The 57,671-nt window shown below is 45.2% G+C and carries 53 protein-coding genes and 1 tRNA gene (2 of these 54 running past the window's edge); 38 read left to right on the forward strand and 16 right to left on the reverse strand.

Annotated elements, in window-relative coordinates:
• Positions 1-199, reverse strand: the start of a protein-coding gene (gene sppA, locus QTO06_RS00555) for a signal peptide peptidase SppA (RefSeq protein WP_331406499.1). Its footprint begins 1,652 nt before the window's first position; only the first 199 of its 1,851 coding nucleotides appear in the window; its start codon is at positions 197-199; its stop codon lies beyond the left edge, outside the window.
• A 225-nt stretch (positions 200-424) separates the two neighbouring features.
• Here sppA and QTO06_RS00560 point away from each other — a divergent pair, with 225 nt between their 5' ends.
• From QTO06_RS00560 to QTO06_RS00570, 3 genes are all read left to right on the forward strand, one after another.
• Complete coding sequence (locus QTO06_RS00560; protein ID WP_199460124.1) at positions 425-2,437, forward strand: NADPH-dependent 2,4-dienoyl-CoA reductase; 2,013 nt, start codon at positions 425-427, stop codon at positions 2,435-2,437.
• 172 nt (positions 2,438-2,609) lie between these two features.
• Positions 2,610-3,158, forward strand: a complete 549-nt coding sequence (locus QTO06_RS00565) for an NAD(P)H nitroreductase (RefSeq protein ID WP_038896083.1) — start codon at positions 2,610-2,612, stop codon at positions 3,156-3,158.
• A 102-nt stretch (positions 3,159-3,260) separates the two neighbouring features.
• Positions 3,261-5,228 carry a DNA topoisomerase III gene (locus QTO06_RS00570; RefSeq protein WP_331406501.1) on the forward strand — a complete coding sequence of 656 codons (1,968 nt, stop codon included), beginning with the start codon at positions 3,261-3,263 and terminating at the stop codon, positions 5,226-5,228.
• 62 nt (positions 5,229-5,290) lie between these two features.
• On the opposite strand, the gene QTO06_RS00575 is transcribed toward QTO06_RS00570, so the two are convergent.
• Both QTO06_RS00575 and QTO06_RS00580 read right to left on the reverse strand, forming a co-directional pair.
• Complete coding sequence (locus QTO06_RS00575; RefSeq protein WP_331406502.1) at positions 5,291-5,497, reverse strand: hypothetical protein; 207 nt, start codon at positions 5,495-5,497, stop codon at positions 5,291-5,293.
• A gap of 150 nt (positions 5,498-5,647) precedes the next feature.
• Positions 5,648-6,337 carry an SDR family oxidoreductase gene (locus QTO06_RS00580; protein ID WP_331406503.1) on the reverse strand — a complete coding sequence of 230 codons (690 nt, stop codon included), beginning with the start codon at positions 6,335-6,337 and terminating at the stop codon, positions 5,648-5,650.
• Between the two features lie 282 nt (positions 6,338-6,619).
• On the opposite strand from QTO06_RS00580, the gene QTO06_RS00585 reads away from it, so the two are divergent.
• From QTO06_RS00585 to QTO06_RS00595, 3 genes are all read left to right on the forward strand, one after another.
• Positions 6,620-7,540: a histone deacetylase family protein gene (locus QTO06_RS00585; protein WP_331406504.1), complete on the forward strand. Its 921-nt coding sequence runs from the start codon at positions 6,620-6,622 to the stop codon at positions 7,538-7,540.
• Positions 7,541-8,072: 532 nt separating this feature from the next.
• Positions 8,073-9,248, forward strand: coding sequence for a YjgN family protein (locus QTO06_RS00590; RefSeq protein WP_331406505.1), 1,176 nt, complete (start codon positions 8,073-8,075; stop codon positions 9,246-9,248).
• Positions 9,248-10,243 (forward strand): M48 family metallopeptidase, encoded by a 996-nt coding sequence (locus QTO06_RS00595; protein WP_331406506.1) that lies wholly within the window; start codon positions 9,248-9,250, stop codon positions 10,241-10,243. Before QTO06_RS00590 ends, QTO06_RS00595 begins: the two co-directional genes overlap by 1 nt.
• A gap of 436 nt (positions 10,244-10,679) precedes the next feature.
• Here QTO06_RS00595 and QTO06_RS00600 read toward each other — a convergent pair.
• From QTO06_RS00600 to QTO06_RS00610, 3 genes are all read right to left on the reverse strand, one after another.
• Positions 10,680-10,770 (reverse strand) — tRNA-Ser (locus QTO06_RS00600).
• A gap of 139 nt (positions 10,771-10,909) precedes the next feature.
• Entirely contained in the window at positions 10,910-12,718 is a 1,809-nt protein-coding gene (locus tag QTO06_RS00605; protein WP_005439714.1) for a DUF3413 domain-containing protein, read from the reverse strand.
• Positions 12,719-12,740: 22 nt separating this feature from the next.
• On the reverse strand, positions 12,741-12,968 hold the full coding sequence (locus QTO06_RS00610) for a YejL family protein (RefSeq protein WP_009707299.1): 228 nt from the start codon (positions 12,966-12,968) through the stop codon (positions 12,741-12,743).
• A gap of 85 nt (positions 12,969-13,053) precedes the next feature.
• Here QTO06_RS00610 and yejK point away from each other — a divergent pair, with 85 nt between their 5' ends.
• From yejK to QTO06_RS00625, 3 genes are all read left to right on the forward strand, one after another.
• Entirely contained in the window at positions 13,054-14,052 is a 999-nt protein-coding gene (gene yejK / locus QTO06_RS00615) for a nucleoid-associated protein YejK (RefSeq protein ID WP_005432897.1), read from the forward strand.
• Positions 14,053-14,163: 111 nt separating this feature from the next.
• On the forward strand, positions 14,164-15,522 hold the full coding sequence (locus QTO06_RS00620) for an Hpt domain-containing protein (RefSeq protein ID WP_331406507.1): 1,359 nt from the start codon (positions 14,164-14,166) through the stop codon (positions 15,520-15,522).
• Positions 15,523-15,634: 112 nt separating this feature from the next.
• Entirely contained in the window at positions 15,635-16,798 is a 1,164-nt protein-coding gene (locus QTO06_RS00625) for a hypothetical protein (RefSeq protein WP_045418408.1), read from the forward strand.
• 101 nt (positions 16,799-16,899) lie between these two features.
• On the opposite strand, the gene nhaC is transcribed toward QTO06_RS00625, so the two are convergent.
• Positions 16,900-18,336: a Na+/H+ antiporter NhaC gene (nhaC, locus tag QTO06_RS00630; protein WP_005439709.1), complete on the reverse strand. Its 1,437-nt coding sequence runs from the start codon at positions 18,334-18,336 to the stop codon at positions 16,900-16,902.
• A 437-nt stretch (positions 18,337-18,773) separates the two neighbouring features.
• Between nhaC and asd the strand changes: the two genes are divergently transcribed.
• Together asd and QTO06_RS00640 are read left to right on the forward strand one after the other, a co-directional pair.
• Positions 18,774-19,889, forward strand: a complete 1,116-nt coding sequence (gene asd / locus QTO06_RS00635) for an aspartate-semialdehyde dehydrogenase (RefSeq protein WP_331406508.1) — start codon at positions 18,774-18,776, stop codon at positions 19,887-19,889.
• 126 nt (positions 19,890-20,015) lie between these two features.
• A complete protein-coding gene (locus QTO06_RS00640) occupies positions 20,016-20,543 on the forward strand; it encodes a type II secretion system protein (protein WP_331406509.1) in 528 nt (175 codons plus the stop codon).
• A gap of 281 nt (positions 20,544-20,824) precedes the next feature.
• Here QTO06_RS00640 and QTO06_RS00645 read toward each other — a convergent pair whose 3' ends face one another.
• Entirely contained in the window at positions 20,825-21,406 is a 582-nt protein-coding gene (locus QTO06_RS00645) for a Maf family protein (RefSeq protein ID WP_331406510.1), read from the reverse strand.
• A 149-nt stretch (positions 21,407-21,555) separates the two neighbouring features.
• On the opposite strand from QTO06_RS00645, the gene yceD reads away from it, so the two are divergent.
• From yceD to QTO06_RS00720, 15 genes are all read left to right on the forward strand, one after another.
• Complete coding sequence (gene yceD, locus QTO06_RS00650) at positions 21,556-22,080, forward strand: 23S rRNA accumulation protein YceD (RefSeq protein ID WP_010449311.1); 525 nt, start codon at positions 21,556-21,558, stop codon at positions 22,078-22,080.
• Between the two features lie 59 nt (positions 22,081-22,139).
• Positions 22,140-22,310, forward strand: coding sequence for a 50S ribosomal protein L32 (rpmF, locus tag QTO06_RS00655; protein ID WP_005396978.1), 171 nt, complete (start codon positions 22,140-22,142; stop codon positions 22,308-22,310).
• Positions 22,311-22,320: 10 nt separating this feature from the next.
• Positions 22,321-23,346 (forward strand): phosphate acyltransferase PlsX, encoded by a 1,026-nt coding sequence (gene plsX, locus QTO06_RS00660; RefSeq protein WP_331406512.1) that lies wholly within the window; start codon positions 22,321-22,323, stop codon positions 23,344-23,346.
• A 5-nt stretch (positions 23,347-23,351) separates the two neighbouring features.
• On the forward strand, positions 23,352-24,302 hold the full coding sequence (locus QTO06_RS00665) for a beta-ketoacyl-ACP synthase III (RefSeq protein WP_331406514.1): 951 nt from the start codon (positions 23,352-23,354) through the stop codon (positions 24,300-24,302).
• A 75-nt stretch (positions 24,303-24,377) separates the two neighbouring features.
• Positions 24,378-25,301, forward strand: a complete 924-nt coding sequence (gene fabD / locus QTO06_RS00670; protein ID WP_331406515.1) for an ACP S-malonyltransferase — start codon at positions 24,378-24,380, stop codon at positions 25,299-25,301.
• A gap of 34 nt (positions 25,302-25,335) precedes the next feature.
• Entirely contained in the window at positions 25,336-26,070 is a 735-nt protein-coding gene (fabG, locus tag QTO06_RS00675) for a 3-oxoacyl-ACP reductase FabG (RefSeq protein ID WP_005444803.1), read from the forward strand.
• Positions 26,071-26,315: 245 nt separating this feature from the next.
• Positions 26,316-26,549, forward strand: a complete 234-nt coding sequence (acpP, locus tag QTO06_RS00680) for an acyl carrier protein (protein ID WP_004406112.1) — start codon at positions 26,316-26,318, stop codon at positions 26,547-26,549.
• Positions 26,550-26,642: 93 nt separating this feature from the next.
• Entirely contained in the window at positions 26,643-27,890 is a 1,248-nt protein-coding gene (gene fabF / locus QTO06_RS00685) for a beta-ketoacyl-ACP synthase II (RefSeq protein WP_009707027.1), read from the forward strand.
• Positions 27,891-27,997: 107 nt separating this feature from the next.
• Positions 27,998-28,813, forward strand: a complete 816-nt coding sequence (gene pabC, locus QTO06_RS00690; RefSeq protein ID WP_331406516.1) for an aminodeoxychorismate lyase — start codon at positions 27,998-28,000, stop codon at positions 28,811-28,813.
• Positions 28,810-29,826 (forward strand): endolytic transglycosylase MltG, encoded by a 1,017-nt coding sequence (gene mltG, locus QTO06_RS00695; protein WP_010645673.1) that lies wholly within the window; start codon positions 28,810-28,812, stop codon positions 29,824-29,826. The genes pabC and mltG overlap by 4 nt, the downstream gene beginning before the upstream one ends.
• Positions 29,823-30,455, forward strand: a complete 633-nt coding sequence (gene tmk / locus QTO06_RS00700; protein WP_331406517.1) for a dTMP kinase — start codon at positions 29,823-29,825, stop codon at positions 30,453-30,455. Before mltG ends, tmk begins: the two co-directional genes overlap by 4 nt.
• Before the next feature lie 24 nt (positions 30,456-30,479).
• Positions 30,480-31,442, forward strand: a complete 963-nt coding sequence (locus QTO06_RS00705; RefSeq protein ID WP_331406518.1) for a DNA polymerase III subunit delta' — start codon at positions 30,480-30,482, stop codon at positions 31,440-31,442.
• Entirely contained in the window at positions 31,433-32,200 is a 768-nt protein-coding gene (locus QTO06_RS00710) for a TatD family hydrolase (protein WP_331406519.1), read from the forward strand. The genes QTO06_RS00705 and QTO06_RS00710 overlap by 10 nt, the downstream gene beginning before the upstream one ends.
• 444 nt (positions 32,201-32,644) lie before the next feature.
• Complete coding sequence (ptsG, locus tag QTO06_RS00715) at positions 32,645-34,075, forward strand: PTS glucose transporter subunit IIBC (RefSeq protein ID WP_005439576.1); 1,431 nt, start codon at positions 32,645-32,647, stop codon at positions 34,073-34,075.
• Positions 34,076-34,328: 253 nt separating this feature from the next.
• On the forward strand, positions 34,329-34,730 hold the full coding sequence (locus QTO06_RS00720) for a hypothetical protein (RefSeq protein WP_039842224.1): 402 nt from the start codon (positions 34,329-34,331) through the stop codon (positions 34,728-34,730).
• 68 nt (positions 34,731-34,798) lie between these two features.
• Here the strand turns inward: QTO06_RS00720 and QTO06_RS00725 are convergent, their stop codons facing one another.
• The 3 genes from QTO06_RS00725 to QTO06_RS00735 all read right to left on the reverse strand — a co-directional run bounded on the left by QTO06_RS00725 (position 34,799) and on the right by QTO06_RS00735 (position 37,429).
• A complete protein-coding gene (locus tag QTO06_RS00725) occupies positions 34,799-34,897 on the reverse strand; it encodes a MetS family NSS transporter small subunit (RefSeq protein WP_005536518.1) in 99 nt (32 codons plus the stop codon).
• On the reverse strand, positions 34,897-36,357 hold the full coding sequence (locus QTO06_RS00730; RefSeq protein ID WP_331406521.1) for a sodium-dependent transporter: 1,461 nt from the start codon (positions 36,355-36,357) through the stop codon (positions 34,897-34,899). Before QTO06_RS00730 ends, QTO06_RS00725 begins: the two co-directional genes overlap by 1 nt.
• Before the next feature lie 481 nt (positions 36,358-36,838).
• On the reverse strand, positions 36,839-37,429 hold the full coding sequence (locus QTO06_RS00735) for an outer membrane beta-barrel protein (RefSeq protein WP_331406523.1): 591 nt from the start codon (positions 37,427-37,429) through the stop codon (positions 36,839-36,841).
• 127 nt (positions 37,430-37,556) lie between these two features.
• Here QTO06_RS00735 and cydH point away from each other — a divergent pair, with 127 nt between their 5' ends.
• Positions 37,557-37,649 carry a cytochrome bd-I oxidase subunit CydH gene (cydH, locus tag QTO06_RS00740; RefSeq protein WP_005444835.1) on the forward strand — a complete coding sequence of 31 codons (93 nt, stop codon included), beginning with the start codon at positions 37,557-37,559 and terminating at the stop codon, positions 37,647-37,649.
• Positions 37,650-37,667: 18 nt separating this feature from the next.
• Positions 37,668-38,813: a patatin-like phospholipase family protein gene (locus QTO06_RS00745; RefSeq protein WP_331406524.1), complete on the forward strand. Its 1,146-nt coding sequence runs from the start codon at positions 37,668-37,670 to the stop codon at positions 38,811-38,813.
• A 67-nt stretch (positions 38,814-38,880) separates the two neighbouring features.
• On the opposite strand, the gene pyk is transcribed toward QTO06_RS00745, so the two are convergent.
• The gene (gene pyk / locus QTO06_RS00750; RefSeq protein ID WP_020196406.1) at positions 38,881-40,323 is read right to left on the reverse strand and encodes a pyruvate kinase; all 1,443 of its coding nucleotides are present in this window, start codon (positions 40,321-40,323) and stop codon (positions 38,881-38,883) included.
• 319 nt (positions 40,324-40,642) lie between these two features.
• Here pyk and mlc point away from each other — a divergent pair, with 319 nt between their 5' ends.
• Entirely contained in the window at positions 40,643-41,860 is a 1,218-nt protein-coding gene (mlc, locus tag QTO06_RS00755) for a sugar metabolism global transcriptional regulator Mlc (RefSeq protein ID WP_009707015.1), read from the forward strand.
• Positions 41,861-42,090: 230 nt separating this feature from the next.
• Entirely contained in the window at positions 42,091-43,032 is a 942-nt protein-coding gene (locus QTO06_RS00760; protein ID WP_331406525.1) for a chemotaxis protein CheV, read from the forward strand.
• A gap of 99 nt (positions 43,033-43,131) precedes the next feature.
• Here QTO06_RS00760 and QTO06_RS00765 read toward each other — a convergent pair whose 3' ends face one another.
• The 4 genes from QTO06_RS00765 to QTO06_RS00780 all read right to left on the reverse strand — a co-directional run bounded on the left by QTO06_RS00765 (position 43,132) and on the right by QTO06_RS00780 (position 49,212).
• The gene (locus QTO06_RS00765) at positions 43,132-46,206 is read right to left on the reverse strand and encodes an error-prone DNA polymerase (RefSeq protein ID WP_331406527.1); all 3,075 of its coding nucleotides are present in this window, start codon (positions 46,204-46,206) and stop codon (positions 43,132-43,134) included.
• A 27-nt stretch (positions 46,207-46,233) separates the two neighbouring features.
• Positions 46,234-47,637 (reverse strand): Y-family DNA polymerase, encoded by a 1,404-nt coding sequence (locus QTO06_RS00770; protein ID WP_331406529.1) that lies wholly within the window; start codon positions 47,635-47,637, stop codon positions 46,234-46,236.
• A gap of 4 nt (positions 47,638-47,641) precedes the next feature.
• Entirely contained in the window at positions 47,642-48,334 is a 693-nt protein-coding gene (gene imuA / locus QTO06_RS00775; RefSeq protein ID WP_272759716.1) for a translesion DNA synthesis-associated protein ImuA, read from the reverse strand.
• Positions 48,335-48,465: 131 nt separating this feature from the next.
• Positions 48,466-49,212, reverse strand: coding sequence for a YciK family oxidoreductase (locus tag QTO06_RS00780; RefSeq protein ID WP_005444850.1), 747 nt, complete (start codon positions 49,210-49,212; stop codon positions 48,466-48,468).
• A 278-nt stretch (positions 49,213-49,490) separates the two neighbouring features.
• Between QTO06_RS00780 and sohB the strand changes: the two genes are divergently transcribed.
• The 8 genes from sohB to QTO06_RS00820 form a co-directional block, all read left to right on the forward strand.
• Positions 49,491-50,552 carry a protease SohB gene (gene sohB / locus QTO06_RS00785; protein WP_331406531.1) on the forward strand — a complete coding sequence of 354 codons (1,062 nt, stop codon included), beginning with the start codon at positions 49,491-49,493 and terminating at the stop codon, positions 50,550-50,552.
• Between the two features lie 210 nt (positions 50,553-50,762).
• On the forward strand, positions 50,763-51,443 hold the full coding sequence (cmk, locus tag QTO06_RS00790) for a (d)CMP kinase (protein ID WP_005533590.1): 681 nt from the start codon (positions 50,763-50,765) through the stop codon (positions 51,441-51,443).
• 110 nt (positions 51,444-51,553) lie between these two features.
• On the forward strand, positions 51,554-53,224 hold the full coding sequence (rpsA, locus tag QTO06_RS00795; protein ID WP_005533588.1) for a 30S ribosomal protein S1: 1,671 nt from the start codon (positions 51,554-51,556) through the stop codon (positions 53,222-53,224).
• A 213-nt stretch (positions 53,225-53,437) separates the two neighbouring features.
• Complete coding sequence (ihfB, locus tag QTO06_RS00800; protein WP_005431133.1) at positions 53,438-53,722, forward strand: integration host factor subunit beta; 285 nt, start codon at positions 53,438-53,440, stop codon at positions 53,720-53,722.
• A gap of 140 nt (positions 53,723-53,862) precedes the next feature.
• Positions 53,863-54,156, forward strand: coding sequence for a lipopolysaccharide assembly protein LapA domain-containing protein (locus QTO06_RS00805; protein WP_005431104.1), 294 nt, complete (start codon positions 53,863-53,865; stop codon positions 54,154-54,156).
• Between the two features lie 18 nt (positions 54,157-54,174).
• Positions 54,175-55,350: a lipopolysaccharide assembly protein LapB gene (lapB, locus tag QTO06_RS00810; protein WP_005431114.1), complete on the forward strand. Its 1,176-nt coding sequence runs from the start codon at positions 54,175-54,177 to the stop codon at positions 55,348-55,350.
• Between the two features lie 82 nt (positions 55,351-55,432).
• Positions 55,433-56,134: an orotidine-5'-phosphate decarboxylase gene (gene pyrF / locus QTO06_RS00815; protein WP_331406532.1), complete on the forward strand. Its 702-nt coding sequence runs from the start codon at positions 55,433-55,435 to the stop codon at positions 56,132-56,134.
• Positions 56,135-56,557: 423 nt separating this feature from the next.
• Positions 56,558-57,671 carry the 5' portion of an extracellular solute-binding protein gene (locus QTO06_RS00820; protein WP_331406533.1) on the forward strand. It continues 734 nt past the right edge of the window, so only the first 1,114 of its 1,848 coding nucleotides appear in the window; the start codon lies at positions 56,558-56,560; its stop codon lies beyond the right edge, outside the window.

Consider the following 57,671-nt stretch of genomic DNA (forward strand, 5'->3'; position numbering starts at 1 on the left):
CGATCGGTCCCGATAAGTTCATAACCAACGCCGATTCTTTATCAATGACAGGTTGACCTTCTCCAGTGTAGGTAAAGGCAAAGTAGAAGACAGCAATCATCACTAAAAAGATCAGGTTCACTAGCGCAAGTCTGACAAAGGTGATGGCTTTCCATATCCCCTTGAATATCAGACCAATAAATTTGAAGAGTTTTTTCATCTTGTCTCCATAACGAGATAGTCTTTCCCTAATCTTACAAAGTATGGGTTCTTATCTCTAAGATCTCAAAAGATAACAATTTTTTTAGCTTATCACGCTCATTCACAATTGGCATAGTTTAACGTGAGATTGACGCGTGTTGCAAAATTGTAAACACTTGTTTGATTTTTTGGTTTTTGCGGCGTACTGTGGTCAGACCACAACAATAAAAATGGATGTTTAGTGATGTCTGCCATGTACCCAAATTTGTTAAAGCCATTGGACTTAGGTTTTACACAGCTACGAAACCGCGTCCTGATGGGATCAATGCACACTGGTCTAGAAGAGCACAAAGAAGGACTACAAAAGCTTGCGGCGTTTTATGAAGAACGTGCCAAAGGCGGTGTAGGTCTAATCGTGACGGGCGGTTTCTCTCCAAACCTACGTGGCCGATTACATCCTTTGAGTGCAGAATTCAGTAAGCCAAAACATGCCAAAGCACATAAGGTTGTGACTGAAGCGGTGCACAAACACGGCGGCAAAATAGCCCTACAAATTCTCCATGCCGGACGCTACGCGATGCACCCATTCGCCCAAAGTGCTTCGGGTATGAAAGCGCCTATCGCCAAATTTGCACCAAGCGAAATGAGTGAGCGCCAAATCAAAAAGACCATCGATGCTTTCGCTAATAGTGCAGAGCTGGCTCAGCTAGCGGGCTATGATGGTGTCGAGCTGATGGGCTCTGAAGGTTATTTGATTAACCAATTCTTATGTAAACGTACCAACATGCGTTACGACGACTGGGGTGGCAGTTATAAAAAGCGCATGCGCTTTCCGGTTGAAATCGTTAAAGCGGTGCGTAAAGCGGTCGGTGAGAAATTTATTATTATCTTCCGTCTTTCCATGCTTGATCTGGTCGAGCAGGGCAGTACGTTTGAAGATGTGATTGAGCTGGCAAAAGCGCTGGAAGAGTCCGGTGTCACCATCATCAACACTGGTATCGGCTGGCACGAAGCGCGCATTCCGACCATTGCTACTCAAGTTCCTCGTGGTGCATTTACTTGGGTGACAGAAAAAGTTAAACCTCACGTCTCAGTGCCAATCATTACTTGTAACCGTATCAATACCCCAGATGAAGCCGAGCGAATTCTTTCTTCAGGTCATGCCGATATGGTTTCGATGGCGCGTCCATTCCTAGCTGACCCTTACTTTGTTGCCAAAGCAGAGCAGGAAAAATCTCAACTAATCAACACGTGTATTGGCTGTAACCAAGCTTGTTTGGACAATGTGTTCAAAGGCAAAAGAGCGAGTTGTTTAGTTAACCCGCTAGCGTGTTACGAGACGGAAATTGTTGTTGAAGAAGCATTCAAGAAGAAGAACATTGCGGTAGTAGGTGCCGGTCCTGCTGGTTTGGCTTGTGCGACGACGTTGGCAGAACGTGGGCACAAAGTGGATCTGTTTGAGAAAAACGACCGCATTGGCGGCCAGTTCCGTTTAGCGATGCAGATCCCGGGCAAAGAAGAGTTCCGCGAAACCATCCGTTACTTTGCGAACCGCATTGAAGAAACGGGTGTGAATCTTCACCTAGAGACAGAAGCCAATTACGACTTGCTGACTGAATACGATGAAGTCGTCATGGCATCGGGTGTTGAACCTCGCAAGGTAAAAATTGATGGTATCGATAACCCAGAAAAAGTGATCGACTACCAAACACTGATTCGAGATAAAACGCCTGTTGGTGAGAAAGTTGCGATTGTTGGGGCTGGTGGTATCGGTGTTGACGTAGCGACCATGATCACCGAGCCGGTAGGTCAAACATTAGACGACTGGCTGCATGAGTGGGGCATTGATAAAGAGATGTCTCAACCGGGCGGTTTGTATCCTTACCCTGACGCAGTGAGCGATAAAGAAGTATGGGTGCTGCAACGTCGTAAAGGGCGTGTTGGTAAAGGGCCGGGCAAAACCACGGGTTGGATTCATAAACGTACGCTAGAGAAACGTGGTGTTCACCTTTACGGTGGGGTGTCGTACGACAAGATTGATGATGCTGGCTTACACATTCATGTAAATGGCAAAGAAGAGCTGCTAGAAGCGGATAAAGTGGTGATTTGTGCAGGGCAAGAATCGGTTCGTCCGTTTGAAGACAAGTGGCATGAGTTGGGCGAGAAACTACACATTATTGGTGGCGCAGATCATGCGGGTGAGCTCGATGCGGTTCGTGCCATTCGCCAAGGCGTCAAACTTGCTGTGAAACTCTAAAACGTAACCTTAACTCATAGTTGTTTCATTCGTTCTTAACTTTTTATCGCTGCGCCAAGTGCGCAGTTTTTTTTGTTCTAAATCCCTAGAAAACAGGTTGTTATTCGAAAGTTTGGATTATGCTAAAGTGAGCTGCGTAAAAATAATAATTCAATCAAATAAGGACTTGCTCATGGAAGCTCTCGATCTTTTGCTCAACCGTCGTTCTATTGCCAAGTTGTCTGAGCCTGCGCCAGAAGGTAAAGCGTTGGAGAATATTATTCGTGCAGGTCTGCGCGCGCCTGATCACGCGGGTTTAACCCCTTGGCGTTTTGTGATTGCTCAAGGCGATGGCTTAAAGAAACTGTCGGACATTCTTGTTAGAGCCGCTGAAGCGGAAAACAGTGAAGAAGCGGTGGTTGAAAAAGTAAAAAATGCCCCGTTTCGTGCGCCAATGGTCATCACGGTGATTGCGAAGGTGACAGAACATGAGAAAGTCCCTGCATTCGAGCAATACCTGTCAGCAGGCTGCGCGGCACAAGCGATGCAAATGGCAGCGGTAGCACAAGGTTTCCAAGGTTTCTGGCGCTCGGGTAAGTGGATGTTCCATCCTGAAGTACATCAAGCTTTTGGCCTTGAAGGCGAAGATCAAATTGTAGGATTCTTATATCTTGGCACACCAGGCTGCACTCCAATGAAAGTGCCAGAGCGTGACCTGTCTCAGTTTGTTGAGTTTCAGTGAGCTAGAAAGTGACGCTATAACTGTTCATCTGTACAGTTTTCCTTGATTTGTTAGGGCTACATTAGATAATGTGGCCCTAATTATTATGATTTCCAAAACCTTATGTCTCGTCTGTTTATTGCTGAAAAACCAAGTCTAGGTCGCGCGATTGCGGCTGCACTACCAAACCCTCAAAAGAAAGATCAAGGCTTTATCCGTTGTGGTAATGGTGACGTCGTGACTTGGTGTATCGGTCACTTGTTAGAGCAAGTTGAACCTGATGCCTACGATGAACGCTATAAAAAATGGAATATAGCTGACTTGCCGATTATTCCCCAACAATGGCAGTTAAGACCGAGAAAAAGTGCCAGTAAACAGCTCACGGTAATACGTAAACTCCTTAAAGATGCGACAGAAGTTATCCATGCAGGCGACCCGGATCGAGAGGGTCAACTGTTGGTGGATGAGGTGTTGGACTACTGTAAGCTCTCCAAAACCAAGAAAGAAGCGACACAACGACTTCTCATTTCAGACTTGAACTTACCCGCGGTTAAGCGTGCATTAAGCTCGATGCGCAGCAATCGCGATTTTATTCCTCTTTCTGTTTCAGCTTTGGCGCGTTCTCGCGCTGATTGGCTTTACGGAATGAACATGTCTCGCGCCTATACTTTGCTGGGCCAAAAAGCAGGTTACCAAGGCGTATTATCGGTCGGGCGAGTTCAAACTCCTGTACTTGGTTTGGTGGTACGTCGCGACGAAGAAATCGAAAACTTTGTGCCTAAAGACTATTTCACTCTGCATGCATTGATCCCTTATCAAGATCAAAATGGTCCGTTTGATATTCGCGCTCGTTGGAAGCCAAGTGAGGCATGCAAGCCTTGGCAAGATGAAGAAGGTCGAGTTCTTAACCGAAAGCTTGTCGAGAACGTGGCGAATCGCATTGCGAACCAACCTGCGAAAGTCACGGAATCCGAGCAAAAGCAAACGAAGCAGTCTGCGCCACTTCCTTATTCATTATCAGCCTTGCAGATTGATGCTGCCAAACGCTATGGCATGAGTGCCCAACAGGTTTTGGATACTTGTCAGGCGTTGTATGAGAAGCACAAACTGATCACGTACCCACGTTCTGATTGTCGTTACTTACCGATGGAGCATTATTCGCAAGCGGGTTCTGTCACTTCCGCTATTGCTAACAATGCCAAAGAGCTACAAAGCGCGGTGCAAGGTGCGGATTTATCGCTTAAGTCTAAAGCGTGGAACGACAAAAAAGTCGATGCTCACCACGCAATCATTCCAACACCAAAACAAGCGAATGTGAATGCATTATCAGGTAATGAGATGAAGGTGTATCAGCTCATTGCCCGTCAATATTTAATGCAATTCTATCCAGCTGCAGTTTATGCGGAAGCGAAGCTCGTCTTTGATATTGCTGGTGGTACGTTTATCGCTAAAGGTCGCCAGCTTGTTTCTCCGGGTTGGAAAGCGTTGATGGGGAAAACGGACAAAGAAGACGATGGTATCGATGCTGTGCCGCCACTCGCTGAGGGCACCGTGCTGACTTGCCGTGAGGGTGAAATCAAAGATCGTAAAACAGAGCCACCAAAGCATTTTACTGAGGCAACATTGCTTCAAGCCATGACGGGCATCGCTCGTTATGTGGCAGATAAAGAACTAAAGAAGATATTACGTGAAACCGATGGTCTGGGCACAGAAGCGACGAGAGCTGGCATTCTTGATACCTTGTTCAAACGCCAATTGCTGACTCGTCAGGGGAAATCGATTTTGAGCTCACCAGCAGGACGTGGCTTGATCCACGCTTTGCCAATGGACTCGACGTACCCGGATATGACTGCGCATTGGGAACACCAATTACAAGGAATGGCAGAAAGAAACCAAGCATATCAACCTTTTATGCAAGCGTTAGAACAACGTATAGATGGGCTGATGGGCGAAGTGAAATCAGGTCCGATTCCGGAATCTCTGCGTCATCTTCCTAAAGTAGAGCGACCAGCATTCAAGCGTAAGAAGCGCAGTTACAACAAATCTGGTGCATCAAAAACGACTACCACCAAACGTAAATCCTCTAAATAACTCATGTTTACTTACGATCAAGCGGCACCATCCAGTGCCGCTTTCTTATATTAAGGTCATGGCTAATCGAACAAGTTCTCGTTCTTGTCGATTGCGCCTCTGACGTCATCTTGAGTTAATACTCGTTTACCTAAATCCTGTTTTACTTGTCGTCCTAAGTCGATGAGCGTATCGCGATTCGCTTGAGTTTGACGTTTACCTGCACTTCTTAAGCAGTAATTGAGCTCATGATCTTCACTGAAATTCACCAGATCTTTATCTGCTGCCATGGTTACTCTCCTTAGTGGGGTTAATACCTCACTAAGTCTGGATAGGAAACGGTGAAATTCAAGTTAAGTAATGAGATTGGAGAAGTGGAGAATGGGCGACGAAACTAGGAACCTTTCGTCGCCTAACGTTAACTTATTGATAGTTGACTATTACCAAGGAAGTTCGGTGCCATCATAGTTAATAAACTGCCCCGAATTTTCTTGCGTGCTTTGCTCAATCACTTTTGCTAAACCATTAGCTGACGTTTGGGTGTCGATAAGCGCATTGGGCCCACCCATTTCAGTACGTACCCAGCCCGGATGAAGTGCCAAAACAGTGAATCCCTCATCGGTTAGGTCATTACTCAAACTTTTTACAACAGAGTTGAGTGCTGCTTTGGAAGAGCGATATATGTAACCACCACCAGAGGTGTTTTCCGTCATGCTGCCGACTTTAGAGGAGATACACGCAATTTTTTTCGCTTTGCCTTGTTGTAGCAGCGGATAAAAGCTTTCCACTAACTTCAATGGAGCGATGGTATTTATCTCGAAGACTTGTCGCCACTCTTCGATGTCGGTGTTACCAAAACCATAGCCTTTAGGTCCGTAGTAACCAGCATTGTTGATCAGCAGATCGATTGCTGGGAGTTCGCTTGCGAGCTGGGCGACTCGTTGGTAATCCGTCACGTCCAATTCATGTAGCACCAAGGTATTATAACGCGATGCTAATGCGTGTAGTTCTTTACTGTCTGCTAGGTTACGGCTTGTCGCGTGAACTTGAGCGCCTCGTTGCAAATAGAGCTCGGTTAAACTCAAGCCGATACCACGATTCGCACCAGTAATAAAGACTGTCTGACTCATGAGTACACCTATCTGTCTGATTCAATAAGGTTAAGTGGAAACAGAACCATTGTGTTAGCTAAGGGCGATAAAATCAACTAACCACCATGCACCTAACATCATCGACATGAACAGAGACATCGCGCAGAAAGAACCAAAGAAAGCGCCGAGTATCGTATATAAGGTTTTGTTCATAACAGGTAGAAATTTAATTGATATTGAAAATCATTGTCAATTAAATTTCTTTTTAATCAACTCTGGGAGTTGGTACTATTTCACAACGTTTTATGAAAAGAATGTCTCATGCTGCCACTGATTTACCACCCTATTTACTCGCAACTCGATCTACCAGATGGTCACCGTTATCCGATCATGAAATATCGTTATCTTTATCAAGCTGTGATGGAGAAGCTCGCGAGTGAAGATTGGGGAGGGCAAATTGAATGCTTCCAACCAAGCCCTCTAAGTATGGATGATATTAAACGCGTGCATGATGGGGAGTATGTCGACTTGTTGGTGACGGGAGCTATGCCTGCGGCCAAAATGCGTCGAATTGGGTTTCCTTGGAGTGAGGCGTTGATAACACGGACACTGACATCCACCGCCGGAACGGTACTGACCGCAGAAAAGGCATTAGAACATGGCGTCGCGATTCACCTAAGCGGTGGCTATCATCATGCGCACAAAAACTTTGGCAGTGGTTTTTGTCTGTTCAACGACCTGGCGATTGCTGCTAAGCACATGCTTGATCATGAACACGTCGATAAAGTGATGATCATCGATAGTGATGTCCACCATGGCGATGGCACGGCAACGATTTGTGAAAGTGAACCCGACATTGTCACCTTGTCTTTCCATTGCGATAAAAACTTCCCGGCGAGAAAGCCAGACTCTGATCTTGACGTCCCTTTGAGTCGTGATACCAATGATGAAACGTATTTGATGACGTTTAAAGAGGTCGTCGAGATGGCGATTAACTTGCATCGTCCAGACATGGTGATATATGACGCTGGTGTGGATATTCATGTCGACGACGAACTGGGGTACTTCAACGTGTCGACGGAAGGCATATTTGAGCGAGACCGTTTCTTAATGCAGTTGATGAAAGACAAAGGTATTCCTGTCGCGGCTGTCGTTGGTGGTGGTTACCGAAGTGAACACGCGGATTTGGTGCCAATTCATATGCAGTTATTAAATGCCGCTGAATTCGTTTTTAAAGACTGAATCTAGAATGTTGAAAATCGAGGTAATGGACTCAGTTCTCGAATGAACATTTAGAGCTGGGAATCCTTTCCCAATTTTATTTTCCTAGCCTTTGACGTTGTCTAAAACAACAAATGGATGGATTTAGCTAATGCAGAAAGAAGATGCTCCTGCCTTATGCCGAGGCGAATACTAGGGGGCTTCGCGGTGTTTAGATAGTTATAAACACCTTACAATTCGCCTGATAAAAAATGTAATCAGCAACTAACCTTTTGATTGGTAAGGTGAGAGCTCAAATTTTTAGTTTTTTAGTGATAATGAGCTATTGTCGGTTAAATTCACTGAGTGGGTGGTTTCTATCACTTTAGGTGCTTTCATTTGCGCGGAAATGACCATTAAATTATTTTCTCGGTGAATTTGAATTCATAATTAATATGTATTTTATAAATAATTGATGTTTAGTTTGCTTAGGGCAGTCAAGTTTATCAATTTATGAATGAGATAGGATAACGCCTTTAAATTCATAAAATTAAATAAACTATTCGGACTGTATATGAACCATCAACGCATTTCCAATACCATCTCTTTTAAAGGGCGAGGGGGAGAGTTTTTTGGCATCTGGATTGTCAATGTTCTACTTTCTATCGTTACGCTCGGAATTTACTCTGCTTGGGCCAAAGTAAGAACAAAACGCTACTTCTACGGTAACACGTACATCGACGGTGATAACTTTGAGTATCATGCCGTGCCAATGCAAATCTTAAAGGGGCGTTTAGTCGCGCTGGCGATTGTATTGGTATGGGGTATCGCAAACTCATTCATTCCCCAACTGGCGCTTGTGCTCTTCCTTCTGTTTTATGTCGCTCTGCCATGGTTGTTATGGAGCAACGCACGATTTGATTCTGCAATGACGAGTTACCGCAATGTTCACTTCTCTTTTAATTCGTCACTAAAAGATGCATACATCACCATACTTGGCCGAGGCTTTGGTGCTGCGCTGGCGGTCATGGTTTTCATTGGTATCTGTGTGGCGGTTGCAAGCGTTTCGCAAGTAGCGTCGGTTATTTTAGGGCTTTGCTCAGTCGTCGTTATGGCTGCACTTTATGGTTGGGTTGTGGTTGGCGTTCAACGCTACTTTGTTAATGGCTACCGTTATGGTGATTGGCAGTTTAGTGGCGAACTTGAAACCAGTTTCTTTGTAAAAACCTACCTGAAAGCCGTAGCAATCGGTCTTAGCACAGCTGTCGCGATTGCGATTGTGGCGGTCATTGTGATGGTTGGGAGCTCAGGGCTAATGGAAGCGGCGACGGGCGACTTAGCTTCACTGAATGAATCTAGCCCTGTCATTACAATGGTTGTCATGTACCTTGGTATGATTGGCTTAACCATCGGCTTGACGGCATATACAGCAACAAGAACTCGTAACTACTTGTTCTCCCAAATGAAGCTAGAAAAAGAAGGGCAAGAAGAAAACAACTTTACGTTTAAGTCTACCTATACAGTTGATGGCTACATGTGGCTGATTATCTCAAACTTCCTATTACAAGTTGTGACCTTGAGTATTGCGAGACCATGGGTAATGGTTCGTACTTCTCGCTATGTTGCTGACAAGACGGTCGTCGTTGGAGACATGAGCCAACTGAAAGCAGCAGACCAAGATTCAAAAGTGAAATCAGCGATCTCTGATGAAGTTGCACAAGCCTTCGATCTCGGTGTTGGAATCGGTTAATGCAGTTTGAAGGAACCGCGTTTCCACCAAAAAGCTCTGAGCGACATCAAGCCAAATTGAATGTCGCTCAAGCTAACTCGCTAAGTTTGGTTGTTGCTGACAATATTTTTAGCTGTGATCAGCAACATGCGGACATTACTGCTCCAGTCGGCAATTTACCCGTCAGATTTAAGCTGCCTAATGGTTGGGTTTTTGTTACTGAACGGACTGAAGAAGTGTCTCGGTGGCTGGAGGCAAATAAAAGGTCGAGCTTGGTTGATAAAATTGAATCGAACTGGCTTGCTTGGCTCGTGTCTGCGATGGCATGTATTGCCGTTGTGCTCGGGGGATATTATTACGCGTTACCTTGGGTGAGCGACAAAGTCGCATACGCGATTCCTGACAGTGTTTCAGTTGTACTCGGCGAAAAGGTACTTCAAAGCTTGGATTCCCGTTGGGAACCGAGCGAGCTGAGTAAAGCCGAACAAGAAGCCATTCGAAGCAGGGTAGAGCAGCACTTAACACAGTTAGAGGCGTTGCCTTACCAAGTAGAGATTGTTTTCCGATCTTCTGAGCTAGGGGCGAATGCGTTTGCCTTACCTGGTGGAAAGATTGTGCTGCTCGATGAATTAGTGGCGTTGTCTAAAAATCAGCAACAGCTGGACAGTATTATTCTTCACGAGCTTGGTCATATTCATCATCGCCACATGTTAAAGAGGTTGGTGTATTCGAGTGTCCTTTCTGTTGGTGTCGCCCTGTTAACTGGTGAAAGCTCTGGCATCGTGGACAATCTTGCCGGGGCAAGTGTGTTTGTGTTGTCCAGTGGTTACTCCAGAGAAGCCGAAATACAAGCCGATGCATTCGCAAGAGAGGCGATGCTCAAGGTTTATGGCGACACAAAGCCGATGGCTGAAATGTTTGAGTTGTTCCGTAACCAAGGTTATGAAGAGTTGCCAGAGTGGTTGAGTACTCATCCAGACCTCGATAAAAGGATTGAGGCAGTGAAAGGAAACTAACTCTTTCATACCAATACTTAACGATGAGAGCTCACTAAATATTAGTGGGCTTTTTTCTTGCGTATTGGAAAGTGCCTAGAGGATTTGACGGACTTTTTCTGAACTTGGCTGAGTGTGGGGACGCCTAGTTCGGGGTTGTGCTCAACTAGGGATTTAGAAATCCCATAATTTTCTGAGCGCTAAAACGACGAAAGTCCATTTATTTCTCAACGAGTTTTCTAAATGTGGGGGAGTGCTGGGCTTGCATTCAAGGAGGGATTTGTCTAAATCCTTCTTACGCCTTCAGATACGAAAAAGCCCACTAATTGCTTAGCGGGCTTTTTCTAAATGTGGCTGAGAGCCGGGGGTGCGTTCAACTAGGGATTTACAAATCCCGTAATTTCCCAAGCGCTAAAACGACGAAAGCCCGTTGATTTCTCAACGAGCTTTCTAAATGTGGCGGAGAGATAGGGATTTGAACCCTAGATACGCTATTAACGTATGCCGGTTTTCAAGACCGGTGCTTTCAACCACTCAGCCATCTCTCCGTTGTTGACGCGAATAATATAAGGCTTTGAAAATCTTGTAAACCCCAAAATGAACCGTTTGGATGTTTACTGCACGATTTTGTGTTGTTTGTGGAGAAAAGAAACGAAAAAGCTCTCCGAGTGGAGAGCTTTTGTTCAATTAATTGCTTTTCGAATAGAAGCGTTGAAGTTCTGTCAGCCCTTGCATTAGCACTGGGAGCTTCGGTGTCGATTCTCTCAAACGCTTATAATTGTCGTCATAGAGCTTATAGTTACCGAATTTGTCTATAACGGTTGTTTGTGAGCTAGTGATAAGTGCGATTTCACGCGTGTCACCAGCTAGAATCCAGCGGCGACGGCTCTCATCAAATAAGTTTCGGCCACTGCTGTAATCGTAAGGGTTTGAAGATACACCCAACATGTCTTGTAAAAGCGTTACAGACAAATCTAAGTGGCTTGTACTGTGCGTAAACTCGGCTGGTAGCATACCCGGCCAGTGAATCACCATTGGTACTTGCAGTTGGTAACGGCTGTAGTTGCTGTTTGCCCCCCAGCTGTTGGTATTGGTTTCGTTAAACTCACTGCCGTGATTCGAGGTAATAACCACGATGGTGTTCGCCAGTAACTCATTTGCTTCCAAATCAGCAATAATTTCTGCAACCGTTTTATCTGCGGATTTCACTGATTGCTCGTAAGCTTTCTTAAATCGTTCGCTGGCTGGGATTTCTTCGTTAGCAGCCATCGGCTCAGATTCAAAGTTGTCGACAGTGGTAACTTCGATGTAGCTAAACCAAGGCTTTTTCGCTTGTTCAGTTAGCCATGTATTCCAAGCTGCAATTGACTGCTTGTCGGTATGGGCTTGTGTACCATCTAGTTCATTAGCCAGATTCAAGCCTCGGAAGATAACTTCTGAATAGAGGTCATCTTCAAAACCATTACCGCTGAATAGACCAAAGCTGTAATCCTGATCTTTTAGTACGTCTAGTAATACTGGCGCACTGCCTTGCGCTTTAATGCTGCTCGCGTAACTGCTTGGTAAGCCATAGAACAAGCCAAATGCACCGTAAGTGTCATTGCTTGAGCTGTAATGGTTCGTAAAGTTTTGATTGTCTTGCGCAAACTTGTACAAGTTCGGCATTTCGTTCTGGTTAAGTGCATCCGCACGAAGGTTATTCACGCTGATCATCAGCACGTTTAACTTGTTACCACGACGATTGAATTCAAGCTTCTCTAGCGGGTAGCTGACTAAATCGATGTTGCCTTGGTTCTCTGCTAAGCGTTTTAGGTACTCTTCACGGTCAAGAAGGCCATGTTTTTCCATAAAGCTCTTCGCCGTCATCGGGTATGACAATGGGAAGTTAGAGCGTTGGCTAGTAATCGGATTGTAGAAGTAAGCATCAGCCCAAATGTAAACCAAATGGCTGGTCATAAAGCTTAAGAAGAACACGGCAGCTAAAGGACGGCCAACGTGTTTATGGGAAAGTTTGCGTTGTTTGCGCCAAACCCACTCAGAAAGAGCAAGCTGCACCAGGAAAATAAGCGGCATCACCACAAAAAGGTGTTGGAGATCGGAACTGATCGCGCTTTTATCTTCGCTAAACAACAGCTCCCAAACCACAGGGTTTAGGTGCAAATTAATGGATTGATACGCTTGAGTATCAATCAATAAAACGGTTTGACCAACCGTTGCGAATATCACTGCCACCAAGCGGAAAAGTTTCCTTGATGGCAGGACAAACGTCAGCGGGAATAGAACTAATAAGTACAGGGCGAAAACAAGGAAGCCAAAATGACCAACCCAAGATGCAGCCAAATAAAATTGCCCCATAAGGGTTTCTGGCCAAGGCGATTGAACGATATAGCGTGTACCTATCAACATCGATGCAACGATGTTGAAGAATGCAAACCAGTGACCCCAACCTACTAGTCGAGATACGCGTTCGCCGTATGAGTTTCCGCTGTCTACCATGTACTTGTTCTATTATCCGTTATTAATGTGTTTTTGGCGCTTCAAGAGAAGACATCAGTGCCTGAGCAAATTTTTCAGCAATAACTTTGCGTTGTGAAGCAGCAACTTGTTGATTTAAGACATTGGTTGCGATATTTCCGGCAATCATTAGCGTCAACTCAGGAGAAGCAGCGTGTTTATCAAGTACAGCACCCACTTCAGCAAGAATTTTCTCTACTTGTTCGTCAGTATATTTAGATGTAATCGGCATAAAGACTCTAATAATGATAGTAAAAGCGGCTTATGATAACCTACAATGCCCAACAACTTAAACCTTGTAGCAAGATAAAATCACTATGAGCCTTCATCTTTCAAACGTTATTCTGCATCAATTGTGCAAAAACGATCAGGACGAACTGGTTGTTAAACTTCGCCCGGCGTCGTTAGAAAACGATACCTCTACTGAAAACCTTGTCGCGGAACTGCATCGCGTATTCCACTCGAAAGCAGGCAAAGGTTTCGGCTCTTTCCAATCAGACAGCGAATTTCAATTTTGGCTTCAAGAAATGCGCAAAGGGGAGAGAGATTTCTATGATTTCTCACAAATTAGTGCAAATCGCTTGAAAGAAGAGCTGATTAAGTACCCATTTGCTGATGAGGGTATCTTAGTCTTTGCTGAGTACCAAAGCTTAGCAACTGACTATTTGTTTATTGGTATCTTGCCAATGAACCAAAGTCTAAAAGTGACTGAAGGCTTGGATATTGATGCGACGGATTACCTAGATATCACTAAGATGGACATTGCTGCGCGCATTGATCTTTCAAGTTACGACACAGACCGTGAGTCAAATCGTTACCTTTCTTACATCAAAGGTCGCGTTGGTCGTAAAGTAGCAGACTTTTTCCTCGATTTCCTACAAGCGGATGTTGGTCTAGATACTAAGCAGCAAAACCAAGTGCTAATGCAAGCGGTAGAAGACTTTTGTGCGGATTCTAAGCTTGAGAAGCAAGAAGCGAACGAGTACAAAAAGCAGGTTTACAACTACTGTAACGAGCAAATCAAATCAGGCGATGAAGTACAAATTTCTGAACTGTCTGGTGAGTTGCCACCAAGCCAAGATGGCACAAGCTTTATGGACTTTACCAAAGAGCAAGGCTACGAGTTGGAAGAATCTTTCCCTGGTGACCGTTCTACCGTACGCAAGCTAACTAAGTACGTTGGCGCTGGTGGCGGTTTGAATATCAGCTTTGATAGCTTGTTACTTGGCGAGCGTATTTTCTACGATCCAGAGACAGACACGCTAACGATCAAAGGCACGCCACCAAACCTAAAAGATCAGTTAAGCCGTAACTAATTGATAATAAGAGAGCATTATGCTCTCTTTTTTTATGTGAAGTGCGCACAGTCAGCGCGTGTTTCATGGTATATGCTTGGTTATTAATAAGAAATAGTCGAGGGAAAAGCATTGCTGCAATTCAAAGAGGGAATGAGAAGAGCTGTCTGGCTTTTGTTTGCTGTGTGGTGTGTATTTGCTGTAGGTATTTGGCTGCAAGCGCAACAAACTATCCGAACTATTTCGACCATTGATGAACTCAGCAGCAAAGTGGACGAGGTGCGCAATATCTTCCACTTCGAATTGCCTTATCGTGCACAACACGTTGATCAAGTCTCTCTTAAGCTTCAACTTGTTTACGCTGTTCGCTTACAACTTGAAAGTGAACATTCTGCCGGATGGGGTTCCCCGGATTTAACTCAGCTACTTTATTCCACAGACCGTTTTCTTGAAGGCGCTAGAACCTTTATTGGGAGCGACAGTGAGCTCGTTGCTCTCGCAGATCAGTTACACAACAGTCGCGAGTCTGCCAGCAATTCAGAGCAACTTCGCACCATGTATTACCGTTTGGGTGCTTTGGTACTGGAAGCCATGTTCAGCGACGCAGCAACAAGTGCTGACACATACCAAGAGCTGGATTCTTTGTTTACTGAGTCACAAAACCTTGAATCCAAAGAACAAGCCTCATTTCAGCGTCGATTAGCCCAAACTTCAAGCGTATTGGCCGCGCATGCGCAGGGGAGCCATCTCTCTAATCAACTGCTTAACCCCGAGTTTCCAAATCAACTCGCTTCAGTGATTAGTACCCTTGAGCAAAAACTGACGTTTTACATCACTTTTCTTGCGTTAGTAAGTGGTTCCTTACTCGCGCTTATCTCCTGGGCTCTATTCTCTAAAACGGCACTTGTGACGGAAGAATCGTTAACGCCAAATAAGAATGAAGAGACGCCAGTCGTTCCATCTACTCCTGTTTTGGAAAAAACGCATATGGCAGAAACGAAACGTGAGGTGGTTGAATATCCAGAATTTATGCTTCAGACAGAACTACCTCGTCCTAAAGAGGATGATGATGCAACGCCTCCGACTCAAAACATGGCGACTGAGAGTGAAGATTCAGACATCAAAGAGCCTTATATTGATATAGAGAAAATGCTCGACTCACTGTCTGGTGATGAAGAGTCAGTACGCATGTTATTGGAAGTGTTCATCCAAGATCACGCTGAAGACAGCGAAAAGCTCAAAGGCCTTATCGCTGAAGGGAAGGACAAGGAGCACGCTCAACGTGTTGCGCACAGTTTGAAAGGGGTATCGGGCAGTATAGGAGCAATGCCTCTACACTATATCTCTGGGGATATCGAATCTTTAATCAAACAAGGCGAGCAAGTCTCAGACGATGAATTGGATCAGTTAGAAGATACGTTACAGAATACAACACTTTTTGCCGAGAGAGTTCTCAATAGTGAAAACATTCGAGAAGTGCTAACGGATTGATATTCCTCTGACTTAAAATAGAAAGGATTAAGGTATTCAAGGGACGCTCGCGAACCTGTTGCCTTGGTTCGTCACTGTTCCTGTTCTACACATTTTGACCATAGGTAATTTCATGTCCATCCGTCGACTGTCCTCATTGATGGTGGCTTGTTTGGTTTTAAGTCTTTCAGGGTGTTCTCTGTTAGAGGTGAAAATCGACAGCCAAACTGTACCGCTCACCAAACAAGAGCTGAACATGCGTATTATGACGCGTGAATATGCTCAGCAATTCTTTGCTCAAGTCGAGCAAGCCGCCGATGTGCTCCAAGAAAACTATGAGCCGAGTGATAAAGTAAACCAATCCTATATTCTGCTCTGGAAGATCAATGCGGAAGAGGGGCTTCAAGCTGCCGCTTACCAAGTTTCACCAATGGCTGCGTTGATTGATACGTGGGTGTTCACTCACCAGATGAACCAGTTCTACAGTGAAGGGGCGGGCAAAGACCTATTTGCGACTGGCGAAGCAAAAAAAGTGTCTGAACATTTGGCAAAAGAAGTCGATAAGCTAGCGAAATCGCTATTGAAGAAAGACGTGTACGAAAAGACTCAAGTATTTGTGGCAGATTTTGTCGAGAAGTATCCTTTTGCTGACTTAAGCATGATCAGAACGCCTGCTTACCGAGCATGGTTGCAAGCAAACCAAATCAGTGAGGAAGAAGCCGTTACTACGCTTGGTACAATGCCTGAAGCCATCGGTGATGTATCCGACCGTTTAAGTTTGGTCTCAGAACAAACACCTAAGATCATGACTTGGAAAGCGCAGTTGCTGGCACTCAACAGCTCAGCAAGTATTGAACAAGTCAACGCAGCGCTAAACAGCTTGAAGGTGACTTCTGAGTCGTTGAAGGACTTTATCGACAACAACCCTGAGTACATGCGTAACTTGGCAGAGCAGATGGCCGTTCAATTGCAGCCTCTTGTGGAAGACATTGACCAAAAAACAGAAGAGCGTTTGTCTCAGTTGAGTGATGAGCGTCAGGCTTTGGAATTGATGGTGGCGAGAGAGCGCCAAGAGATTGCTCAAATCATCACAAACGAACGCGAGAAGTTTGCTCAGGACCTAGACCATGTTTCACAAGAAGTGGTGAATCTGGCGATGGAGAAATTGATTGAGCTTGTAAAGAGCACCATCATCTACTTTATTCTGTTTATCCTAGTGATCTTCTTTGCTCCTCTCGTACTTGGTTATGCCTTAGGTAAGCGCTCTGCGGTAAGAGCCAGCACTAAATCGGCTTAATCGTTTAGAAGTCACAATACGAAATAGCAAACACAAAAAAGGACCGAATCATCGGTCCTTTTGTATTTATGGAAGGTTTCTAGCTATAGAAAGCTGAAGCATTAAGCTGTTTGTTGCTTTAGTTCAGCTTCTGTTTGTTCTTCTGTTGCTGGAGCCGTTGGCTCGCATTTATCAACAAACCAGCCCATGTAAGAAGTAAAGATGGTCACGATGATACACACGAAGCTCAGCCACATGAACGGCGCATACGACAATGTAGCCACACCCAAGATGCTTGCCATGTAGATACCGTTATCGCTCCACGGCACCATACCGGATGTCAGTGTGCCACCAAACTCTGCGTTACGAGATAGGTTCTTACGTTTGTAGCCAAGGCGGTCGTAGTTCTTAGCACAGATCTTTGGAGTAAGAATCAGTGATACGTACATCGCAGAACCGAATACGTTACCCATGAAGGCCGTACCAATTGTGCTGGTTGCCAGTGAACCTGCGCTTTGAACACGTCGTTCGAACAGTTTTGCAATCGTTTCTAGTACGCCAACCTTATCTAGTAGGCCACCAAAACCAAGACCGAATACGATCACGGCAACTGAGCCCAGCATAGAAGACATGCCGCCACGATTTAGAATCGAGTCAATGAAATCTACGCCTGAAGAAATCGCAAATGGTGCCCAAGCGGTATTAAATGCTGTCAGGAAATCCACATCCTGAATCATCACTGCCCAGATAATACCTAGTAGTGAACCGAAGCTGATCACAGGGAAAGAAGGCATGCGCATCGCCAATAGAGCCAATACGATGATCACTGGGACAAAGGAGTAAGGCGTGATGAAAAATTGTTGTTCCATTGCCTGGATAACAGAATCCACTTGGCTCATATCCACTTTACCAGCGAAGTGGAAGCCAAATGCGGTAAACATGATACCTGTGATGATGTAGCTGATCAGTGCGATAGGCAGCATGCCTTTGATGTGCTCAACCACTTCTACATTCGACATAGAAGAAGCAAGGATCACTGAATCTGAAAGTGGAGACATCTTGTCACCAAAGTAACAACCCGATAGAACCGCACCCGCAGTGATTGGCGCTGGAACACCAAGACCTTGACCGATACCCATCATCGCAATACCTGCTGTACCCGCCGCACCCCAAGATGTACCTGTTGCCAATGCAGTCAGAGAACAAATGATCATGGTCGCCAGTAAGAAGATAGAAGGGTGAATGGCTTTCAGACCGTAGTAGATGATGGTTGGTACGATACCACCTGAGATCCAAGTACCCACTAAGGCACCTACAGCAAGAAGAATAAGCACTGCGCCCAAACCATTAGAAATACCGTTTAGTGCTGCTTTTTCTAGGTCTTTGTATTGATGGCCGAGTCTTAAGCCCAATAGCATGATAATGAACCAGCCAATGTACAGCGCGAGCTGAATTGGAAGGTCTAGTTTGGCAGTAAATGAAAATGCCAAAAGAAGAAACAAACCTAGTGAGATAAATACCTGTATCAGACTAGGAAGACGTGTTGTAACTTGCTTCATATGTGCCTCTGTCGTTCATGGAGCAATAGAGGAAGGCCGCTCCCTGTTTTAATCGCGCCTAACATACATTAACAAAAATTATATTTCGAACATTTGGTACTTTATCTTGACTTTCGTCCGAATAAACGTTTGCTTGTGAAATTAATAACTAAAAAACTTTAAATTTAATAGTTTGAAATGTTTTGTGGTGTAAAAAATATGTGCTGCAATTGTTGTTTTCTCACTGAGTGGTAAGACCTTATCGCGTGACGTTTACAATTTTCTGGGCTGAATTAGATGGTTAATCAATAAGAAAAGAGAAGAAAATAACTGGGATTATAAAAATTCGCGGCAAACGTTAAAAAAGTTGTGTTTATTTGCAAATTAGGGCTTGAGATTTTGTGGCGAAAATTGAACTATGGAGAAAGTTTCAAAAATATACATGGAGAGTTAATGCGATGAGAGTAGGTTTAGTTGGTTGGCGTGGCATGGTCGGTTCAGTTCTGATGCAGCGCATGGTTGAAGAGAAAGACTTCGATCTGATCGAGCCAGTTTTCTACAGCACGTCTCAAATAGGTATCCCAGCTCCAAACCTAGGTAAAGCAGCTGGTCTACTTCAAGATGCGTTCGATATTGACAGTTTAAAACAGCTTGATGCGGTAATTACGTGTCAAGGTGGTGGTTACACAGAGAAAGTTTACCCGGCTCTGCGTCAAGCGGGCTGGAAAGGTTATTGGATTGATGCCGCGTCTACGTTGCGTATGGCAGAAGACTCCATCATTACCCTAGACCCTGTGAACTTAGCGCAGATTCAACAAGGCATTCACGGCGGCACTAACACCTTTGTTGGTGGTAACTGTACCGTTAGCTTGATGCTCATGGGCCTTGGTGGCCTGTTCGAGAAAGGTTTGGTTGAGTGGACAAGTGCAATGACGTACCAAGCTGCGTCTGGCGCAGGTGCACAAAACATGCGTGAGCTGATTTCTCAGATGGGTGTGATCAACGATTCTGTAAGCTCTGAATTAGCTAATCCAGCAAGCTCTATTCTAGACATTGACAAGAAAGTTGCCGACACAATGCGCAGCTCTTCATTCCCTACGGATAAGTTTGGTGTGCCTCTAGCTGGCTCTTTGATTCCTTGGATCGACGTTAAACGCGATAATGGTCAGAGTAAGGAAGAGTGGAAAGCGGGTGTAGAAGCGAACAAGATCCTTGGTTTCCAAGATGCGCCAGTGCCAATCGATGGTACATGTGTGCGTATCGGTGCGATGCGTTGTCACTCTCAAGCATTGACTATCAAGCTTAAGCAAAATGTACCAATGGATGAGATTGAAGAAATCATCGCAACGCATAACGATTGGGTTAAGGTGATTCCAAACGATCGTGACATCACGGCTCAAGAACTCACTCCAGCGAAAGTAACAGGTACGCTTTCTATTCCAGTAGGCCGTCTACGTAAGATGGCAATGGGCGATGACTTCCTAAACGCATTCACAGTCGGTGATCAGCTTCTATGGGGTGCTGCAGAGCCACTACGCCGTACTCTACGCATTATTCTTTCTGAGAAGGCTTAATTTGTCTCAACTCTGAGATGTCTATTTTGAAAGCGCCCAACTGGGCGCTTTTTTGATATTTCAATGACAGTAAGCTGACTTTTGTTGCATAACGTTGCCACGAATTTAATCAATTGGAGTGCGGTAATGAAACAGAATACAAAAGGTTTTACTCTCATAGAGTTAGTGGTTGTCATCGTAATTCTCGGCATTTTAGCCGTTGTTGCTGCACCTAAGTTTTTAAATCTTCAACATGATGCTAGAGAAGCAGTTATCAAGGGACTGGGTGGCTCTGTTCATAATGCTGCAGAAATGGCTTTTGGCAAAACCGCTGTAGAAGGAATGGAACATGAAAAGTCTTACAGTATTGAAGGTTACGGTTCCGTCCAATATGGTTATCCGGCTGTTCAAAAGGGAGGGATGGAAAACTTCCTAGATATCGAGTCTGGATATCATGATCTAACGAAAGAGTGGGTATGGGGTGCGCACAACAATGGGTCAGTAAGCAATCCTGATACTTGGATAGTGACTCGATCGGAATATATTGACGCTGATCCTGGTGACGAAAGCACGTACAACAAAGCGATTGAAGATACACAATGCTACGTGAAGTACACCGCGGCAATGGAGCCGGGTGATGAATACAAAGTGGAAGTGTTTACTGGCGGTTGCTAAATCGAGAATAGGCCTTGCACACGGAAAATGTTTGTGTATTGAGAGCCAAAAGTTATGTAGAAGCCGATGTGAATTCATCGGCTTTTCTGATCGTGGAGTTGGAGTACGAGGGTGCTCAGAATGCAACGTTCCAATACTCGGAAGCGCTCTGCTGGAAGGTAAGTTAAAGAAACCAGATTCTAAAACGCGTTGACAGAATCTATTCCCAGAAAGACAAAATATCTCCGATTCCCGATTCCCGATTCCCGATTCCCGATTCCCGATTCCCGATTCCCGATTCCCTACAAAACCTCTAACCCTTGTTTTTGCAGCATGTCGATCAAATCAATAAGAGGCAGTCCGACTAGCGTATTCGGATCTTTGCCGACTAACTTCTTAAACAGGCAAATTCCCATCCCTTCGCTTTTAAAGCTACCAGCACAGTAAAAAGGTTCTTCTCTATCGACATAACGTTCGATTTGTTCACGCGTCAAATCTCTAAAGTGCACTTCAAAAGTATCGAAACCGACTTCTGTGTGATTAGTTGCCGAGTTGTGGACAGCTAGTCCGGTATAAAAAGTGATGGCTTTACTGCTTTGAGCCAATAATTGTTTGATGGCGTTTTCTCGGTTTAACGGTTTACCAACGATATTGCCGTCAATGACACACACTTGGTCGCTGCCTATCACCAAACAGTCATGTGTTGTATCACAAGAAGTTGCTTTACCAATAGCAAGTCTTTGTACCAGTTCTAAAGGTGTTTCGTTAGCTAAAGGGGTCTCATCGCAGTTGGGTGACAAGCAAGTAAAAGGCACTGCTAGTTTTTCCAGCAGTTGTTTACGAAAAGGGGAGGTTGAGGCTAAAACCAGTTGGTAATTTTTCATTTTGAATTACAATTCGCACAAGCATTTCCAATAGGATAATCGATCAAAATCGATTCTGGCTAATGCTCTCTATATTAAGCGTAAAAAAGTACAACTTTTTTGCCTTTTTCTTTGACTAATTTTGATTTGGAAGATAATATTCGCGCCCTATGCAAAAGGTAAAAATACCGCGAACGGTTGATCCGGCGAAGTCCGCACAAAAACGATTAGATTACGATGGCATCATCCAAGCTAGTCTTTTCAAGCGCTTAGCGGAAACAACTGAAGGCGTAAAACGCGACGCAGAAGTCTCATTGTCATTTGATATTGATGAACAGCGACTTGTTGTTATCTCTGGTAAAGCTAACATCGAAGTCGATTTAGAGTGTCAGCGTTGTAATGAGGTATTCACACATTTGTGTGAAGTTGAATTCCTTTACACTCCTTACTACGGTGAGAAGACGGAAGAGGAAGCACCAGAAATTTATGATTTGGTAGATCTAAATGAGTACGGTGAATTAGACCTTATACAACTAGTTGAAGACGAGTTCATCTTAACATTACCTCAAATCGCAATGCACGATGAAGCGGATTGTAGCGTTGATTCAAATAACATGGTTTTTGGTGAGATTCCTGAAGAAATTGAGGAAGAAAAACCGAATCCATTCGACGTTTTGAAAAATCTGAAAAAGTAACTGGTGTGGTAGCCGCTTCTTCTTTAGGTTTTTAACCCAATAGTATAGGAGTAGGGTCAATGGCCGTACAGAAAAACCGTAAAACTCGTTCTAAGCGCGGTATGCGTCGTTCACACGATGCGCTAACTACAGCTGCACTATCTGTAGACGCGACTTCTGGTGAAACTCACCTACGCCACAACGTAACTGCTGAAGGTTACTACCGTGGTCAAAAGGTTATCAACAAGTAAGGTTGAACCTTTGCAAAGTATTACCGTTGCACTTGATGCAATGGGCGGGGATTTCGGTCCACGCGTAACAGTGCCTGCCGCCGTGCAGGCACTGTCTCATTTCCCAGAGCTAAAAGTGATTCTTATAGGTGATCAACCTCTGATCACGTCTCAATTATCTCAACTAGGTACCTCTACCAGTTCTCGCTTAAGCATTCTTCATAGCGAGAAAGTAATTTCTAATTCAGAAAAACCGTCCTTAGCACTACGTAATAGCCAAAATAGCTCCATGCGTATGGCCATTGATCTGGTCTCTGATAACGAAGCAGATGCGTGTGTGAGCGGTGGTAACACCGGAGCCTTGATGGCGCTCTCACGATTCATTCTTAAACTGCTTCCTGGTATTGAGCGTCCTGCTTTAGTTTCCGCATTACCCACCATTAGTGGCAAACGTACTTGGATGTTAGATCTTGGTGCGAATGTATCTTGCGATGCAGACAGCTTATTTCAATTTGCAGTGATGGGCAGTGCGTTAGCCGAGGAACACCTCGGTCATCCACCTCGTGTGGCGGTGCTGAATATTGGTGCTGAAGAAATTAAAGGAAACGATTTAGTCAAACGCTGTGCAGAAATGCTTTCTCAAACCGACGCAATTCATTTTGTGGGTTATATTGAAGGTAATCAAATTTTGCATGACGTTGCCGATGTCATTGTTTGTGATGGCTTTGTCGGTAACGTATGCTTAAAAGCCAGCGAGGGAACAGCGCAACTCTTTATCGAAAAACTAAAAACCAGCATGATGGCATCAACGATAAAGGGATGGATTGCTAGAAAACTGTTTTCTCGGCTATTTAATGAACTAAAAACACTGAACCCCGACCAGTATAACGGCGCAAGTTTGCTAGGATTGCGCGGCATTGTCATAAAAAGCCATGGAAGTGCGGATGTATCTGCGATTGTCAATGCACTTGGCGAGGCAGTACACGAGGTCAAACGACAAGTACCAAGCCGTATTAGCGATCGTTTGGAAGCGGTTTTACTCGAGAGGCATTATTAGTCTTCATGTATAGCAAAATTTTAGGTACTGGCAGCTACCTGCCATCTCAGGTGCGTACTAACGCAGACCTAGAGAAAATGGTAGATACAAGTGACGAGTGGATCGTAGCTCGTACTGGTATTAAAGAGCGTCGAATTGCAGCAGAAGATGAAACTGTTGCGGACATGGCATTCTACGCAGCTGAAAACGCTATCGATATGGCCGGCATTGATAAAAATGATATCGACCTAATTATCGTTGCTACTACTAGCAGTAGCCATACTTTCCCTTCATCTGCGTGTCAGGTGCAAGGAAAGCTTGGCATTAAAGGTTGTCCTGCATTCGACTTAGCCGCTGCTTGTTCAGGTTTTGTATACGCATTATCTGTTGCTGACCAACACATCAAATCTGGCATGTGCAAAAACGTGCTTGTGATTGGGGCAGACGCATTGTCGAAAACATGTGACCCAACGGATCGCTCAACTATCATCTTGTTTGGTGATGCTGCGGGTGCCGTTGTTCTTGGTGCAAGCGAAGAGCCTGGCATTATTTCTACGCACATATATTCAGACGGCCAGTTTGGTGATCTATTGAGCCTTCCTGTTCCTGAACGTGGTAAAGATGCAAATAAATGGCTTCATATGGCCGGTAACGAGGTATTCAAAGTAGCCGTTACTCAGCTATCAAGGCTGGTTAAAGACACGCTTGAAGCGAACGATATGCACAAGTCTGAACTAGACTGGTTGGTTCCGCACCAAGCGAACTACCGCATTATTTCAGCGACAGCGAAAAAGCTTTCGATGTCACTAGACCAAGTCGTGATCACACTTGATAAACACGGCAACACATCTGCAGCAACCGTGCCAACAGCACTGGATGAGGCGGTACGTGATGGTCGTATTAAACGTGGTCAAACTCTACTTCTTGAAGCGTTTGGCGGCGGATTCACTTGGGGTTCTACCCTGGTGAAATTCTAAGTTTCACAAGATTCAAAATTTAAGATGCGCTACGGTGCATCTTATTTCTTTTTACTTTGCTTAAAGGAAAACAACATGAGCAAGTTTGCTATCGTATTTCCAGGTCAAGGTTCACAAGCTGTAGGTATGCTTGCTGATCTAGGCGAACAATATGACGTAGTAAAACAAACATTTGCAGAAGCATCTGACGCACTAGGTTACGACCTATGGGCGCTTGTTCAAAATGGACCTGCAGAAGATCTAAACCAAACTTTCCGTACTCAACCGGCTTTGCTAGCGTCATCTGTTGCTATCTGGCGTGTATGGCAAGAGCTTGGTCTTGAGCAACCAGCAAACCTAGCGGGTCACAGCCTAGGTGAGTACTCAGCGCTTGTGTGTGCTGGCGTGATTGACTTTAAAGAAGCAATCAAACTGGTTGAGCTACGTGGTCAACTGATGCAAGAAGCGGTACCTGCGGGTACTGGTGCAATGTACGCGATCATCGGTCTAGATGACGAAGCAATTGCAAAAGCTTGTGAAGAAGCAGCACAAGGTGAAGTCGTTTCTCCAGTAAACTTCAACTCACCTGGTCAAGTTGTTATCGCAGGTAGTAAAGACGCGGTAGAACGTGCTGGTGCACTATGTAAAGAAGCAGGTGCTAAACGTGCACTTCCTCTTCCTGTTTCAGTGCCTTCACACTGCGCACTAATGAAGCCAGCAGCAGAGAAACTAGCCGTTGCGCTAGAGTCTATCGAATTCAATACACCACAACTTCCTGTTATCAACAACGTTGATGTGGCTGCTGAAGTTGATCCGGCAAAAATCAAAGACGCATTGGTTCGTCAACTTCATAGCCCAGTTCGTTGGACTGAGAGCGTGCAGTTAATGAGCGAACAAGGCGTAGAAAATCTTCTTGAGCTTGGCCCTGGCAAAGTACTGACAGGTCTGACTAAACGTATCGTGAAAACACTAAGCGCAGCAGCAGTTAACGACGTAGCGTCGCTAGAAGCCGCTAAGTAATCTGTTCACGATAAGAAAAGGAAAACACAACATGATGAATCTAGAAGGTAAAATCGCTCTAGTGACAGGCGCGAGCCGTGGCATTGGTCGTGCGATTGCTGAACTTCTTGTTGAGCGCGGTGCAACGGTAATCGGTACTGCAACTTCAGAAGGTGGCGCAGCGGCTATCAGCGAATACCTAGGTGAAAATGGTAAAGGTCTAGCACTTAACGTAACTGACGTTGAGTCTATCGAAGCAACCCTAAAAACCATCAACGATGAGTTTGGTGCAATCGATATTCTAGTAAACAACGCTGGTATCACACGCGATAACCTACTAATGCGTATGAAAGATGACGAGTGGAACGACATCATCAACACAAACCTAACGCCAATCTACCGCATGTCTAAAGCGGTTCTACGCGGCATGATGAAAAAACGCGCTGGTCGCATCATCAACGTAGGTTCTGTTGTTGGTACTATGGGTAACGCTGGTCAAACTAACTACGCAGCAGCGAAAGCAGGCGTTATCGGTTTCACTAAATCGATGGCTCGTGAAGTCGCTTCTCGTGGCGTAACGGTTAACACAGTGGCTCCTGGTTTCATCGAAACTGACATGACTAAGGCGCTAAATGATGACCAACGTGCAGCAACGTTGTCGAACGTGCCGGCAGGTCGTCTAGGTGACCCACGTGAAATTGCATCAGCAGTTGTATTCCTAGCTTCACCTGAGGCTGCTTACATTACTGGTGAAACTTTGCATGTAAATGGTGGCATGTACATGGTTTAATGCACAGTTCGTGCAAAATAAGCTGTTTTACTTTGTGAAAAATAGCCTATAGTTGCTGTTAACTGTCATTAAGTTGTCATGCTCATGCGCAAGATTTGTGCATGATTTAAGTCAAAAATGTATTGAAATTCGGTTAAATTCGCTAATTTTGTGGTTTGACCAGCAAGGACCCCCTTGCAACTTTCAATAGTTCGAATAAACTACGGAATCATCGCATTAGGCGAAATCTGTAAAGGAAAAGAAAAATGAGCAACATCGAAGAACGCGTAAAGAAAATCATTGTTGAACAGCTAGGTGTAGACGAAGCAGAAGTTAAAAACGAAGCTTCATTCGTTGACGATCTAGGTGCTGATTCTCTAGACACTGTAGAGCTAGTAATGGCTCTAGAAGAGGAATTCGACACTGAGATTCCTGACGAAGAAGCTGAGAAAATCACTACTGTTCAAGCTGCAATCGACTACGTAAACAGCGCTCAGTAATTATCTCTCCCAGGCGGTCTCCTAGACCGCCTGTGTTCTTTCTAACTTCTTCTATCCTCTCATAGAAACATTCAATTCCCGGAGAATTATATCGTGTCCAAGCGTCGTGTAGTTGTCACAGGCATGGGTATGTTGTCACCGGTAGGCAACACAGTAGAATCATCTTGGAAAGCCCTGCTAGAAGGTCAAAGCGGTATCGTGAACATCGAACATTTCGATGCAACGAACTTCTCGACTCGTTTTGCTGGTCTTGTGAAAGATTTTGATTGCACAGAGTACATGTCTAAGAAAGATGCTCGTAAAATGGATTTATTCATCCAATACGGCATTGCAGCGGGTATCCAAGCACTGGATGACTCTGGCTTAGAAATTACCGAAGAAAACGCAGCTCGAGTTGGTGTAGCAATCGGCTCAGGCATCGGCGGTCTAGACCTAATCGAAACAGGCCATACAGCGCTTGTTGAAAAAGGTCCTCGCAAAGTTAGCCCATTTTTTGTTCCTTCGACCATCGTAAACATGGTTGCAGGTAACCTATCTATCATGCGTGGTCTTCGTGGTCCAAACATCGCGATCTCTACGGCATGTACTACAGGTCTACACAACATCGGCCACGCAGCGCGTATGATTGCATACGGTGATGCTGAGGCGATGGTTGCTGGTGGTTCAGAGAAAGCATCTACACCACTAGGTATGGCTGGTTTCGGTGCAGCAAAAGCACTTTCAACTCGTAACGATGAGCCTCAAAAAGCGTCTCGTCCATGGGATAAGGGCCGTGATGGCTTTGTTCTTGGTGACGGTGCGGGCATGATGGTTCTTGAAGAGTACGAGCACGCAAAAGCACGTGGCGCTAAGATTTACGCAGAGCTAGTTGGCTTTGGTATGTCTGGTGACGCTTACCACATGACTTCTCCAAGTGAAGATGGTTCAGGTGGCGCTCTAGCAATGGAAGCGGCAATGCGTGATGCAAACATCACTGGTACTCAAGTTGGTTACGTGAACGCTCACGGTACATCGACACCTGCTGGTGATGTGGCTGAGATCAAGGGTGTTAAACGTGCTCTTGGTGAAGAAGGCTCTAAGCAAGTATTAGTATCTTCAACTAAATCTATGACTGGTCACCTTCTAGGTGCTGCTGGCTCAGTTGAAGCGATCATCACAGTTCTTTCTTTGGTAGACCAAATCGTTCCACCAACGATCAACCTAGATGATCCAGAAGAAGGTCTAGATATCGATCTTGTTCCGCATACAGCGCGCAAAGTTGATATGGAATACGCAATCTGTAACTCGTTCGGCTTCGGCGGTACAAACGGTTCGCTAGTATTCAAAAAATTCGCTGAGTAAAAATCTCTAACACTGTTTTAGAGAAGCGATACTTGTATTCTGACGGCTCGATGCTTAGCATTGAGCCGTTTTGTTTTATATGTCGATCGGAAAGCAAAGGTATCTGAATGTTCTGGGTCAATGGATTGCCACAAACACACATTTCGCTTGGCGACCGCTCGTTTCAATATGGCGATGGCTGTTTCACCACTATAAAAACTAAGAAGGGTGAATTAGAGCACTGGCAAGCGCATGTTGAGCGAATGGAAGCGTGCCTAAAAACGTTACACATCCCACTCCCCGATTGGAGCCAGGTGTTCGATTGGGCAATGAAAGCGGTCTTGAATGATGAGCTTGCCGGAATCAAAATTCATATCAGTCGCGGCACTGGAGGGCGAGGGTATAGTCCTAGCGGCATTGAAGGGCCCGTCGTGACTATTTCGAATTTTGCATTTCCTTCGCATTACTCTTCATGGCAAGAAAATGGCGTGCCGTTAGGGGTTTGCAGAACCCGTCTTGGCATTCAACCGCTTCTGGCTGGCCACAAGCACAATAACCGTATCGAACAGGTTCTCGCAAAAGCGGAAATTGAAGGCTCGGAATTTACCGATGCTGTGACGTTAAATGTGCAAAATCATGTCATTGAAACTACAATGGCAAACCTTTTTTGGGTTAAAGATAAAAAGATATACACACCCGATTTGAGTTTGTCTGGTGTGGCTGGCGTAATGCGCCGTAAGGTATTGGAATTTCTCCAAAACAATGGCTACCCAGTGCAGGTAGCCAAGTTCGCACTGGCTGATTTGCTTGATGCAGGAGAAGTGTGGATGTGTAACTCATTATTGGGTGTCGCGCCGGTTTGCGGTATTTCAACACCAGATAACAAGATTGAATTTCCAATTGGAAAATTGACACGACGACTTCAAGGGAATCTAAATTCGTGATTAAAAAACTGTTTGCTTTTGTTGTACTGATTGCCGTTATTGGTGCAGCTGGTGTTTTTTACGTTGTTTCACAGACTAAGCAATACGTTAACTCGCCAATTCTAATAGAGCAGCCACAACTGTTTACCGTTGAAAATGGTACTAGCTTTCACCGTGTCATGCGTGATTTGGTGAAAGACAATATTATTGAAGCCTCTGATTACACTCGCTTAATGCCTCACCTTTACCCAGAGCTTCTTCAAGTGCGAGCAGGCACTTACCAACTTGAGCCGAATGTTTCATTATACGAGACGCTAGAGCAACTAAACACAGGTAAAGAACATCAGTTTGCGATTACTTTTGTTGAAGGTAGCCGTTTCTCTGAGTGGGTTGAACAGCTAAGTGTTGCGCCTTATGTAAAACATGACTTAACTGGACTGTCTGAAAAAGAGATGGCAGAAAAGCTAGGTATTGAACGTGACAAGCTTGAAGGTTTATTCCTTGCGGAGACTTACCATTACACTGCTGGCGCAAGTGAAAGTCAGATCTTAGAGCGTGCACACAGCAAGCTAAACAAGATCCTGGATGAACAATGGGAAGGACGTCAGGACAAGTTACCACTGAAAGATAAATACGAAGCGCTGATCCTTGCTTCTATTATTGAGAAAGAAACGGCAATTGATGCTGAGCGTGAACGTGTCGCATCAGTCTTTGTTAACCGTCTCAATAAACGTATGCGTCTGCAAACGGATCCGACCGTTATTTACGGTATGGGGGATGCGTACGATGGTAATATTCGTAAAAAAGATTTGCGTACACCAACGCCATACAACACATACACAATCAATGGTTTGCCGCCAACGCCTATCGCTATGGCAGGTGAAGCGTCGATTGAAGCTGCTTTAAACCCAGAAAACAGCAACTATCTATATTTTGTAGCAAGTGGAAAGGGCGGACACGTGTTTTCGAAATCCCTTGCTGAGCACAACCGTGCTGTACGTGCCTATTTAAGAGAACTAAGAAAGAACAAATGATGAAAGCAAACTTTATTGTCGTTGAGGGCCTAGAAGGCGCGGGTAAAAGCACTGCGATTAAGACTGTTTTAGACACACTTAAGGCCGCGGGTATCGAAAATATCGTCAATACACGTGAGCCGGGTGGTACGCCACTCGCAGAGAAAATGCGTGCGCTAGTCAAAGAAGAGCACGAAGGCGAAGACCTGAAAGACATGACAGAGCTGCTTTTGCTCTACGCCGCACGTGTTCAGTTAGTTGAGAACGTGATTAAACCAGCACTAGCGAACAACCAATGGGTAGTGGGTGACCGTCATGATTTGTCCTCTCAAGCTTACCAAGGTGGTGGCCGCCAGATCGATGCATCACTGATGAAGAACCTGCGCGATACAACGCTAGGTGAGTTTAAGCCTGCTTTCACATTGTACATGGATATCGATCCGCGTGTTGGTCTTGAGCGTGCACGTGGCCGTGGTGAACTAGACCGCATCGAAAAAATGGACATCAGCTTCTTTGAGCGTACCCGTGAGCGTTACTTGGAGCTTGCGAACGCAGATGACTCTATCGTAATTATCAACGCAGAACAGTCGATTGAAGACGTGGCACAAGATATCAAAGCTGCGCTCAATGAATGGCTAGCAGCACAGTAAGCAGAGTGTGGATTGAGGTAATTCATGTTAAATGACTTTCCATGGTTACAACCCGTTTGGGATAACCTCAAAGTAAGTTTGGATTCCGAAAGAGTTCCAGGGGCCTTGCTGCTGCAAAGTGCGCAAGGATTAGCCGTTGAGAGGTTGGTCGAACTCTTTAGTCATTCGCTTTTGTGCCAAAACTACACCAGTGAAGCGTGTGGTTTTTGCCACAGCTGTCAGCTAACGCAATCAAACAGCCACCCTGACTTACACTGGATCACACCAGAGAAGGAAGGGAAATCCATTACCGTTGACCAGATTCGAACATGCAATCGTCTTGCGCATGAATCGTCTCAGCTAAATGGCTATCGTGTGTTTATCATTGAACCTGCGGATGCGATGAACGAATCAGCGTCGAACGCGTTACTCAAAACACTCGAAGAACCTGGGCAGAAGTGCTTGTTCTTGCTCGTCACGCATAACCAAGAAAGATTACTCCCAACCATCCAAAGCCGCTGTCAGCAGTGGGTGGTGACGCCACCTTCGACAGAACAAGCGACGAGTTGGATGAGCGAGCAGGGTTCTTTGAAAGTGCCAGCTTACGCACTTAAGCTGAACATGGGCTCCCCAATCAACACACTAGAAGCAGTAAAAAATGGCGAGCTTGATGCCTACCAGGCATTTGAGCGCAGTTTGATTGAGGCTTTGTCTTCTCCTGTTTCTGATGTGTTCCAATGTGCGTCTTTGATGGCCAAGAACCCAGATAAAGCGTTGGATTGGGCTTGGTACTTATTAACTGATGCACAGAAAGCGCAATTTGGTGTGGCTGAGGCAGACCAGTTGCCAGGGGCTGACAAGTTTCAACCGTACAACTACAACGGTTTATACTCAGCAGCACAAAAATTACTCGAGTTAAAGGCTCAAATGCAAACCTTTCCAGGCTTGAACCTTGAGCTACTATCAATGAATTGGTTAATTGAATCACGAGAGGCATTATGTTCGTAGATTCTCACTGTCATTTAGACAAATTGAATTACGATGATCTTCACATCAATGTCGAAGACGTTATTAACAAAGCAAAACAAGCGAACGTAACAGAGCTTTTATCTGTAGGCGTTACGCTGGATTCCTTCCCTAAAATGTTGGAACTGATCACGCCGTATGAAAATGTCTACGCGTCTTGTGGTGTCCATCCTCTCGATGTAGAAAGTGACTTCTCGATGGAGGTGTTACGCCAGCATGCTTCTCACAATAAAGTCGTTGCGATTGGTGAGACAGGCCTAGACTACCATTACAAGCCAGAGATAGCAGCGCTACAACAAAAGCGTTTTGAACAACAAGTCGACTTAGCGGTAGAGTTGAACAAACCACTTATCATCCATACCCGCAATGCGCGCGAAGATACATTAGAAATTCTACGCAATGGCGGTGCAGAAAAATGTGGTGGCGTGATCCACTGCTTTACTGAAGATCTAGCTTTTGCAGAGGCGGCGCTTGATTTAGGTTTCTACATCTCGATTTCGGGTATTGTGACCTTCCGTCAAGCAACAGAATTGAAGGAAGTTGTAAAAGCTTTGCCCCTTGAAAAGTTGCTTATAGAGACTGATTCACCATATCTTGCGCCTGTTCCGCACCGCGGAAAAGAGAACCAACCAGCCTTTGTAGTGGAAGTTGCGGCTTACATTGCACAGCTAAAAGGGTGTTCATTATCTGAAGTCGGGCAAAAAACCACCGAAAACTTCCGAAATCTTTTTTTGCGATGAAAAATCAAGAAACGGTTTAAAAAGGGGCGAAAGCCCCTTTTTTGTTTAGAAATGCGCCAAAAAGATCATTTAGTTTAATGTTTACTAAATTTGTTGATTTAAGCGCATTCAAATTCATCAAATGTAATTTTGTTACTAAAAATAACATCGATCTTTATTTTATTTACGCCTTAAAATTAATTATGTAGATAATAAAATCTTTATAAAACAGTAATATAAGTTTAATGCAAACCTTTTCATTGGCTGTTTTTCGGTGTGATCCAAGACTTGTTTTGAAACTAAATTTCGTAACTGTGTGGAAAGTTTGAGGGCCATCAATATATATTTAGAGCCGGAAAATATAATGCCTCGTGTGGTTACATTTTCATTGGGTGCTAACATTTAGGCTACGGGGGTGTGCCGTTAGTGCCCAAATAATACTTATAATTTATCAGGAGCATAAACATGTTTAAGAACCTTTTTGCAAACCTGCAAAAAGTTGGTAAAGCTCTGATGCTACCAGTATCAGTGTTGCCAGTCGCAGGTATCCTACTAGGTGTTGGTGCTGCCCACCTAAGCTTCATTCCAGAGGTTGTATCTAACCTAATGGAACAAGCTGGTGGTTCAGTATTCGGCCAAATGGCACTTCTATTTGCTGTTGGTGTAGCACTTGGCTTCACAAACAATGACGGTGTAGCTGGTCTTGCTGCAATCGTTGGTTACGGCATCATGACAGCAACGCTTGGCGTTATGGCTGGCATCATGGGCGTTGAGAAAATCGATACAGGTGTACTAGGTGGTATCCTTGTCGGTGGTGTTGCTGCTTGGGCATTCAACCGTTTCTTCAAAATCCAACTTCCAGAGTACCTTGGCTTCTTCGCTGGTAAGCGTGCTGTGCCAATCATCACTGGTTTCGCTGCGATCATCCTAGGTGTTGTACTATCTATCGTATGGCCACCAATCGGCGGTGCAATCTCTGCATTCTCTGACTGGGCTGCGCACCAAAACCCACAACTTGCGTTCGGTATCTACGGCGTAGTTGAGCGTTCTCTAATCCCATTCGGTCTACACCACGTATGGAACGTGCCATTCTTCTTCGAAGCAGGTACTTGTGTGAACGCTGCTGGTGAAACTCAAAACGGCGTACTAACTTGTTACCTAGTTGCAGATGATGCTTCTCGCGCTGCTGGTAATGGCTTCGGTCAGCTAGCGGGTGGTTACATGTTCAAGATGTTCGGTCTACCAGCTGCAGCAATCGCTATTGCTCACTGTGCTAAACCAGAAAACCGCGCGAAAGTAATGGGTATCATGGCGTCAGCTGCTCTGACTTCATTCCTAACAGGTATTACTGAGCCAATCGAATTCTCATTCCTATTCGTTGCTCCAGTACTATACGGTATCCACGCTCTACTAGCTGGTTCTGCATACGTTGTTGCTAACACGCTAGGCTTCGTACACGGTACATCATTCTCACACGGTCTGATCGACTTCCTAGTTCTATCTGGCCACGCTCAGAAGATGGGTCTGATGGTAGCTGTTGGTCTAGTTTACGCAGTAATCTACTACGTAGTATTCCGCACAGTAATCACTGCTCTTGACCTTAAAACTCCAGGTCGTGAAGACGAATCTGAAGAAGCTGTTGCAACTTCTGGTTCTGACATGGCAGGTGAGCTTGTTGCAGCATTCGGCGGCAAAGCAAACATCACTGGTCTAGATGCATGTATCACTCGTCTACGTGTAGCAGTAGCTGACACAGCTGCAGTTGACCAAGACAAACTAAAACAACTAGGCGCTGCTGGTGTTGTAGTTGTAGCAGGTGGTGTTCAGGCTATCTTCGGTACTAAGTCTGACAACCTGAAAACTGAAATGGATGAGTGGATTCGTAACCACGGCTAATCTCAGTCATTCATAAGAAAAAGGGGGCTTCGGCCTCCTTTTTGCTTTCTGTATCTTTCCCCTCATACCTCTCCAGTATTTATTCTTCTCTAATCTCTTTCTCACTAACACTTACTTTTGGGGTTTTAGTCGTGATCTCACGCTCACCCTTACACTTGTTGCTTTTTTCGTACGTCATTCTTACTCATTACTGACACAACAAAATGACATCATGTTTGAATTATGCACGCTGTTTTTTAAGTGGGGGAAGGCTGTGAAAAAGCGAATTTTATTGGCGGCAACAATGCTGCCGAGTGCCGTAATAGCGGCGGACGGAGCAAAGAATTTTTCTGTTGGTATGGCGGTAGATCAAGAGCTCAGCGTTGTCGTTGAAATTGATGACAAGTATCGCGGTATTATTGGTAACGATGGTATGGCGTTTGATTACATAGCGAAGCGCGGCACATTTGATCAAAGCATGCCATTAACTTGGTATGTTGGTGTTGGTGGCTGGTACGAGTGGGATGATGAATTCGGTGTTCGTGTCCCACTAGGTTTAAATTGGGATCTATCAAAAGGCTGGGATCTGTACGCGCAAATCCATCCTGAAGTGGACTTCTACAAAGGGCCTGATCTGCAAATCGGTGGGGCGCTTGGTATCAAGTACAATTTCTAATAGATACAAAAATGCCGGCACTGAGCCGGCATTTTGTTTTTGAGCCTTAATTTCGCTGGCAGTTAGCTTTACTGCTGTTTATTCATTGCTCGTTTGATGCATACCGCAGCGCCACCCCAAGTGATGCCAAGTCCGATAACCATCATGATGATTGCACTTGTAGTCATTATGCTTTCTCCTTGCTCGCTACGTTAATCAATACGCCAAACACAAACAGTGCGGCAATCATTACCCAACCTAGAGTCAGGTCGTAGCCACCGTAACCTTCTGTTAGAAGTGCGTACAGTTTGGTTGCCAAGATAATTGCTAACATGATTGGTGTGACAAAGCGTAAACAGATTTCGAACCATTGACCAACAGAGAAGTCAGAGCGCTCGTTTACGTAGTTACGAACTTCAGGTACTTGTTTCAACAACCAAGCCATCAGAATGATTTCTACTAGGCCGCCAACCATAATACCAACGTTGTTTGCGAAGTGGTCGACAAGGTCCAGCAGAAGCAATCCGCCGTTGGTCGCGAATGCCATTGAGACCACAAAACCCGTACCAATCACAACATTCGCAGCTTTCTTACGGCTCCACTTCAGCTTGTCGATAACCGCTGACGTTACTGCTTCCATGATTGAGATGTGCGAGCTTAAACCAGCCACAACCAAAGCAAAGAAGAATAGGGGACCAAGAATGTATGGTGCTGGTAGCAAGTTAATTGCCGCAGGTAACGTAACAAATGCTAAACCTACACCCGCTGATACAACCTCAGTCAGAGGTTTGCCTTGTTCTTGAGCCATGTAGCCCAACACAGAGAAAATCATGATGCCTGATAGAATCGAGAAACCACAGTTGATCAATACCGTCATGAAGGCGTTATTGGTGATGTCTGATTTTTCTGGCAGATAGCTTGAGTAAGCCAGCATGATGGCAAAGCCGATACTCAACGTGAAGAAGATCTGACCGTAAGCGGCTGCCCATACCTTCACATCCCAGATTTTGCTGAAGTCAGGTTCGAACATATAGTTCACACCGTCTAGTGCGCCGGGAAGGAAGATCATACGGCCAATCAAGAAGATCACCATAAAGAATAAGATAGGCATCATGATCTTAGAGGCGCGCTCGATCCCTGATTTGACGCCACTCACAATCGCTGTGTAGGTAATGGCCCAAGCAATGAGCATAGACACTGCGATCTTCCATTGAATGCTGCCTAAATCCGTTGGAGAGTTATCACCAAGCTTTAGGTATTCACTGAAGAAGAAAGCGTTGGTATCTGAACCCCAACTTTGGGTAAATGACATACCAAAGTAAGAAATTGCCCAACCAATCACGGCTACGTAGTAAACGGCGATAACAGCGGCGACACCCACTTGGAACCAGCCAAGCCACTCAAACTTGGAATGAATTTTGGCTAGTGTTTTTGGTGCAGAACCACGGTATTTTTGACCCATGCTGAACTCAAGGATCATAAAAGGAATACCAGCAGTGATCATGGCAAAAAGGTAAGGAATGAAAAAGGCACCACCGCCATTTTCGTAGGCCATGTATGGGAAACGCCAGATGTTACCCAAACCGATGGCTGAACCGACTGCGGCTAAGATGAATCCCGCACGGGATCCCCATTGTTCTCGCTTCATATTTGACTCCTGTACAACTCCCTAAGGAATGAAGCTCTTCTCGGCAACGTGCAACACCAGTAGAGCAAAGAGCAACTGTTATCCGTCAGTTTTCTGCTCGATGTTCGGTATTGTTATAAAATTCTGGTGTTTTGCTTTGTGTTACCTGACAAGAAATAGAATTAAATGCTTTAAATTTTGATGTGTGTTTGCAAAAGCTGAAATATTCTTCTGCTTTCTGTGTTCAGACTAACTTTTTACATTATTTAGCGCAATAGATTCTAAATGTTAATGTCGATATTTTATCTGGTTTAAATATTGTTAATTAGTGATTTGGTAGGCTATCTGATCGGTAAAGTTGGGTAGGTTTTGAAATAAATGACTATATGGTCGATGTGATCTTGGTCAAATAAACTCTTTTTGGCTATTAGGGTGTATCTCTGTGTTAGATACACCCAGTAGAGAATATTTCGTTAAAACGACACATTAGAAGTGAAAGTCGTTAGAAACGGAAACGAAAGCCAATGTTGGATTGGAATTGGTTCATCCAGTCAGTTTCAAACTTGATGATACACGACGAACCGTCCGTTGGTACGACGCAAGCGCCTGAGGTGTCGTTGTCTACAACTGTGCCTAACCAACGGATTTGCGCGGTCATTGCAAAGGTTTTCGAGAATTCGTACTCAAGGCCGGCGAATGCACTACCAGAAAAACCATATTTGTCGTTTACCCAGTCTACGTCGGCGTATGACGCGCCTATGCCCAATCCAACGTAGGTTTGCCAGCCTTGAGCAAGAGGGTAGTAAATGCTGCTTTGAAATTGAAGATAGTGAATGTCTGCCGAGTTATTAATGTTTTGCAATTCTGATGACTGATTGGAATAGAAAAAACCGATGCGACCCATCTCAAAAGGGGTTTCAACTGACAAAGCATAATTGATTGAAGGGTCCAAATCGTAGGTGCGGTCGTTCTCATCCTCTACTTTACCGCCTCCTGTAAAGCCGACATAGGGCGTGACGATAACCGTCGCTTGAGCAGCCATAGAACAGCTCAATAATACACTCCCAACTAGCCAGCCAATTTTATAGTTCATTTGCTATCTCCTTATTATGACTAAGCTAATTGTGATGCCTTAGCCAAAATCTTGCGACTAAATTAGGCAATTCTTGAACATAATTCACACTGGTGTTATTAATTTGTTACAACTAAAGGAGGTGTCTATGGAACACGATCTAAAATCAGCCCTACTCATCGTCGTTACAGTATTCGCAGTTTTACTCTCTTTCGGCATCATTGCGATTACTACGGCTTAATGCATTGGCGATACGCCTATGACACGCAACAGCGGTATTATCACTGATCGCCATGCAGAGCTCGACATTGAGATGTATGAGCGCTACAGAAATGGCAAAACTGCCCTTGTCGCACAAGGAGGAGGGCAGAGAGGGATTTTTACCGCTGGAGTGTTGGATGCATTCCTTCTTTCTAATTTCGATCCATTCGATGAATTCTATGGCACATCAGCCGGAGCTCTGAATTTGTGTGCTTACCTTTGTCGTCAACACGGCATGGGCAAGGCTTTCATTACGGAGCTCACTACTTCCAACGAATTCTTTAATCTTTTCCGTTATATCCGCAAGAAGCAATATTTGGGCTTGGAATGGGCCTTAGAGCGCATTCAAGATTACCCTTATAAACTTGACCTCGATATGGGGAAAACTGCGTTAGGTGCCCGTGGCGCGTTTGCTGCGGTGACAAATGTCGATACTCTTTCTGATCAATACTTGCCGATACTCGGTGGGGACTGGGTCAATACCATGGTTGCCACTTGCGCGATCCCTAAATTGTATCTGGGGCCTGTGGATGTAAATGGGCATCCTTATGTTGATGGTGGGGTCTCTGCCTCAATTCCTGTGCAAGAAGCATGGAGAAAGAATGCGCGTAACATCATTGTGATTCGTACTGAGCCTTTTTCTGAGGCAGAAGCCAAAGTACAAGCCGGGATTGGTGAAGAGGGTGTCAAATGGTACCGCGAGTCTATTAACTCTGTGCAAGAGTCTTGGCAACACAAAGTTCACCAATGGAAAGAGAATTGGAGTAGCTTCTTACAGCAGAAAATTAATGCGGCTCATCAGTCGAAATTGTCGGGTAGAAAGCTGCTCAATGGTGGACGCTGGTTGTTTGGGGCGGATAATCTTTATCGCTTGAGCCACCTAATTGGTGAAAACTTCGATTCTGGATTGGCTGACATGTTGATGATTCACTACCAAACCTTCGAATTGACACAAGCGTTCTTAACCGCTCCGCCCGATGACACCTTTATTTTGCAATTGGCACCTAAAGAAGAGTTACAGTCATCGTCTTTGTTGAGCGATCCAGAAGCGTTAGAGCACGATTATCAACTTGGTCTGCAAACGGGTTTCAATTTGATTCAACTCTATGACAAATTGAACATAGATGGTCGAGAAACGGCTTAGATCGAAATCAAGTATCTGAATAAAGAAAAGGCTCAGTGTGGAGCCTTTATGGTTTTTTGGGAAGGTACTAAGCGGACAAAATACGCATGCAGTTGGTTGAACCTACTACGTCCATCACATCACCTTGAGTGAAGATCACCAAGTCTCCTTCATCCAGTAACCCTTGTTCTTTCAGTGTTACGATGGCTGCGTGAGCCGTAGTTAAGCCAGCGCCGCCTTTGGAATCAAAGTACACAGGTGTGACGCCGCGATACAATGCCGCTCGGTTTAGCGTTGATTCATTACGTGATAGTGCAAAAATCGGCAAACCAGAACTTAAGCGAGACATCATCAAAGCGGTTCGGCCGGATTCGGTCAGAGAAACCATAGCTTTAACGCCTTCCATATGGTTGGCTGCATACATGGTCGACATAGCTATGGTCTCTTCAGCGGTTGCGAAGGTTCGGTCCAATCGGTAAGTCGACAGGCTTGCTTCCGACATCTTTTCTGCACCTATACACACTTCAGCCATGGATTTCACGGTTTCTACTGGGTATAGGCCCGCAGCTGTTTCACCGGAAAGCATCACTGCATCCGTGCCGTCTAGGACAGCGTTTGCCACATCCATGACTTCCGCACGAGTCGGCATTGGCGCAGCCATCATTGATTCCATCATTTGGGTCGCAGTAATCACGATACGGTTTAAGCTGCGCGCACGGCGAATCAGCTTCTTCTGTACACCAATGAGCTCTGGGTCACCAATTTCGACACCCAAGTCGCCACGAGCAACCATAACAACGTCAGACGCTAAGATGATGTCATCAATGGATTCTGTGGTCGCGACGGTTTCAGCACGCTCCACTTTTGCCACGAGTTTCGCTTCAAGACCTGCGTCTCGCGCCAAACGACGAGCGTAATGCATATCTTCGCCATTGCGAGGGAATGAGATAGCGAGGTAATCGACTTTGATTTTTGCAGCGGTGAGAATATCTGCTTTGTCTTTTTCAGTAAGTGCATCCGCAGATAGGCCGCCGCCTTTTTTGTTGATGCCTTTGTTGTTGGAAAGAGGGCCACCGACCGTCACTCGGGTGTGGACTTTGTTGCCTTCAACGCTAGTCACTTGCAATTGCACGCGACCATCGTCAAGTAGCAAGATGTCATTAGGAGAGACGTCTTGTGGTAGCTCTTTGTAATCTAAGCCAACGGAGTCTTGATCGCCTTCGCCTTTTGGTAAGTCGCTGTCTAACGTAAATTTATCGCCAACATTGAGATGAATTTTGCCGTCTTTGAAGGTGGAAACGCGAATTTTTGGACCTTGTAAGTCACCAAGTATTGCCACTTGGCGACCAAGCTTCGCTGCGATAGCTCTTACTTTTTCTGCACGTTGAACGTGGTCATCGCTGGTACCGTGTGAGAAGTTCATACGAACGACGTTTGCTCCAGCTTTGATTATCTCCTCAAGGACATTGTCTTTATCGGTTGATGGGCCAAGCGTTGTGACAATTTTTGTTCTTCTTAATATGGAAGTCATAGATTCTCCGAAGAATGCAGGTGTAGGACTAGATAACTCGAATTCTATTCTCGCTAAGTATATGCACAGTATGCGCAGATTGTTCGCATTTAGGTCAAAGTGCTGAAAAAACATTAAGGCGCAGGCTTTGTTACCTAATTTGATGAATAAAATAAGTTATTTTTCAAACAATTTAACAGGAGTAGATTTCTGGTTATTTGATTGAATACACAAACAAACATGTTTATACGTGATGCTTGTCACGGGGATTTATCAATTCACTTCACAATTACTTCGCAAAGTAAAAAAATTATCCCGTTATAGAATTTCGGAGTGCAAGATGTACATGGCTCAACCGGGCCATATTGATCATATCAAACAGGTCAATGCTGGTCGTGTATACAAACTAATTGACCTGAAGGGTCCAATATCTCGAATCGATTTGTCCAAGCAAAGTGAGCTTGCGCCTGCGAGTATCACTAAGATCACTCGAGAGTTGATTGAAGCCCATCTGATTCATGAAACTACTGTTCAGGAAGCAACGAGCCGTGGCCGTCCTGCAGTGGGTTTACAGGTCAATAATGAAGGTTGGCAATTCTTGTCGATGCGCTTAGGTCGAGGGTACTTGACCATCGCACTGCACGAGCTTGGTGGTGATGTTCTTATCGATACCAAAATCGATATCCATGAACGCGACCAAGACGACGTACTTGAACGCTTACTCTACGAAATTGATGAATTCTTCCAAACCTACGCTGATCAACTCGATCGTGTCACCAGTATCGCGATTACTTTGCCTGGTCTGGTGAACTCAGAGCAGGGTATCGTATTGCAAATGCCGCACTACAATGTTGAGAACTTGGCGTTAGGCCCTGAAATCTATAAAGCAACGGGCTTACCTGTCTTTATTGCCAACGATACGCGTGCTTGGGCGCTGGCAGAGAAGCTGTTCGGTCATTCGCAAGAGAACGATAACTCGGTGCTTATCTCTATCCACCACGGTTTAGGTGCGGGGATCATCTTAGATGGTCGCGTGCTGCAAGGTCGTCACGGTAACATCGGCGAACTTGGCCATATCCAAATCGATCCAAACGGCAAGCGCTGTCATTGTGGCAACATTGGTTGTCTTGAAACGGTGGCGAGTTCGCAGGCAATCCGCGAAGAGGTGGTTACTCGTATTGCTAACGGTGAAGCTTCTATTCTTGCTGAGCACGAAGAAATGAGCATCGAGAGCATTTGTGAAGCGGCGGCGAACGGTGATCCTCTTGCGGTTGACGTGATTGAGAAACTGGGCCGTTATTTAGGCTCTGCGATTGCGATTGTAATCAACCTGTTCAACCCAGAGAAAATCTTGATTGGTGGGGTAATCAACCAAGCGAAAGATGTGCTTTATCCTGCGATTCGTCGTTGTATCGAAGAGCAAAGTCTACCTGTTTATCATCAAGACCTTGAGCTGGTGGAATCTCGCTTTTATAAGCAAGCGACGATGCCGGGTGCTGCGTTAGTGAAGCAGGCGCTATACGATGGACAACTGTTGATGAAGGTGATTGAAGGTTAATCTTTCTTGCATCAACTCAACTTAAAGAAAGGGTGAACGTTACAGTTCGCCCTTTTTTGATCTTCTCAGTGCTGAAAGCGCTAATCTGGGCGCTGTTTCATTGCTATATCTATAGCATTAATGTAATTTTCGTAAGTAATATAGAGCACTCATACAAAAGGTTTACTTTGTTGTTTCAACACGGCTTTCTGTAAAGAGTGATAGGTTGTCGTTCAAAGTTAGGTAGTGGTATGTCCGGAGTGTTAAATACGGTTGATCAGCGTACGAATCTAGTGGGTGAAAACCGACTGGAGCTTTTGCTTTTCACGCTGAATAGTCGCCAATTGTTTGCGATTAATGTTTTTAAAGTGAAAGAGGTGATCAAGCTGCCTCCACTGACAAAACTCCCGGGCTCTCATTACAACATCCGTGGTGTAGCCTCTTTGCGCGGCGAAGCCGTGCCAGTGATTGATCTGCGTTGCTCGATTGGCTTCCCACCATTGCGTGGTGAAGCAGAAGAAGAAAATTTGATCATCACCGAATACAACCGCTCTATTCAGGGTTTCCTTGTCGGGCCTGTGCGCAACATCATCAATACTGCTTGGACAGAAATTCAACCGCCGCCATCGACATCTGGTCGCTCTAACTACCTAACAGCAATCACGCAAGTGAAGGATGGTGAGTCATCACAAATCGTTGAAATCATTGATGTAGAAAAAGTGTTGGCGGAAATCGTCCATTACGACGTCACCATTTCTGATGGCATTTTAGATCAAGAGCTAGCTCAAGCCATGATTGGTCGTAATGTTCTGATTGTTGATGATTCTTCAACGGCCCGTAATCAGGTGAAAGATACCTTGTCTCAGCTTGGTTTGAACATCATTGAATGCCGCGATGGCCTAGAAGCATTAACGGTCCTTAAACGTTGGTGTGATGAAGGTAAAGACGTCGAGAAAGAGCTGCTGATGATGATCACGGATGCAGAGATGCCAGAAATGGACGGTTACAGACTGACGCATGAAGTGCGTTCTGATCCTCGCATGTCGAAACTGTTTATTACGCTGAACACGTCGTTAAGTGGAAGCTTTAATGAAGCTATGGTGCAAAAGGTTGGATGTGATCGTTTTATCTCTAAATTCCAGCCCGATCTCTTGGTTCAAGTAGCCCAAGAGCGGCTGCGCCAAATCGTATAAAGATGGCTGAAAATTAATTCAGCAGAATCAAAAAGGGAGGCTTGACCTCCCTTTACTTTTTCCGGTGTACGCTTTTTCCCACCATCAAAACGCGATGGCTTAATGGAAATCACGAGATTTACTTTTCAGCTCAGCAAGGTTGTGTGTGCAATCGATGAGCTTTCCTGCAATTACGTGTGTCACTTCTCCTTCTCTTTCTAAAATCCCTTTGACCATCAAGACTTTCGAAGTGAGATAAGCTTGCTTTTGAGCGCGCGCGGTTGCTCGCCAGACCACCACATTAATGTTGCCCGTATCGTCTTCTAAGGTGAAAAAAGTCACACCTGCTGCCGTGCCTGGAGATTGCCTACCTGTCACCACTCCGACGACCGTCACTAAAGACTTGTGCTCCTTTTCTACCAACTGCTTCATCCGAGTAAAGCGTGGTAACTTACCTGCTTCTTCCAGCAGAGTAATCGGGTGTCGGCTCAGTGATAATCCGGTGCTGGCGTAATCTTCAATCAAATTCTCGTATTCAGAAGGTTGAGCTTGGTAATTCGCCATTGGTTCTTCCATGTGGTTGAACAAGGGTAAGTCGGATAGTGAGTCCATTGCTGCCCAGCGCGCGTTATAACGATTGCCAGAAAGGATTTGAAACGCGTTGGCAGAAGCAAGTAATTCAATATCGCGTCGGTTTCTTAAGATCTGTTTCACCTCTTGAATAGAGCGATAGCCAGTGCTTGTCCGTCGCTCCACCAACCGAGAAGCGTTCTCTTGATTAAAACCTTTCACTAAGCGAAAACCCAGTTGAACACCAAAGCGACCATTCGGCCGTTTAACCAAATGGTGCTGATACGAAGAGTGATTGATGCAAACAGGCAGCACTTCGACACCGTGTCGGCGCGCATCTTGAACCAGTTGCGAAGGGCTATAAAACCCCATCGGTTGGCTATTAAGTAGGGCTGTATAGAACTCAGCAGGGTAATAGAACTTTAACCATGCAGAGCAGTAAGCCAGCACCGCAAAAGAGGCTGAGTGACTTTCTGGGAAGCCATACTCACCAAAGCCACAGATTTGGTCGAAGATTCGTTCGGCAAATTCCAAGTCATAACCGCGCTCACGCATCCCGTCGATTAACTTCGGTTTGAACTTGGCAAGATCGCCGTTCTTTTTCCATGCTGCCATTGCTCGACGAAGTTGGTCGGCTTCTCCGCCACTGAACCCTGCAGCAACCATCGCGAGTTTGATCACTTGTTCTTGGAAAATCGGCACACCCATAGTGCGCTCTAGTACGCTTTTTACTTCTTCCGATGGATAGCTGATTGGCTCTTCACCATTTCGCCGTTTTAGAAACGGATGCACCATATCTCCTTGAATTGGTCCCGGGCGAACAATGGCAATCTGAACCACTAAGTCATAGTAACGTGCAGGCTTTAAGCGTGGCAGCATGCTCATTTGTGCGCGAGACTCAATTTGAAACACGCCAACGGTGTCGGCTTTTTGGATCATACGATATACGTGTGGATCGTCTTGCAGGCGCGTGATCTCGGCAATTGACAGGGATCGCTGGTGGTGCTTCTCGACCAATTGAAAGCATTTACGGATCGCGTTCAACATGCCGAGTGCAAGTACATCGACTTTCAATAGCTTTAAGCTTTCTAAATCATCTTTATCCCATTGAATAATAGTACGATCTTCCATTGAGGCATTCTCGACAGGCACCAGTTCATACAAAGGGCCAGATGAAATCACAAAGCCGCCCACGTGCTGAGATAAATGGCGTGGAAAGCCGATGATCTCGTTCACCAACTGGATAAACTGCTGGCCTTTTAACGATTCTGGTTGCAACCCTAATTCGATGATTTGCGCTTGCCAACCTTGGGTGCGATCACGTCGATTCACGTTTTTGATGAAGAAGTCTAACTGAGTTTCTTCAATCCCCAACGCTTTGCCCACTTCACGTACGGCACTTTTAAAGCGATAGCTGATCACGGTCGCTGCTAAAGCGGCACGCTCGCGCCCGTACTTCTTGTAGATATATTGAATGACTTCTTCACGACGCTCGTGTTCAAAGTCGACGTCAATGTCTGGCGGCTCTTCTCGCTCTCGGCTAATAAAGCGTTCGAACAGAACCGAGATTTGTCTAGGATCGACGGCGGTGATTTCTAAGCAGTAACACACCACCGAGTTTGCCGCAGAGCCTCGCCCTTGGTAGAGAATGCCTCGCTGTTTAGCAAACATCACGATGTCGTGGATGGTGAGAAAGTAATAGTGATATTCCAGCTCTTCAATGAGCGCTAACTCATTCTCGATGGTTTGATGAATATCTGCGGGAACACCTTCAGGGAAGCGCAACTTTTTACCACGCTCGACCAACATACGCAGGTAAGAAGTAGGGGTGTAACCGTCTGGAATCAGTTCTGTTGGGTATTCGTATTTCAGATCTGAGAGGTTGAATTCGCACAAGTCCGCAATATGGGTGCTTTCAACTAACCATTCGGATTTGTAAATTCGAGAGAGTTTGTTCAATGGACGCAGCGCTCGCTCGGCATTGGATAAACGGCCAAAGCCCAACTTGTCGACGCTACAACCATGCTTAACTGCTGTCAGGACATGTTGCAATGGTAAACGCTCAACAGCATGCATCAAGACGCCACCACAAGCGGTAATCGGCAATTGAAACTCGTTTGCCAGTAACTCACAGTGTGTGGTGTAGGCATCATCATCGCCACCTAAATGACGCTGAATTGCGACCCACAAGCGATGAGCGTGATGCTGCTGGAGCCAACGTCCCCAATAATGGTCACTCTCCTTATGAGTCGGAAGCCATAGCACGAAGCAGTGACGAATTGACATTAAGTCCCATTCAGATAACTGATAGCTGCCTTTCTCGCTGCGGCGTCTCGCATTGGTGATTATCCGGCACAGCTCTGCGTAAGCTTTACGGCAAGGGCAAAGCAGCACCACTTGGCATTCATCATTGAGCCAAAACATGCTGCCGACGATTTGTTTGATGTCGAGTTTATGCTGCTCGATGGTGGCATGGGCTTTCACTACGCCCGCAACCGAGCACTCATCGGTGATCGCAATGGCTTGATAGCGATAAAACGCCGCCTGCAACACTAACTCTTCTGCATGAGAAGCGCCAGTGAGAAAGGAGAAGTTGGACTGACAAAACAGTTCTGCGTAACTCATAACGACCTAACAAAAATAACCGTCGATTTAACAAAAATAGCCATGGAGAAACCAGTGCTTGTGTTGATCGCGAAACACCCATAACCAGCGACCTTGCTTGGTGTGTGCAATGTAGTAATCACGCATGATCTCATCGCCATCCCACCATCCCGAGACAATCCGCTCTGGTCCATGAACTAGAGAGACTTGCTCTTGTAGCACGATAGGTTCGGGTAATTGCATCGCGGGTCGCAGAAGAGCAGGGATGGTGTTAATTGGTACATCCGGCTCATCGGCTGGGCGATATTGGTTGGCTTTCTCTGGCCTTGGGTCGCAGGCAATGTTGGGTTTGAGTACCGCGCTTTTACCCAATTTAGCTTGCAGTAAAGAGAGCAGTTCTAACGCGTTCATTTGTCCTTTTTGCCCAGCAAAGAAGTCGCGTGCAGAGCTTAAAGGTTCACCTTGGCGTTCCACTTGTAACGTCAGACCAATAACAGGACCGTTTAACGTGACTGATTCCAGACTCAAACTTGCGAGCTGTTGCCAACGTTGGCACAAGTAATCGCCTTGCGCGGATGTGAGCAGAAGGTGCTGTGCTTGCTTGTCTCGCTGGTGGAGGGTTAAACAGAGTTCAAACGCGACTTTATCACGCAGCTTGAGAAAGGTTTCGAGCTGACGAAGTAATTTAGCCAGTGGTTTCTCCACCCATTGAACGTTTTCAATCTCAAACAACAGTTCTAAATAGACTTGGAAGGATTCGGTTGGATGATAAAAGTCGACAGGATGCTTAAACTGCCCAGTCAGTCGACCAACGTAGTTCACCAAATCAATGTCGAATCGGCGTGCGATATCTTGCAATGGCAACTCAAGCAAGCCTTGCAAAGTGGTGACACCGACACGTTGTAGCTTCTCTACGGTAGCGCTTGATAAATCCGTCAGTGTTAGCGGCAGTGGCGATAAGGCTTGTTGTATGGCAGATTTGTCTTCGTTGATGACATTCGTCCCTGCTAGTGCCATCAATTTGGCAGAAAAAGGCGAAAAGCCACACCCGAATTGAAAACTCAGTTTCAGCTCTGATAAATGAGCACTGACTTTAGTCCAATAGTTTTGTAGTCCTTCATACAGATTAAGCATCGGGGTTGCGCGTAGCAGAATACCTTGGTTTGGCATCAATACGACATCAGAAGTAATCAGATAAAGCCATTGAGCAATTTCTTGTAACTTGCTCAATTCGGTTTGCGGATGATAAGGATGCACTTGCAAATCTCGGCACAAAGAAGCCGCACTACCCAAGCCCATATTTGGTTTAATGCCTTGTTGCTCGGCAATCTCGTTGTATTGAATGATCCGACAACGTTGGCTTTCTACAATCACCACGGGTTGCTCTTGGTTATCGCCAAAGAGTGCGTCTAGCTGCAGGCGAGGGAAGTGCAAATAAATCCACAAAGCCATACCACTAACCTTGATTCGCCAATGGGAAATTGACCACAGTTGATGGAATGTGAGCCGTGGTTGGCATCACCAATTGTGGGTAGTGGTGTTGGAAATTGATGTCGACACTACCTTTGCTCCAACCGCCTTTTCGTTTGAGAACTTCCACGCTAACGCCTTGTCCATGACCTTGCAATTTCAGACTCAACGAAACAGGTAAAGACAAGCGGTTTGTCATATTAGGTTTGAGCATAAACAGAGGGCAAGATCCTTGCTCGCTCGCCACTTGCAGACGTTTTACTTGGTGGATCTCTAGTTCATCTTGCCATAGCAAAACGTTGGTACAAACACCGCTCTTGAGGCACTGCTCCGCTGCCCATAATGTATCGCGCTGATGTTCAGGCGTGACCACCCACACCTGGTTGATGTCTAGCCCAATGCCGTGTAGGAACAATGAATTCATCAATGCTGGTGGCTGAATGAATGCCGTGACTCCTCTCGAAAGGGATGCTTTTAAGTAAGGCGCAAGCAAACGCAGCTCGCCAATGCTGCCTATGGATTCCATTTCCACCACACCGTGAGGAGGAAAGCCGCCACCAAGCAGAGCATCTAGCTCCGGAAAACCAGAACTATTAAGGAACTGATGATCGTCAGCTTTGGTTAGATTTGCTTGCCAAACAAGATGCTGGCTTTTTAAGTGTTGGATGATGTCTTGCATAAATAAAATACCTGTATATGTATACAGTATATTTCTGTGATGGAAAGTCGCAAGATTTTTATAGGCAGAAATACGAAAAAAGGCAGCATTTGCTGCCTTTTTAATCAATTATGTGAGGTAACCTAAGTGGGTTATTTACGCTTTGGTTGAGCGTCGATGCACTGACCGTTTACATCAGTGACTGCTGGGTCCATCAAGTGAAGGTAAAGCGGCATGATGTCCAGCGGTGTTTTTAACGTGTTTGCATCTTCACCTGGGTAGGCTTTTTCACGCATACGAGTACGAGTTGCACCAGGGTTAATTGCATTCACACGTATTGGTGTATCACTCAACTCATCAGCCAAGACTTGCATCATACCTTCTACAGCAAACTTAGAAATAGCGTATGGACCCCAGAAAGCACGACCAGAGTGACCAACGGTTGAAGAGGTAAAGACAATACGACCCGCTTCTGATTTACGCATGATCGGTAGTAGCGCCTGAGTCATCAGTACTTCCGCTTTCACGTTGATCTGCATGATGTCGTCGAAGTCTTCTTCGTTGATTTGCTCAAACGGACATAGCGTGCTGAGAACGCCGGCGTTGTGCAATAGGCCATCCAAGCGACCAAATTGACCTTCGATGGTTTCTGCCATATCGATGTAGTGCTGCTTTGTTGCACCTTTCAGGTCAAGTGGGATGATCGCTGGCTGAGGGTAGCCCGCAGATTCGATTTCATCGTAAATGGATTCAAGGTTCTGAACGTTTCGCCCAAGTAGAATCACAGTCGCACCATGCTGAGCGTAAGAAAGTGCAGCTTGGCGACCGATACCATTACCTGCACCAGTGACAAGAATGACTTTACCTTTTAGGGCATCTGCTGAAACGGAGTAGTTCACGGTAGTAAATCCTTATTATTGTATCTAGTTCCGACGTACAGGCTTCATGTTCGTTTGTGTAGAAATGCGCCTGTTTCTCAATGGAAAATCTTGGTAATCGTGACAATTTGGTTACAATACACCAATTCATGTGTTATACCAATTCCGGAACGGTTGTCCGGTATGTTATTTGAACACTATCAATCAGAACAAAAGGTTACCGATTTTCTCGCCTTCTCTCTGATTTTTCTACGTAACATATTGATGACCATTACTGGTATGAGATAGAGGAACTCTCATTGGAATTTTTATTAGATTACGGTCTGTTTTTAGCCAAGATTGTCACCGTTGTAGCGGCAGTCGTTGTGCTGCTGATTATTGCAAAATCAGCGGGTGGTAAGTCGGGTGCGGCAAAAGGTGAATTAGAAGTCACTAACCTTTCTGAGCGCCATAAAGACGCGGTAGAGCAGCTAGAACAACACTTACACGATGACGCTTTCATCAAAGCGCGTGATAAAGCGGTTAAGAAAGAAGAAAAAGAAAAGAACAAATCTCGCGAGAAGGAAATCAAACAAGCGAGCAAAGAAGGCTCTCTTGATAGCAAACGCGAACCACACCTGTTCGTTCTGGACTTTAACGGCAGTATCGATGCTAAAGAAGTAGCATCACTACGTGAAGAGGTGACAGCAGTATTAGCCGTTGCTCGCGAAGGCGATGAAGTTCTGCTTCGCCTAGAGTCTGGTGGTGGCATGGTTCATGGCTATGGCTTGGCATCTTCTCAACTTGACCGAATCAAAGCTGCGGGTCTGCCTCTGACGATTTCTGTCGACAAAGTTGCAGCAAGTGGCGGTTATATGATGGCGTGTGTGGCAGACAAGATTGTCTCTGCGCCGTTTGCGATTGTGGGTTCTATCGGCGTTATCGCACAGATCCCTAACTTCAACAAACTGTTGAAAAAGCATGATATCGAATACGAGCAGCTAACGGCAGGTGAGTACAAACGCACACTGACCATGTTTGGTGAGAACACCGACAAAGCGCGTGATAAATTCAAGCAAGAGCTTGAAGAAACGCACGTACTGTTCAAAGACTTCATCCGTGAGCGTCGCCCAGAGCTAGAGCTTGAAAAAGTAGCAACCGGTGAGCACTGGTTTGGCACGCAAGCAAAAGAGCTAGGACTGGTGGATGAAATCAGCACTTCTGACGATCTTGTTGTCGCGGCATGCAAAGAGAAAACCGTACTAGCAGTACATTATGTGCAGAAGAAAAAACTGGCAGACAAGCTTGCTGGTGTGGCAGGTAAAGTGGCAGATAGCGTAGTACTTAAACTTGCAGAACGTGGTCAAAAGCCAATTGTTTAATCGATAAGATACGATTCAAACTTAAAGCGGCGAGGGTGGAAACTCTCGCCGTTTTTATTGGAGCTTTCCTCAATAGTGTGAATCCAACTGCGCATTGGGTGTAATGCTTTACACGACATTTTTCCTCGCTCCAGAGGACGATTACCCGTATAATACGCGCCTCGAAAACCGAGCAAATTGCTGAAAAAGAAATTATAGGTGGAGAAGAACATGTCCTCTCAAACTCCGGTTGTTACCGTAGATGGACCTAGTGGTGCAGGTAAAGGCACTTTATGTATGTTGCTAGCGAAGAAGTTGGGCTTCCACCTTCTGGATTCTGGCGCAATTTATCGTGTACTTGCACTTGCAGCGATTCACCACGGTGTAGACACAGAGTCAGAAGACGCGCTTGTCCCACTTGCTACTCACCTAGACGTTCAGTTTATTGCTGAAGGTGACCTAGTAAAAGTGATTCTAGAAGGCGAAGACGTTTCTGGTGAACTTCGTAAAGAAGAAACCGGTATGGCTGCGTCTAAAGTGGCAGCACTGCCACGCGTTCGTGAAGCATTATTGCGTCGTCAGCGTGCATTTGAGACCGCTCCGGGTCTGGTTGCTGATGGTCGTGACATGGGTACGGTTGTATTCACAGGTGCACAAGCGAAAATTTTCCTTGATGCGAGCGCAGAAGAGCGTGCAAATCGACGCCTTAAACAGTTGCAAGATAAAGGGTTAGATGTTAGATTTGCTGACCTTTTGAGCGAGATCCAAGAGCGTGACGATCGCGATCGTAACCGCCCAGTGGCGCCACTACGCCCTGCAGAGGATGCGCTTGTGCTAGATTCTACGTCGATGACTATCGACGAAGTGGTAGAAAAGGCACTACAATATATCGAATCGAAGCTAGCTGAGTAATTACGCTCGGCTAGGCTAAGAGCGTTGGTCGCAAGGATGATGACTGGCGAATTTAATAACCCCATGCGGTAGGATACCCGTGGACGTTTAATTTATTGAAGATTAAATAAATGACTGAATCTTTTGCTCAACTCTTTGAAGAGTTTCTAAACGAAACAGAATTCCAACAAGGCAGCATCGTTAAAGGTACTGTAGTAGCTATCGAGAACGGTTTCGTTCTTGTTGACGCTGGTCTTAAGTCTGAATCTGCTATCCCTGCTGAACAGTTCAAGAACGCTGCTGGCGAACTTGAAGTTGAAGTTGGCGCTGAAGTAGACGTAGCTCTAGACGCTGTTGAAGATGGTTTCGGTGAAACTCAACTTTCTCGTGAGAAAGCTAAGCGTCACGAAGCTTGGATCGTTCTTGAGAAAGCTTACGAAGAAGCTGAAACTGTTGTTGGTATCATCAACGGTAAAGTTAAAGGCGGTTTCACTGTTGAACTAAACGGTATCCGTGCTTTCCTTCCTGGCTCTCTAGTAGACGTACGTCCAATCCGCGACACTGCTCACCTAGAAAACAAAGAGCTAGAGTTCAAAGTTATCAAACTTGACCAAAAACGTAACAACGTAGTTGTTTCACGTCGTGCAGTTATCGAATCTGAGAACAGCGTTGAGCGTGACGAGCTTCTAGAAACTCTACAAGAAGGTTCTGAAGTTAAAGGTATCGTTAAGAACCTTACTGACTACGGTGCGTTCGTTGACCTAGGTGGCGTTGACGGTCTTCTACATATCACAGATATGGCTTGGAAGCGCGTTAAGCACCCATCTGAAATCGTTAACGTTGGTGACGAGATCCAAGTTAAAGTTCTTAAGTTCGACCGTGAGCGTACTCGCGTATCACTAGGTCTTAAGCAACTAGGCGAAGATCCATGGGTAGCAATCGCTAAGCGTTACCCAGAAGGTCACAAACTAACTGGTCGCGTAACTAACCTAACTGACTACGGCTGCTTCGTTGAAATCGAAGAAGGCGTTGAAGGTCTAGTACACGTTTCAGAAATGGATTGGACTAACAAGAACATCCACCCATCTAAAGTTGTTAATGTTGGCGACGAAGTTGAGGTTATGGTTCTTGAGATCGACGAAGAACGTCGTCGTATCTCTCTAGGTCTGAAACAGTGTAAAGCTAACCCATGGCAGTCATTCGCTGAAGCACAAGCTAAAGGCGACAAAGTTACTGGTAAGATCAAGTCTATCACTGACTTCGGTATCTTCATCGGTCTAGAAGGCGGCATCGACGGTCTAGTTCACCTATCTGACATTTCTTGGAATGTTGCTGGCGAAGAAGCTGTACGTGAGTACAAGAAAGGCGACGAGATCTCTGCAGTTGTTCTAGCAGTAGACGCTGAGCGTGAGCGCATCTCTCTAGGCGTTAAGCAAATGGAAAACGACCCATTCAATGCTTACGTTGCTGATAACAAGAAAGGTGTTCTAGTTAACGCTACTGTAACTGCTGTTGACGCTAAAGGCGCTACAGTTGAAATCGCAGAAGGCGTTGAAGGCTACATCCGTGCTTCTGAAGTATCTCGCGATCGCGTAGAAGATGCTTCTCTAATCCTAAGCGCTGGTGATGTTGTTGAAGCGAAGTTCACAGGTGTTGACCGTAAGAACCGCGTAATCAACCTATCTATCAAAGCTAAAGATGAAGCTGATGAGCAAGAAGCAATGGCATCTATCAACAAGCAAGACGAAGCTGCTTTTGGTAATGCAATGGCTGACGCTTTCAAAGCTGCTAAAGGCGAATAATTTACTCGCTTAAGCTAAAAAGGAGCCGCAAGGCTCCTTTTTTATGCTTGCTACTTTCCGAGTAGTAATACTAATGTTGATAAACTATGCTAAAAAAAGGCATTTTTTGATTGCGCATTTTGTGTAAAATTTGTCTAGAATTGATAGCAAGTGTTTGTTGGAATTAGTATTACTTACTATAATGAGTGATAAAGATACTCAAAGAGGGCAACTATGACTAAGTCTGAACTGATTGAAAGACTCTGCGCTGAGCAAACACATTTATCAGCGAAAGAGGTAGAAGATGCTGTAAAAGATATTTTGGAGCACATGGCCTCTACATTAGAGAGCGGTGACCGTATTGAGATCCGTGGCTTCGGTAGTTTTTCTCTTCATTACCGCGAACCTCGTGTAGGTCGCAACCCTAAAACGGGTGATAAGGTGGAGCTGGAAGGTAAATACGTTCCTCACTTCAAACCTGGTAAAGAGCTTCGTGAACGCGTAAATCTCGGTAGCTAAGGCTCTCTTATTAGTTTGAAAAAGCGGCATACTCTCGTGTATGCCGCTTTTTTATAACTAGATTATTGGTAATATACATGGTCTGAAGAAACATTTTACTGCATAATCTTACCTACTTACTCCTCGAAGGGTGATGTAACATGAAAATTATAAAAATCATTGCTGTTTTAGCTCTCTTTTTAATTGCACTGGCTTTAGGCTCTCAAAACCAAGAGATCGTGACGTTCAATTACCTTCTAGCGAAAGGTGAATTCCACCTATCAACGCTACTGGGTGTGGTCTTTGTCGTTGGCTTTGGTCTGGCATGGGTTATCTTTGCTAGCATCCAATTCAAGACACAGCTTCAAGTTCGCCGTCTGAAAAAGAAACTTAAAAAGTATGAGCCCGCTGAAGCAGAGAAACCTGCAAAACCAGCAGTAGAAAAACAGGCATAAGGATAAGGCTTAACTTTAATGCTTGAACTACTCTTCTTGTTATTGCCGATAGCCGCCGCCTATGGCTGGTACATGGGCCATCGCAGCGCTCAGCAAGACAAGCAGAAGCAATCTCATCAAATATCCCGTCAGTATGTGACGGGTCTTAACCTGCTCCTATCTGATCAGTCAGATAAGGCGGTTGACCACTTTATTGAATTGCTCCAAGTCGATAACGAAACGATAGATACACACCTAGCGTTGGGTAATCTTTTCCGTTCTCGTGGCGAAGTCGACCGCGCAATTCGCATTCACCAAAATCTCATTTCTCGTTCTGGCCTGACTCTGGACCAGAAAAACCTTGCTCTTCAACAGCTGGCGAAAGACTACATGGCGTCTGGTTTTTTAGACCGCGCAGAGAAAATCTTTGAGCAGCTAGTTGAGGAGCCAGACCATCGTGAAAGCGCGCTTCAACAACTGGTTACTATCTATCAACAGACGCGTGAGTGGGAAAAAGCCATTCATTACGCCAACCAGTTGGCGAAGATGGGCAAGAAGCGTACTCGTATTCGTGCCAACATCGCACACTTCTGGTGTGAACTAGCGATGCTTGATCAAGCAGATGGCAACACCAGCAAAGCAATTCAACACTTCAAGAAAGCACTGTCAGAAGACCCGAAATGTGTGCGTGCAAGCATTGCGCTGGGCCGTGTTTATTTGGAGTCAGAAGATTACAAGCACACCATTAAATACCTCACGGGTGTACTTGAACAAGATAAAGACTTTATCAGTGATGTACTGCCGACCATTGCCGAGTGTTATCACCACCTTGGTCAAGAAGATGAGCTGGTAGAGTTCTTGCGTGCGTGTATCGATAAGAAAGCCGGTGTATCGTCTGAACTGATGCTAGCACAGCTTGTGGCACATCATGAGAGCGTTGGTGCAGCGCAAGAGCTGTTGACCAAGCAACTATTGAAAAACCCAACCATGAAGGGCTTCTACCGCCTGATCGACTACCATATCGCGGAAGCAGAAGATGGTCGTGCGAAAGACAGTCTTTCTACACTGCAAGCGATGGTTGGAGAACAGTTAAAAGTAAAACCACATTACCGATGCAGGAAGTGTGGTTTCTCCACGCATTCCCTTTACTGGCATTGTCCATCATGTAAAGGATGGGGGACGATCAAGCCAATCCGAGGATTGGACGGTGAATAATTTTTAATGCAGCTGGCAGAGTTTCTGTCCGCTGCATTTTTTTAACCTTTTTAATAAGAACCAAAACTAGTTAGGAGATGAAATGATCGACCAAAAAGTTATTGTCGCACTGGATTATGATAACCAAGCGGATGCACTTGCATTTGTAGATAGAATTGATCCTGCGTCATGTCGCCTAAAAGTGGGCAAGGAAATGTTTACGCTATTTGGTCCTGATTTCGTACGTGAGCTTCATAAACGTGGTTTCTCTGTATTCCTAGACCTGAAGTTTCACGATATCCCGAATACGTGTTCAAAAGCAGTTCGCGCTGCGGCTGAGCTAGGTGTATGGATGGTGAACGTTCACGCGAGTGGTGGTGAACGTATGATGACGGCATCTCGTGAGATTCTTGAACCTTACGATAAAGACCGTCCACTGCTGATCGGCGTGACTGTGCTTACAAGCATGGAGCAAAGTGATTTGGCAGGTATTGGCTTGGACGTTGCGCCTCAAGAGCAAGTGATTCGTCTAGCTACGCTGACAAAGAATTCAGGTCTTGATGGCGTAGTCTGTTCTGCTCAAGAGTCATCACTTCTGAAGAATGAACTTGGCAAAGAGTTTAAGCTAGTAACTCCGGGTATTCGCCCTGCGGGTTCAGAGCAAGGCGATCAACGCCGCATCATGACACCAGTCGATGCAATCCAAGCGGGGTCAGACTATCTGGTTATTGGCCGTCCTATTACTCAGGCGGCGGATCCTGCATCGGTTCTTAAGTCAATCAACGACAGCTTAGCAAACATGTAATGTTGCTTTGAATTGAGCGCAAAGGTGAAGTGGGAACGCTTCACCTTTTTTGTTTTTGCAGCACGTAAAAATCTCTAGGAGTGATGTTATTCATATCGTGCCAGATGAACGCTGTGGCTGATGGTACTGCTAGGATCACATTTTACTAACATAAATTGCTGTGATACCCGGAAAGTGCAACCATGTGTTATGGGTAGCTTGCGTTACAAATGTGTAACGAATAGTATGGGGTTGATGCATTCACTGCGTTGTAAGGTCAGGATGACCTAGTGAAACTCTCTGATATTAATACGGAAGTGGATAGGACTTCACTTTGTATTTGCTCTCATTATTTCCTTTACCGCGCCTTGCGCGTGGTCACTTCGAGATTCACTGCCGTCACTCTTCCTGCCGTACTGCGCAAACACAACAAGGAAGAAAACAATGATAAAGACCCTGCCATTTTCGGCACTGGCAATGTTGGTTGCGAGCAGTTTTCAACTAAATGCTGCTGAACTACCTGCAGATATCGAATGGACTTCGAATAATAACGAACCGCTATTTGCTTCAGAAGAAGCAGTACGAGGTGGTACTTACCGCACCTTTATCCGCAGTTTCCCACAGACACTTCGTAGTGTAGGCCCAGATGCGAACTCTGGTCTTCGTCAGTACTTAATGGATGGTACGCCGAAACTGGCGCAGCGCCACCCTGACACAGGTAAATGGATTCCACAGCTTGCCAAAGCATGGGCATTTGGCGATGACAACAAAACGGTTTACTTTCAATTAGATGAAACGGCGAAATGGTCAGATGGTGAGAAGATCACCGCAGATGATTACGTGTTTATGATGAAGTACTACACGTCGGAAGACATCATCGATCCGTGGTACAACGACTTCTTTAAAACGAGCATTGTAAGTGTTGAGAAAATCGATGATTACACCATCAAAGTCAACTTAGCTGTCGCGCAAAGTGAAGATTCGTTAATGGTGTTAATCAACATGCCAAGTAACGGTTTCCAGCCTCGTCCTGAGCACTTCTTTAAGAAAGAAAAAGACGAAAATAACGATGGCATGCCAGATAATTTTGTTCGCAAGTTTAACTTCAAATCTGAGCCGACAGCAGCACCTTACTACATCGATAAAGTGAAGAAAGGTAAGAGCGTGACATTCAAACACGTTGGCGAAGATTGGTGGGGTTATAACAACCGTTACTACAAAAATCGTTACAACGTAGACAAAGTGCGTATCACAGTTATCCGTGATGAAGATATCGCCATGAAGCACTTTGAAAAGGGTAACTTAGACTACTTCGAGATGGTACTACCAAACTTCTGGCACGATAAAACAGACAGTGAAGTGTACAAGAAAGGCTATGTACAAAAGTACTGGGGCTTTAACCAGTCGCCTCAAGGTGCAGGTGGTCTTTGGATGAACACGGCTATGCCAATGCTGGATAACCTAGAAGTACGTAAAGGTGTCATGGCAGCAACCGACTATGACGGCATGATCGAAAACATCATGCGTGGTGACTATTCTCGTAAGCCACATGGTCTTG

This window comes from Vibrio sp. M260121, from assembly GCF_036533715.1.
Lineage (GTDB): Bacteria > Pseudomonadota > Gammaproteobacteria > Enterobacterales > Vibrionaceae > Vibrio.

Excerpts from the sequence above, each read along its gene's own strand:
- QTO06_RS00560 (WP_199460124.1), top strand. The coding sequence starts at position 425 with ATGTCTGCCATGTACCCAAATTTGTTAAAGCCATTGGACTTAGGTTTT.
- QTO06_RS00565 (WP_038896083.1), top strand. The coding sequence starts at position 2,610 with ATGGAAGCTCTCGATCTTTTGCTCAACCGTCGTTCTATTGCCAAGTTG.
- QTO06_RS00570 (WP_331406501.1), top strand. The coding sequence starts at position 3,261 with ATGTCTCGTCTGTTTATTGCTGAAAAACCAAGTCTAGGTCGCGCGATT.
- QTO06_RS00575 (WP_331406502.1), bottom strand. The coding sequence starts at position 5,497 with ATGGCAGCAGATAAAGATCTGGTGAATTTCAGTGAAGATCATGAGCTC.
- QTO06_RS00580 (WP_331406503.1), bottom strand. The coding sequence starts at position 6,337 with ATGAGTCAGACAGTCTTTATTACTGGTGCGAATCGTGGTATCGGCTTG.
- QTO06_RS00585 (WP_331406504.1), top strand. The coding sequence starts at position 6,620 with ATGCTGCCACTGATTTACCACCCTATTTACTCGCAACTCGATCTACCA.
- QTO06_RS00590 (WP_331406505.1), top strand. The coding sequence starts at position 8,073 with ATGAACCATCAACGCATTTCCAATACCATCTCTTTTAAAGGGCGAGGG.
- QTO06_RS00595 (WP_331406506.1), top strand. The coding sequence starts at position 9,248 with ATGCAGTTTGAAGGAACCGCGTTTCCACCAAAAAGCTCTGAGCGACAT.
- QTO06_RS00605 (WP_005439714.1), bottom strand. The coding sequence starts at position 12,718 with ATGGTAGACAGCGGAAACTCATACGGCGAACGCGTATCTCGACTAGTA.
- QTO06_RS00610 (WP_009707299.1), bottom strand. The coding sequence starts at position 12,968 with ATGCCGATTACATCTAAATATACTGACGAACAAGTAGAGAAAATTCTT.
- yejK (WP_005432897.1), top strand. The coding sequence starts at position 13,054 with ATGAGCCTTCATCTTTCAAACGTTATTCTGCATCAATTGTGCAAAAAC.
- QTO06_RS00625 (WP_045418408.1), top strand. The coding sequence starts at position 15,635 with ATGTCCATCCGTCGACTGTCCTCATTGATGGTGGCTTGTTTGGTTTTA.
- nhaC (WP_005439709.1), bottom strand. The coding sequence starts at position 18,336 with ATGAAGCAAGTTACAACACGTCTTCCTAGTCTGATACAGGTATTTATC.
- asd (WP_331406508.1), top strand. The coding sequence starts at position 18,774 with ATGAGAGTAGGTTTAGTTGGTTGGCGTGGCATGGTCGGTTCAGTTCTG.
- QTO06_RS00640 (WP_331406509.1), top strand. The coding sequence starts at position 20,016 with ATGAAACAGAATACAAAAGGTTTTACTCTCATAGAGTTAGTGGTTGTC.
- QTO06_RS00645 (WP_331406510.1), bottom strand. The coding sequence starts at position 21,406 with ATGAAAAATTACCAACTGGTTTTAGCCTCAACCTCCCCTTTTCGTAAA.
- yceD (WP_010449311.1), top strand. The coding sequence starts at position 21,556 with ATGCAAAAGGTAAAAATACCGCGAACGGTTGATCCGGCGAAGTCCGCA.
- rpmF (WP_005396978.1), top strand. The coding sequence starts at position 22,140 with ATGGCCGTACAGAAAAACCGTAAAACTCGTTCTAAGCGCGGTATGCGT.
- QTO06_RS00665 (WP_331406514.1), top strand. The coding sequence starts at position 23,352 with ATGTATAGCAAAATTTTAGGTACTGGCAGCTACCTGCCATCTCAGGTG.
- fabD (WP_331406515.1), top strand. The coding sequence starts at position 24,378 with ATGAGCAAGTTTGCTATCGTATTTCCAGGTCAAGGTTCACAAGCTGTA.
- fabG (WP_005444803.1), top strand. The coding sequence starts at position 25,336 with ATGAATCTAGAAGGTAAAATCGCTCTAGTGACAGGCGCGAGCCGTGGC.
- acpP (WP_004406112.1), top strand. The coding sequence starts at position 26,316 with ATGAGCAACATCGAAGAACGCGTAAAGAAAATCATTGTTGAACAGCTA.
- pabC (WP_331406516.1), top strand. The coding sequence starts at position 27,998 with ATGTTCTGGGTCAATGGATTGCCACAAACACACATTTCGCTTGGCGAC.
- tmk (WP_331406517.1), top strand. The coding sequence starts at position 29,823 with ATGATGAAAGCAAACTTTATTGTCGTTGAGGGCCTAGAAGGCGCGGGT.
- QTO06_RS00705 (WP_331406518.1), top strand. The coding sequence starts at position 30,480 with ATGTTAAATGACTTTCCATGGTTACAACCCGTTTGGGATAACCTCAAA.
- QTO06_RS00710 (WP_331406519.1), top strand. The coding sequence starts at position 31,433 with ATGTTCGTAGATTCTCACTGTCATTTAGACAAATTGAATTACGATGAT.
- ptsG (WP_005439576.1), top strand. The coding sequence starts at position 32,645 with ATGTTTAAGAACCTTTTTGCAAACCTGCAAAAAGTTGGTAAAGCTCTG.
- QTO06_RS00725 (WP_005536518.1), bottom strand. The coding sequence starts at position 34,897 with ATGACTACAAGTGCAATCATCATGATGGTTATCGGACTTGGCATCACT.
- QTO06_RS00730 (WP_331406521.1), bottom strand. The coding sequence starts at position 36,357 with ATGAAGCGAGAACAATGGGGATCCCGTGCGGGATTCATCTTAGCCGCA.
- QTO06_RS00735 (WP_331406523.1), bottom strand. The coding sequence starts at position 37,429 with ATGAACTATAAAATTGGCTGGCTAGTTGGGAGTGTATTATTGAGCTGT.
- cydH (WP_005444835.1), top strand. The coding sequence starts at position 37,557 with ATGGAACACGATCTAAAATCAGCCCTACTCATCGTCGTTACAGTATTC.
- QTO06_RS00745 (WP_331406524.1), top strand. The coding sequence starts at position 37,668 with ATGACACGCAACAGCGGTATTATCACTGATCGCCATGCAGAGCTCGAC.
- pyk (WP_020196406.1), bottom strand. The coding sequence starts at position 40,323 with ATGACTTCCATATTAAGAAGAACAAAAATTGTCACAACGCTTGGCCCA.
- mlc (WP_009707015.1), top strand. The coding sequence starts at position 40,643 with ATGTACATGGCTCAACCGGGCCATATTGATCATATCAAACAGGTCAAT.
- QTO06_RS00760 (WP_331406525.1), top strand. The coding sequence starts at position 42,091 with ATGTCCGGAGTGTTAAATACGGTTGATCAGCGTACGAATCTAGTGGGT.
- QTO06_RS00765 (WP_331406527.1), bottom strand. The coding sequence starts at position 46,206 with ATGAGTTACGCAGAACTGTTTTGTCAGTCCAACTTCTCCTTTCTCACT.
- QTO06_RS00770 (WP_331406529.1), bottom strand. The coding sequence starts at position 47,637 with ATGGCTTTGTGGATTTATTTGCACTTCCCTCGCCTGCAGCTAGACGCA.
- imuA (WP_272759716.1), bottom strand. The coding sequence starts at position 48,334 with ATGCAAGACATCATCCAACACTTAAAAAGCCAGCATCTTGTTTGGCAA.
- cmk (WP_005533590.1), top strand. The coding sequence starts at position 50,763 with ATGTCCTCTCAAACTCCGGTTGTTACCGTAGATGGACCTAGTGGTGCA.
- rpsA (WP_005533588.1), top strand. The coding sequence starts at position 51,554 with ATGACTGAATCTTTTGCTCAACTCTTTGAAGAGTTTCTAAACGAAACA.
- ihfB (WP_005431133.1), top strand. The coding sequence starts at position 53,438 with ATGACTAAGTCTGAACTGATTGAAAGACTCTGCGCTGAGCAAACACAT.
- QTO06_RS00805 (WP_005431104.1), top strand. The coding sequence starts at position 53,863 with ATGAAAATTATAAAAATCATTGCTGTTTTAGCTCTCTTTTTAATTGCA.
- lapB (WP_005431114.1), top strand. The coding sequence starts at position 54,175 with ATGCTTGAACTACTCTTCTTGTTATTGCCGATAGCCGCCGCCTATGGC.
- pyrF (WP_331406532.1), top strand. The coding sequence starts at position 55,433 with ATGATCGACCAAAAAGTTATTGTCGCACTGGATTATGATAACCAAGCG.